The sequence below is a fragment of the Methylophaga sp. UBA3192 genome (assembly GCA_002363955.1).
In the GTDB taxonomy this organism is placed as follows: Bacteria; Pseudomonadota; Gammaproteobacteria; order Nitrosococcales; family Methylophagaceae; genus Methylophaga.
Genome location: DEXE01000006.1, coordinates 571,646 through 629,316, shown reverse-complemented (window position 1 = coordinate 629,316; position 57,671 = coordinate 571,646). Strand labels below are relative to the sequence as shown.

58 protein-coding genes and 1 riboswitch (2 of these 59 running past the window's edge) are annotated in these 57,671 nt (G+C 45.6%); of the genes, 34 read left to right on the top strand and 24 right to left on the bottom strand.

The window, feature by feature from the left end; all coding sequences use genetic code 11:
- The 3 genes in view from B2337_RS10035 to B2337_RS10025 are tightly spaced (at most 25 nt apart) and all read right to left on the bottom strand, a layout consistent with a single transcriptional unit that may run on beyond the window.
- On the bottom strand, window positions 1–1,293 hold the 5' portion of the coding sequence (locus B2337_RS10035; protein ID WP_292359200.1) for an ammonium transporter. Its footprint begins 75 nt before the window's first position; the window shows 1,293 of its 1,368 coding nt (coding positions 1–1,293); its start codon is at window positions 1,291–1,293; its stop codon lies beyond the left edge, outside the window.
- 25 nt (window positions 1,294–1,318) lie between these two features.
- Window positions 1,319–2,218, bottom strand: a complete 900-nt coding sequence (eutC, locus tag B2337_RS10030; RefSeq protein WP_292415182.1) for an ethanolamine ammonia-lyase subunit EutC — start codon at window positions 2,216–2,218, stop codon at window positions 1,319–1,321.
- Window positions 2,211–3,623, bottom strand: a complete 1,413-nt coding sequence (locus B2337_RS10025; RefSeq protein ID WP_292415180.1) for an ethanolamine ammonia-lyase subunit EutB — start codon at window positions 3,621–3,623, stop codon at window positions 2,211–2,213. The genes eutC and B2337_RS10025 overlap by 8 nt, the downstream gene beginning before the upstream one ends.
- 178 nt (window positions 3,624–3,801) lie before the next feature.
- Between B2337_RS10025 and B2337_RS10020 the strand changes: the two genes are divergently transcribed.
- Window positions 3,802–4,803, top strand: coding sequence for a helix-turn-helix domain-containing protein (locus B2337_RS10020; RefSeq protein ID WP_292415179.1), 1,002 nt, complete (start codon window positions 3,802–3,804; stop codon window positions 4,801–4,803).
- Here B2337_RS10020 and B2337_RS10015 read toward each other — a convergent pair.
- Window positions 4,790–5,155, bottom strand: coding sequence for a 5-carboxymethyl-2-hydroxymuconate Delta-isomerase (locus B2337_RS10015; RefSeq protein ID WP_292415178.1), 366 nt, complete (start codon window positions 5,153–5,155; stop codon window positions 4,790–4,792). The two genes, B2337_RS10020 and B2337_RS10015, sit on opposite strands and share 14 nt — an antisense overlap.
- 10 nt (window positions 5,156–5,165) lie before the next feature.
- Window positions 5,166–5,498, bottom strand: coding sequence for a hypothetical protein (locus B2337_RS10010; RefSeq protein ID WP_292359209.1), 333 nt, complete (start codon window positions 5,496–5,498; stop codon window positions 5,166–5,168).
- A gap of 115 nt (window positions 5,499–5,613) precedes the next feature.
- Between B2337_RS10010 and B2337_RS10005 the strand changes: the two genes are divergently transcribed.
- The 5 genes from B2337_RS10005 to B2337_RS09985 all read left to right on the top strand — a co-directional run bounded on the left by B2337_RS10005 (window position 5,614) and on the right by B2337_RS09985 (window position 12,473).
- Window positions 5,614–5,979 carry a FlxA-like family protein gene (locus tag B2337_RS10005; RefSeq protein WP_292415177.1) on the top strand — a complete coding sequence of 122 codons (366 nt, stop codon included), beginning with the start codon at window positions 5,614–5,616 and terminating at the stop codon, window positions 5,977–5,979.
- A gap of 241 nt (window positions 5,980–6,220) precedes the next feature.
- Window positions 6,221–6,787 carry a glycine cleavage system protein R gene (locus B2337_RS10000; RefSeq protein WP_292359212.1) on the top strand — a complete coding sequence of 189 codons (567 nt, stop codon included), beginning with the start codon at window positions 6,221–6,223 and terminating at the stop codon, window positions 6,785–6,787.
- A 10-nt stretch (window positions 6,788–6,797) separates the two neighbouring features.
- On the top strand, window positions 6,798–8,171 hold the full coding sequence (locus B2337_RS09995; protein WP_292359214.1) for a PFL family protein: 1,374 nt from the start codon (window positions 6,798–6,800) through the stop codon (window positions 8,169–8,171).
- 59 nt (window positions 8,172–8,230) lie between these two features.
- Window positions 8,231–8,713: a hypothetical protein gene (locus tag B2337_RS09990; RefSeq protein WP_292415176.1), complete on the top strand. Its 483-nt coding sequence runs from the start codon at window positions 8,231–8,233 to the stop codon at window positions 8,711–8,713.
- 436 nt (window positions 8,714–9,149) lie between these two features.
- Window positions 9,150–12,473 (top strand): EAL domain-containing protein, encoded by a 3,324-nt coding sequence (locus B2337_RS09985; protein ID WP_292415175.1) that lies wholly within the window; start codon window positions 9,150–9,152, stop codon window positions 12,471–12,473.
- A gap of 35 nt (window positions 12,474–12,508) precedes the next feature.
- On the opposite strand, the gene B2337_RS09980 is transcribed toward B2337_RS09985, so the two are convergent.
- Window positions 12,509–12,727: a YgdI/YgdR family lipoprotein gene (locus B2337_RS09980; protein WP_292415174.1), complete on the bottom strand. Its 219-nt coding sequence runs from the start codon at window positions 12,725–12,727 to the stop codon at window positions 12,509–12,511.
- Between the two features lie 212 nt (window positions 12,728–12,939).
- Between B2337_RS09980 and B2337_RS09975 the strand changes: the two genes are divergently transcribed.
- Both B2337_RS09975 and B2337_RS09970 read left to right on the top strand, forming a co-directional pair.
- Window positions 12,940–14,223 carry a GGDEF domain-containing protein gene (locus B2337_RS09975; RefSeq protein ID WP_292359223.1) on the top strand — a complete coding sequence of 428 codons (1,284 nt, stop codon included), beginning with the start codon at window positions 12,940–12,942 and terminating at the stop codon, window positions 14,221–14,223.
- Between the two features lie 207 nt (window positions 14,224–14,430).
- On the top strand, window positions 14,431–14,766 hold the full coding sequence (locus B2337_RS09970) for a YegP family protein (protein WP_292415172.1): 336 nt from the start codon (window positions 14,431–14,433) through the stop codon (window positions 14,764–14,766).
- A 278-nt stretch (window positions 14,767–15,044) separates the two neighbouring features.
- Here B2337_RS09970 and B2337_RS09965 read toward each other — a convergent pair whose 3' ends face one another.
- A complete protein-coding gene (locus tag B2337_RS09965) occupies window positions 15,045–16,649 on the bottom strand; it encodes a L,D-transpeptidase family protein (protein ID WP_292415170.1) in 1,605 nt (534 codons plus the stop codon).
- 289 nt (window positions 16,650–16,938) lie between these two features.
- Between B2337_RS09965 and B2337_RS09960 the strand changes: the two genes are divergently transcribed.
- Window positions 16,939–17,697, top strand: a complete 759-nt coding sequence (locus tag B2337_RS09960) for a murein L,D-transpeptidase catalytic domain family protein (protein ID WP_292415169.1) — start codon at window positions 16,939–16,941, stop codon at window positions 17,695–17,697.
- A 46-nt stretch (window positions 17,698–17,743) separates the two neighbouring features.
- Here the strand turns inward: B2337_RS09960 and B2337_RS09955 are convergent, their stop codons facing one another.
- The 6 genes from B2337_RS09955 to B2337_RS09930 all read right to left on the bottom strand — a co-directional run bounded on the left by B2337_RS09955 (window position 17,744) and on the right by B2337_RS09930 (window position 21,022).
- Entirely contained in the window at window positions 17,744–18,442 is a 699-nt protein-coding gene (locus B2337_RS09955) for a class I SAM-dependent methyltransferase (RefSeq protein ID WP_292415167.1), read from the bottom strand.
- 188 nt (window positions 18,443–18,630) lie between these two features.
- Window positions 18,631–18,963, bottom strand: a complete 333-nt coding sequence (locus B2337_RS09950) for a hypothetical protein (protein ID WP_292415166.1) — start codon at window positions 18,961–18,963, stop codon at window positions 18,631–18,633.
- 73 nt (window positions 18,964–19,036) lie between these two features.
- Window positions 19,037–19,357, bottom strand: a complete 321-nt coding sequence (locus B2337_RS09945; protein WP_292415165.1) for a hypothetical protein — start codon at window positions 19,355–19,357, stop codon at window positions 19,037–19,039.
- On the bottom strand, window positions 19,354–19,587 hold the full coding sequence (locus tag B2337_RS09940; RefSeq protein ID WP_292415164.1) for a hypothetical protein: 234 nt from the start codon (window positions 19,585–19,587) through the stop codon (window positions 19,354–19,356). Before B2337_RS09940 ends, B2337_RS09945 begins: the two co-directional genes overlap by 4 nt.
- A 98-nt stretch (window positions 19,588–19,685) precedes the next feature.
- The gene (locus tag B2337_RS09935) at window positions 19,686–20,261 is read right to left on the bottom strand and encodes a DUF4236 domain-containing protein (protein WP_292415163.1); all 576 of its coding nucleotides are present in this window, start codon (window positions 20,259–20,261) and stop codon (window positions 19,686–19,688) included.
- Between the two features lie 2 nt (window positions 20,262–20,263).
- Window positions 20,264–21,022: an ion transporter gene (locus B2337_RS09930; RefSeq protein ID WP_292415161.1), complete on the bottom strand. Its 759-nt coding sequence runs from the start codon at window positions 21,020–21,022 to the stop codon at window positions 20,264–20,266.
- Window positions 21,023–21,421: 399 nt separating this feature from the next.
- On the opposite strand from B2337_RS09930, the gene B2337_RS09925 reads away from it, so the two are divergent.
- The gene (locus B2337_RS09925; protein WP_292415160.1) at window positions 21,422–21,652 is read left to right on the top strand and encodes a TA system antitoxin ParD family protein; all 231 of its coding nucleotides are present in this window, start codon (window positions 21,422–21,424) and stop codon (window positions 21,650–21,652) included.
- Window positions 21,627–21,953, top strand: a complete 327-nt coding sequence (locus tag B2337_RS09920) for a type II toxin-antitoxin system RelE/ParE family toxin (protein WP_292415158.1) — start codon at window positions 21,627–21,629, stop codon at window positions 21,951–21,953. Before B2337_RS09925 ends, B2337_RS09920 begins: the two co-directional genes overlap by 26 nt.
- A 152-nt stretch (window positions 21,954–22,105) precedes the next feature.
- Here B2337_RS09920 and hutG read toward each other — a convergent pair whose 3' ends face one another.
- The 3 genes from hutG to B2337_RS09905 all read right to left on the bottom strand — a co-directional run bounded on the left by hutG (window position 22,106) and on the right by B2337_RS09905 (window position 24,692).
- On the bottom strand, window positions 22,106–22,909 hold the full coding sequence (hutG, locus tag B2337_RS09915) for an N-formylglutamate deformylase (RefSeq protein ID WP_292415157.1): 804 nt from the start codon (window positions 22,907–22,909) through the stop codon (window positions 22,106–22,108).
- A 268-nt stretch (window positions 22,910–23,177) separates the two neighbouring features.
- A complete protein-coding gene (locus tag B2337_RS09910; RefSeq protein ID WP_292415156.1) occupies window positions 23,178–24,095 on the bottom strand; it encodes a restriction endonuclease in 918 nt (305 codons plus the stop codon).
- Window positions 24,096–24,143: 48 nt separating this feature from the next.
- Window positions 24,144–24,692, bottom strand: a complete 549-nt coding sequence (locus tag B2337_RS09905) for a Smr/MutS family protein (protein ID WP_292415155.1) — start codon at window positions 24,690–24,692, stop codon at window positions 24,144–24,146.
- An 89-nt stretch (window positions 24,693–24,781) separates the two neighbouring features.
- Window positions 24,782–24,886, top strand: a riboswitch (TPP riboswitch).
- A gap of 108 nt (window positions 24,887–24,994) precedes the next feature.
- Between B2337_RS09905 and thiC the strand changes: the two genes are divergently transcribed.
- Genes thiC through thiE form a run of 5 tightly spaced genes read left to right on the top strand, consistent with a single transcriptional unit; the run spans window position 24,995 to window position 30,355 of the window.
- Window positions 24,995–26,806 (top strand): phosphomethylpyrimidine synthase ThiC, encoded by a 1,812-nt coding sequence (gene thiC / locus B2337_RS09900; protein ID WP_292415153.1) that lies wholly within the window; start codon window positions 24,995–24,997, stop codon window positions 26,804–26,806.
- Between the two features lie 21 nt (window positions 26,807–26,827).
- Complete coding sequence (locus tag B2337_RS09895) at window positions 26,828–27,898, top strand: NAD(P)/FAD-dependent oxidoreductase (RefSeq protein WP_292415152.1); 1,071 nt, start codon at window positions 26,828–26,830, stop codon at window positions 27,896–27,898.
- Window positions 27,888–28,109 carry a sulfur carrier protein ThiS gene (thiS, locus tag B2337_RS09890; protein ID WP_292415150.1) on the top strand — a complete coding sequence of 74 codons (222 nt, stop codon included), beginning with the start codon at window positions 27,888–27,890 and terminating at the stop codon, window positions 28,107–28,109. Before B2337_RS09895 ends, thiS begins: the two co-directional genes overlap by 11 nt.
- Window position 28,110: 1 nt before the next feature.
- Entirely contained in the window at window positions 28,111–28,908 is a 798-nt protein-coding gene (locus B2337_RS09885; RefSeq protein ID WP_292415149.1) for a thiazole synthase, read from the top strand.
- Window positions 28,901–30,355 (top strand): thiamine phosphate synthase, encoded by a 1,455-nt coding sequence (gene thiE / locus B2337_RS09880; protein ID WP_292415148.1) that lies wholly within the window; start codon window positions 28,901–28,903, stop codon window positions 30,353–30,355. Before B2337_RS09885 ends, thiE begins: the two co-directional genes overlap by 8 nt.
- 4 nt (window positions 30,356–30,359) lie before the next feature.
- Here the strand turns inward: thiE and B2337_RS09875 are convergent, their stop codons facing one another.
- Complete coding sequence (locus tag B2337_RS09875) at window positions 30,360–31,202, bottom strand: OmpA family protein (RefSeq protein ID WP_292359252.1); 843 nt, start codon at window positions 31,200–31,202, stop codon at window positions 30,360–30,362.
- On the bottom strand, window positions 31,202–31,717 hold the full coding sequence (locus B2337_RS09870; RefSeq protein ID WP_292415146.1) for an adenine phosphoribosyltransferase: 516 nt from the start codon (window positions 31,715–31,717) through the stop codon (window positions 31,202–31,204). Before B2337_RS09870 ends, B2337_RS09875 begins: the two co-directional genes overlap by 1 nt.
- Before the next feature lie 111 nt (window positions 31,718–31,828).
- Between B2337_RS09870 and B2337_RS09865 the strand changes: the two genes are divergently transcribed.
- From B2337_RS09865 to B2337_RS09830, 8 genes are all read left to right on the top strand, one after another.
- Window positions 31,829–32,470: an ABC-type transport auxiliary lipoprotein family protein gene (locus B2337_RS09865; protein ID WP_292359254.1), complete on the top strand. Its 642-nt coding sequence runs from the start codon at window positions 31,829–31,831 to the stop codon at window positions 32,468–32,470.
- 150 nt (window positions 32,471–32,620) lie between these two features.
- Window positions 32,621–35,206 carry a DNA gyrase subunit A gene (gene gyrA / locus B2337_RS09860; protein ID WP_292359256.1) on the top strand — a complete coding sequence of 862 codons (2,586 nt, stop codon included), beginning with the start codon at window positions 32,621–32,623 and terminating at the stop codon, window positions 35,204–35,206.
- Between the two features lie 5 nt (window positions 35,207–35,211).
- A complete protein-coding gene (gene serC / locus B2337_RS09855; RefSeq protein ID WP_292415145.1) occupies window positions 35,212–36,291 on the top strand; it encodes a 3-phosphoserine/phosphohydroxythreonine transaminase in 1,080 nt (359 codons plus the stop codon).
- Between the two features lie 2 nt (window positions 36,292–36,293).
- Window positions 36,294–37,382, top strand: coding sequence for a prephenate dehydratase (gene pheA / locus B2337_RS09850; RefSeq protein ID WP_292415144.1), 1,089 nt, complete (start codon window positions 36,294–36,296; stop codon window positions 37,380–37,382).
- Window positions 37,383–38,345, top strand: a complete 963-nt coding sequence (gene ispH, locus B2337_RS09845) for a 4-hydroxy-3-methylbut-2-enyl diphosphate reductase (RefSeq protein WP_292415142.1) — start codon at window positions 37,383–37,385, stop codon at window positions 38,343–38,345.
- 8 nt (window positions 38,346–38,353) lie between these two features.
- Window positions 38,354–39,763, top strand: coding sequence for an ABC transporter permease (locus B2337_RS09840; protein WP_292415141.1), 1,410 nt, complete (start codon window positions 38,354–38,356; stop codon window positions 39,761–39,763).
- Complete coding sequence (locus tag B2337_RS09835) at window positions 39,760–41,793, top strand: ABC transporter ATP-binding protein (protein ID WP_292359261.1); 2,034 nt, start codon at window positions 39,760–39,762, stop codon at window positions 41,791–41,793. Before B2337_RS09840 ends, B2337_RS09835 begins: the two co-directional genes overlap by 4 nt.
- Complete coding sequence (locus B2337_RS09830) at window positions 41,771–42,016, top strand: DUF1244 domain-containing protein (protein WP_292359263.1); 246 nt, start codon at window positions 41,771–41,773, stop codon at window positions 42,014–42,016. Before B2337_RS09835 ends, B2337_RS09830 begins: the two co-directional genes overlap by 23 nt.
- Before the next feature lie 24 nt (window positions 42,017–42,040).
- Here B2337_RS09830 and B2337_RS09825 read toward each other — a convergent pair whose 3' ends face one another.
- On the bottom strand, window positions 42,041–42,283 hold the full coding sequence (locus B2337_RS09825) for an anti-sigma factor family protein (RefSeq protein WP_292415140.1): 243 nt from the start codon (window positions 42,281–42,283) through the stop codon (window positions 42,041–42,043).
- Between the two features lies 1 nt (window position 42,284).
- Window positions 42,285–42,905 carry an RNA polymerase sigma factor gene (locus B2337_RS09820; RefSeq protein ID WP_292359266.1) on the bottom strand — a complete coding sequence of 207 codons (621 nt, stop codon included), beginning with the start codon at window positions 42,903–42,905 and terminating at the stop codon, window positions 42,285–42,287.
- Window positions 42,906–43,121: 216 nt separating this feature from the next.
- On the opposite strand from B2337_RS09820, the gene B2337_RS09815 reads away from it, so the two are divergent.
- From B2337_RS09815 to B2337_RS09770, 10 genes are all read left to right on the top strand, one after another.
- Complete coding sequence (locus tag B2337_RS09815; RefSeq protein WP_292359267.1) at window positions 43,122–43,415, top strand: low-complexity protein; 294 nt, start codon at window positions 43,122–43,124, stop codon at window positions 43,413–43,415.
- Window positions 43,416–43,485: 70 nt separating this feature from the next.
- Window positions 43,486–44,121, top strand: coding sequence for a DoxX family protein (locus tag B2337_RS09810; RefSeq protein WP_292359268.1), 636 nt, complete (start codon window positions 43,486–43,488; stop codon window positions 44,119–44,121).
- Window positions 44,108–45,064: a protein-methionine-sulfoxide reductase catalytic subunit MsrP gene (gene msrP / locus B2337_RS09805; RefSeq protein WP_292415139.1), complete on the top strand. Its 957-nt coding sequence runs from the start codon at window positions 44,108–44,110 to the stop codon at window positions 45,062–45,064. Before B2337_RS09810 ends, msrP begins: the two co-directional genes overlap by 14 nt.
- On the top strand, window positions 45,064–45,666 hold the full coding sequence (locus tag B2337_RS09800) for a sulfite oxidase heme-binding subunit YedZ (RefSeq protein WP_292415138.1): 603 nt from the start codon (window positions 45,064–45,066) through the stop codon (window positions 45,664–45,666). Before msrP ends, B2337_RS09800 begins: the two co-directional genes overlap by 1 nt.
- A 179-nt stretch (window positions 45,667–45,845) precedes the next feature.
- On the top strand, window positions 45,846–48,500 hold the full coding sequence (aceE, locus tag B2337_RS09795) for a pyruvate dehydrogenase (acetyl-transferring), homodimeric type (RefSeq protein WP_292415137.1): 2,655 nt from the start codon (window positions 45,846–45,848) through the stop codon (window positions 48,498–48,500).
- Window positions 48,501–48,503: 3 nt separating this feature from the next.
- Window positions 48,504–49,823, top strand: coding sequence for a dihydrolipoyllysine-residue acetyltransferase (gene aceF, locus B2337_RS09790; protein WP_292359273.1), 1,320 nt, complete (start codon window positions 48,504–48,506; stop codon window positions 49,821–49,823).
- The gene (lpdA, locus tag B2337_RS09785) at window positions 49,820–51,613 is read left to right on the top strand and encodes a dihydrolipoyl dehydrogenase (protein ID WP_292415136.1); all 1,794 of its coding nucleotides are present in this window, start codon (window positions 49,820–49,822) and stop codon (window positions 51,611–51,613) included. Before aceF ends, lpdA begins: the two co-directional genes overlap by 4 nt.
- A 115-nt stretch (window positions 51,614–51,728) precedes the next feature.
- A complete protein-coding gene (locus B2337_RS09780; RefSeq protein ID WP_292359275.1) occupies window positions 51,729–52,514 on the top strand; it encodes a DNA adenine methylase in 786 nt (261 codons plus the stop codon).
- A 50-nt stretch (window positions 52,515–52,564) separates the two neighbouring features.
- Window positions 52,565–53,776 carry an argininosuccinate synthase gene (locus B2337_RS09775; RefSeq protein WP_292415135.1) on the top strand — a complete coding sequence of 404 codons (1,212 nt, stop codon included), beginning with the start codon at window positions 52,565–52,567 and terminating at the stop codon, window positions 53,774–53,776.
- Window positions 53,777–53,801: 25 nt separating this feature from the next.
- Entirely contained in the window at window positions 53,802–54,839 is a 1,038-nt protein-coding gene (locus B2337_RS09770) for a GGDEF domain-containing protein (RefSeq protein WP_292359277.1), read from the top strand.
- A 5-nt stretch (window positions 54,840–54,844) separates the two neighbouring features.
- On the opposite strand, the gene B2337_RS09765 is transcribed toward B2337_RS09770, so the two are convergent.
- The 4 genes in view from B2337_RS09765 to purB are tightly spaced (at most 16 nt apart) and all read right to left on the bottom strand, a layout consistent with a single transcriptional unit that may run on beyond the window.
- Window positions 54,845–55,447, bottom strand: a complete 603-nt coding sequence (locus tag B2337_RS09765; RefSeq protein WP_292359279.1) for a nitroreductase family protein — start codon at window positions 55,445–55,447, stop codon at window positions 54,845–54,847.
- A gap of 16 nt (window positions 55,448–55,463) precedes the next feature.
- Entirely contained in the window at window positions 55,464–56,246 is a 783-nt protein-coding gene (locus B2337_RS09760; protein WP_292415133.1) for a secretin N-terminal domain-containing protein, read from the bottom strand.
- Window positions 56,243–56,749: a hypothetical protein gene (locus B2337_RS09755; protein WP_292359282.1), complete on the bottom strand. Its 507-nt coding sequence runs from the start codon at window positions 56,747–56,749 to the stop codon at window positions 56,243–56,245. Before B2337_RS09755 ends, B2337_RS09760 begins: the two co-directional genes overlap by 4 nt.
- Window positions 56,750–57,671 carry the 3' portion of an adenylosuccinate lyase gene (gene purB / locus B2337_RS09750; RefSeq protein WP_292359283.1) on the bottom strand. 446 nt of this gene lie beyond the right edge of the window, so only the last 922 of its 1,368 coding nucleotides appear in the window; its start codon lies beyond the right edge, outside the window; it ends in the stop codon at window positions 56,750–56,752.

Here is a 57,671-nt window from a genome sequence, read left to right as displayed (position 1 = left end):
AGGGTATGGCTTGGCGAGAATTTCCACTTCATCAATACCAATATCTTCACAGGCTTCAGGCACCCGCAGGATATTGGCTTTTTTCAGTAACAGCGATAAACCATACCCTGGAACAAAACCCATCAGCCCCATTACCGCCGCACCGATTAACTGACCGGTAAAGCTGATTGCAGGCAACCCTTCAATGTTGGGTGTTCCACCAGCAAACACGCCAACCATGACTAATGCGGCCAAACCTGTAAATCCATGGACAGTTACGGCGCCGACGGCATCATCAATACCGCGTTTTTCAAGGAATTTAGCAAATTGGATAGCGACAATGCCGGTGCAAACGGCAATGATGAAAGCCAGTGAAGGAGAATAGAGATCCAGACCGGCAGCCACTGAAATAATACCGACCAGACCACCTGACATGGTCCAGAAAGGATCACGTGTTGCGATGTAGCAACCAATGATGCCACCGGCAAATCCCATCAGCGTATTGAAGGCGAATGCTGACAGGTTCGTTGGTGTACCATAAATCGTACTCCAGCCTGTCTCGCCACCATTGAAGATGATGCAGCCACCAAGGAAACCAAAGAAGCCAAAGATAATCATCATCAGACCAATCAATGTCATTGGCAGACTGTGTGGTGAAATGATTTGTGGTACGCCGTTGATAAATTTGCCTTTACGAGCGCCCAGATTCATTAATACACCTAATGTAAAGAAACCGGCTACAGCATGCACAACGCCCGATGCACCGAGATCGTGGTAACCAAATTTGGTTAATAACCAGCCATCTGGATGCCAGCCCCATGCACCTGCCATAATCCAGACCACACCTCCGAGGAAGATAGTCAGAATCAAAAAGGAACTGACGCGTATCCGTTCAATGACGGCCCCGGAGAGTATTGAGCCCGTGGTCGCACCAAATAAAGCAAACGCAGCCCAGAATATGCCGGTTCCCATATCCTGAACATCCGGTCCCATACTGGCGGACCAGGGCAGTGCTGCTGCAGCTTCAATCGGCACAAAGCCATTTGGAAAAGCGTTATAAATCCACCAGCCGAACAGGTAAAAAGCCGGAATAATCACTGCAATAGCAAGAATATTCTTGATACCGGCGGCTAACGCATTTTTACTTCGTGAAGCACCCATTTCATAAGCCAGAAAGCCAGCATGAATCATTAACATGATGGCAGTACACCACCAGTAAAAAACTTCTATATTCATGGCCTGATGCATTTCAAACACAGCTTGCTGGGCATCCAAAGCTGCCTGCAAGGATTCTAGTGTTGGCGAGTTTTCCATCTTACTATCCTCTTTTTAGTTAAAGTCATTTCCCATTCACCCCTTTTCGGTCAACGTTGTTGTCCAGCAAAAAGCTGGTTTGAACGGCGCTGCTATCAATGATCTTCTCAGTTGAACGATCCTTGATAGCAACCCCAGAACACTGGAGTCTGCGAGCTTCGCTTAGCAGATAGAGACATTTATGTGCAGCCGCAGCATAAGAAAGGCCTGCCAGCCGTACATTGGAAATGCAGTTACGCTTGTCATCGGTCAGGCCTCTTTTGGGCGACCAGGTCAGATATAAGCCAAGGCTGTCAGGTGAACTGAGACCGGGACGTTCACCAATCAGCATCAACACCGCCCGGGTGTTTAACGCTTCACCGATATCATCGCCAATGGCCACTCGGCCTTGATTGACCAGACTGATTGGCGCCAGGGAAAAGTCTGGAATTTCTTTCAGCAGTAACGGCAATAAACTGGCAATAAACTTCACAGCATTTTGGTGAATGGCCTTTGCAGATAATCCATCGGCAATCACTAAAGCCAGGTCGTAAGGAGTGTTGGTGTAATGCGGTTTCAAACTGGCAAAACCCGCTTCATCTAGCTGACGGCCATAGTCCGGACGTTGCAAATAAGTCACGCGATCAATGGCTTTGCTGTGTAATACCAGTGATTGTTGTGAATTGATTTGTGGAAATTCTTGCTGCAGTTGGTTTAGCTGTTGTTGTAGGGTTTCGATATCCAGTTCGGTATGCACGGCATCACGCGCCTGAGCATGAGCTAATTGAAATTCGAGGGTTTCACGAGTCGGTGTGCTGACACCGGCACGGCCAATACCAATACGTGCAGCCGTAAATTGTCTGAGTTGACGCCATGGGTTATGAGTGATCAGGCTATCGGCTGCCTGTTCGTCATCAACAATCAACATGTTGGTAACTTCAACCATGATAATGTTTCACGGCGGAATGACTCAGTGTGCCAGCAAAGGCGGGGGGGAAATGATTGCTCAAGCAGGCCATCCCGGCATTGCTCATGATTTGCATCTTTTCCAGCCACGCTTCGAATTCCGGTGCAGCACCCAAACCCAAAACACGGCGGGCATATAAAGCATCATGAAAAGATGTTGTCTGATAATTGAGCATGATGTCGTCTGAGCCGGGAATGCCCATCACAAATGAACAACCAGCCGTACCGAGTAAGGTCAGCAGATTATCCATATCATTCTGATCGGCTTCGGCATGATTGGTGTAGCAGACATCGCAGCCCATTGGCAGCCCCAGTAACTTGCCACAGAAATGATCTTCCAGACCCGCGCGAATAATCTCCTTTCCATCAAACAAATATTCAGGACCAATAAAGCCGACGACAGTATTGACCAGTAATGGCTTGAATTTACGAGCCACGGCGTAGGCGCGAGCTTCGCAGGTTTGTTGATCCAGACCATGATGGGCATTGGCTGACAGCGAACTGCCTTGTCCGGTTTCGAAATACATGACGTTCTGTCCGACCGTGCCACGATTAAGTGACAAAGCGGCTTGTTGAGCTTCAGCTAATATCGCCAGATTAAAGCCAAAGCTGCTATTGGTTTTTTCGGTACCGCCGATCGATTGAAATACCAGATCCACCGGCGCACCGTTTTCGATGCATTCCAGGGTGTTAGTGACGTGGGTCAAAACGCAGGATTGAGTCGGGATCTCATATAAGGAAATCACTTCATCCATCAAACACATCAAACGAGTGGCCTGAGTCACATTATCGGTTGCCGGATTAATGCCAATAACCGCATCACCAGAACCGTAAAGCAGACCATCCAGCATGCTGGCGGCGATGCCATTGACATCATCCGTCGGATGATTGGGTTGCAGACGGGTAGATAAACGTTTTGGCAGACCAATGGTGTTGCGAAAAGAAGTAACTACCCGACATTTCTGAGCCACCAGAATCAGATCCTGATTACGCATGATTTTGCTGACTGCCGCCGCCATTTCCGGTGTCACACCGGGACTGACCTGATTTAGTTTTTCGGTATCAGTTGCATCGGTCAGTAGCCAGTTACGAAAATCGCCGACAGTCAGATGTGAAATAGTCGAAAACGCCTGGACATCATGTTCATCGATAATTAATCGGGTGATTTCATCCTCTTCATAAGGCACTAAAGTCTCATTCAGAAAGGTTTTCAATGGCACTTCAGCCAACAGTAACTGGGCAACTGCACGTTGCTCTGCTGTTTCAGCAATAACACCCGCCAACCGGTCTCCAGATCGAGCAGGGGATGCCTTAGCCATCAGGTCTGCCAGGTTGGCAAATTGATAGGTTTTGCTGCCCAATTGGTAACGATAGCTCTGACCCATAAATTTCTTTAAATCCAAGTGGATGGAATAAAAATTGCCTGTGAATAAACAAAGTTTACAAATGATTAATGCGATATCTGTACCCAGCGAATATCGAAAATCGGCAAAAAAATATTAGGTTTATATTCAGTTACTTACTTAGTTGCGGGCGGCTTTATTACTAAAACAGGTAAAGCAAATGACAAACGAACTGGAAAAATTTGCACCTAAACAAAGCGAGGTTGTATCGAAATGGTGCGTTCTGGAGGCAACGGATGCGGATGAGCAGGCGCATAATCTGAAAGACTGGCAACAGCAATATGACCAGATGAGTCATGGACGTTTTTACGGCAGAATTGAAGAAGTACGCTTTGAATCAATACATGCATTTCGTGAGCACACCAGTCAAACGGTGAGGCAACAATGCAATGTCTGGCCAAACGCAATCTGGTTAGGACTGTCAGCAGATGAAAAGTCTTGTCGCATTAACGGTCATCATATTAGTCGGGATCATGTGATGATTCGGCCAGGCAATACGCAGTTTGAACTGGTCACCCCAGAGCAATTTAATATTTTTGGCATTGTAGTCAATCAGGACAACTTGAACGAAGTCGCCTGTCAGAACGGAATAAAACTGGATGACAGCCTGTTTCATTCACCATTAAGGGTATGGCACTCAGCCAAACTTAATTCTCTGCGATATTTGCTTAATAAGGTATTGAAACCTCAGCAGGACAGGCTGAGCAGACATCATCAGGAAGAGATATTAATGATGGCTGTGCTGGAAATTTTGCAACAAAACGAACAGAAGATTCCCCAAAAGCCAAGCTTTGCCAAACGTCGTGCAGTTGTGCAAAAAGTGACGACTTATCTGGAAGAACATCATGACAAACCCATAACGATTACGGATATGTGTCACCTGGCACATGTCAGTCGACGTACTTTGCAATACTGTTTTGAAGATGTACTGGGAATCAGTCCGTTGAAATGTGTACGAATTTCGCGGCTTAATGCGGTAAGACGAGTTTTGCTGCAGGGGTTACAGAAAGACGAAACCATTTCGATGATCGCGCAGCAACACGGTTTTTTTCATGCTGGTCAGTTTACGCAAGACTACACCAATCTGTTTGGAGAGAATCCATCCGTCACGGCAATGCGTCATCAGCAATTACCGCACATGAAGCTGGTTATTCACGACTAACAAAACCCCGGATTACAGAGTGTTTGGCATAGCTTTCGCTATGCATATCAACCGCCTCAACCGTTAATGTTATTGCCGACAATTTGATATTTTCCAGAGCTTGCAGGATCCCCGCTGTTAGCCGTTGCTTCTGTAGCACTGTACGGCCACTATGCAGCCTGATGGTTACATGAATAAAGTCATGATACTCACCAGCCAGTTGAAAATAATCGTATGCCAGGGCACGCGTTTTGATGTGTGATGTATCAAATAATCCCGAATCCAGCGTAGCCTGATGCACAACATCAACCAGAAGGGACGGCGACAGGGCCGATTCCAAACTGCTGGAATATTCGATGATGCAATGTGGCAACGCTAATTCCTTACCTGAGCAGTAGATAGAGACAAATCAAAATAGCTACTGTCGATAGCCCAAACGATATAAACAGCAGAGTACGATAAGTTGCAACCTGCTTTTTGGCCTGTTCAGCAGCGGTTTCAAATCCGCTAATCGCTTGCTGCATGTTCTCGGCAAGGACATGAATGGATTGGGCATTCTGCGTCGCCGCCTCCTGTAATTCTTCGATCTGCTTTACCAGAACCGGATCAGCCTTAACGGTTTCAGGTTTAGCGGTAAAGGCAGGAATGGCATAGGCCGCAACCTGGGCGACATACGGTGCGACTGCTTTGATAATGGGTAAAAATTGAATGGCCATAAAGCAACCCGTGATTAAGTAAGCGAAACGTGGTTTTTTAATAAGCCGGCAGAAAAATTAACGTTATTCTGATAAATGCCGACATTGTGATTGATCTGTTTATGGAAACTCTATCATGAGTATAGGGATTACTGTCGACATGCGTTCTCTCTCTGCTTCCGGTCAATCGGTTGTGAGTGATAATAAATCAGCTGGCCGTTCGCTAGAGTCCAGAATAGCGGCATTAAAACAAAAACTCGTCGATCTGTTTGAAGAGCTGAAACAGGCGAGTCAGGAAAGAACGCCCAAGACAGTCGATAAGATCAAAATGATTCAAATGCAAATCCAGGTCACCCAGGCCCAGATAATGCAGCTAGAAGCGATGCAGCAGCAAAAATTGCAAAATGAGCAGTGTGCCAAACGTGAAGATAATGCAATCAATCATAAAGTTGCGATTGATACAGAGCCGACATTCAGTAGAAAATTAGATACCTATATCTAATCACAGCTCATTAAGTGAAAACCGTCATTGAATTACGCTGTTTTGCCCTCATTTGTTAAGCTATCCGACTTAATAATTATCTGCATACCGTATTCCCCTAATGAAAAACGGCATTATAAATTCGATGCACATTGCGATATTGTCGCAAAGCCGTTGTCTATTGAGCTTCCGGTAGCCATCATTAATAACTGGCATTGCCCATTTTAGATTTTAATCCATCGATCTCAGACAAGGAGACATCGTGAATAAGGCACTTATTTCGGTTCTTGGCACTGACCAACCCGGCATTATGGCGGCGGTCGCCACTGTCATCACTGAACATGGCGGTAATATAGAAAACCTCAGTCAAACGTTGCTTCAATCAGTATTCGGCGCGTTATTAATGGTGTCGATGCCCGAAGAAAAACAGTGCGAAGAGCTTCATCAGGCGCTTCAGCAAGTTGGTCAGAAGATGCGACTGTCGATCCATGTCGATCCCTGGGATGAGCAATTAACCCCCTGGCAGGAAAATACACCTGAAGTTCAGCCCTACATCCTGACCGTCATCGGGCCTGATCGTCGTGGACTGGTGGCAGAAGTGTCTACCCATCTGGCGCAACATGGCGTTAATATCACGAATATTCAGGCAATATTTAAGGGCGGCAAAAACCCGATGGATAATCTGATGGTGTTTGAAGTTGATGTACCGCGTTCAACCGTTATGCAGGATCTGCGTGACGCGTTAGAGGAAGTCGGTCAAAGACTGGATATCGAAATCGATACACAGCATCGCAAGATTTTCGAATCCGTGAGCAACATCAGCAATTAAGGAAACCCTCATGCTCAACGAAAAAGATATTATTTCAACCCTGATGATGGTGCGGGAACAAAACCTGGATCTTCGCACCGTGACTGTTGGCATCAACCTGACGGATTGTGTCAGTCATGATCTGGAAACGTTCAAACGTAAAATTTACGACAAAATCACTCGTTACGCTGGCCAATTGGTCGCTTCCTGTAACCGTATCGAAAGACGCTATGGCATTGAAGTTGCCAACAAACGTATTTCCATTAGTCCAATCGGTGTGGTGGGTGCGCCTTTCAGTTCAAAGCAATTAGTGGAGGTGGCCGTTACGCTTGATAAGGCAGCACATGAACTGGGTGTGGATTTTATCGGTGGATTTACTGCGCTGGTAGAGAAGGGCATGAGTAAAGGTGATCAGGCTTTGATCGAAGCGATTCCCCAGGCGCTGACTGAAACGCAACGCATCTGCTCATCGGTAAATGTTGCCAGCACCCGTGCCGGTATCAATATGGATGCCATCCTCAAAATGGGCCAAATCATTAAACAGGCTGCAGAACTCACCGCTGATGATGATGGCCTGGCCGCTGCTAAATTAGTGGTGTTTGCCAATATTCCGCAGGATGTACCGTTTATGGCGGGTGCTTATCTAGGTATCGGTGAGGCAGATGCCGTTGTCAGTGTAGGGGTGAGTGGACCGGGCGTAGTGAAAGCCGCTTTGGAAAAAGCCCTGGCGGAAGATGACAATATGGATCTGAGCCGTGCGGCGGACGTGATTAAACAAACGGCTGCCAGATTAACTCGTGCCGGTGAGCTGGTTGGCCGCGAAGTGGCACAATTACTTAATCTGCCATTTGGTATTGTCGACTTGTCTCTGGCACCTACACCGAATCGTAATGACAGTGTTGGCGAAATCTTTGAAGCGATTGGCATACCGGCATTTGGTGCGCCAGGCAGTACCGCGTTTTTATCCATGCTCAATGATGCCGTGAAGAAAGGTGGCGCCTTTGCCAGTTCACATGTGGGCGGATTGAGTGGGGCGTTTATTCCGGTTTGTGAAGATTTGACCATTGCTGAGTCAGCAGCCAATGGCACCTTGAGTCTGGAAAAACTTGAAGCCATGACCGCTGTCTGTTCTGTCGGTCTGGATATGGTAGCGATCCCGGGTGATACCTCAGCTGAAATGATTTCAGCAATCATTGCGGATGAAATGGCCATCGGTGTTATCAATAAGAAAACGACAGCCGCAAGGTTGATTCCTGCGCCTGGCAAAAAAGCTGGTGATATTGTGCGTTTCGGTGGTTTATTGGGTGAAGGCCCGGTGATGGCCGTCAATATGGGCAGTCATGAAAATCGCTTTGTACGATTGGGTGGACGAATTCCGGCGCCGATTCAAAGTCTGGTCAACTAGCGAATGACCCCATACCAGTCAGTCAGCTGGTGTGGGGGATCAACACCCGAATATTCATCATGAAAAAACTGGTTCTGCAAATCATCATTCGGCAATGGGATAAATCTCAGCTTTCAAAACAACATATTGAAGAACGGCAAGCCTTACCCGGGCGATATCCCATTAGTTCTTCGGCACAAATGCTCTTTGATGGGCGGGTGTTGCTGGATCAGCAGGGTGACGATGTGATGGGCAATCGTATTCGTTTTCAGTTGGTAGAAAATGCTGTGTTGATTGACCGTTTCAGGTTTGATCTGGATGTCCAGACAGTCGAGTTTAAAGCCCGACTGCAGGTCGATGAACAGCCCAAATTACTCGCCACACTAAATAACGGATGGATGCAGTTTCAGTACCAATGGCGCTACCGGGTTGAGCAAGGCGGTTTTATTTACTGGCTTTATGAAAACCTGATCATCAATGCCTGTTTTGTTGAAAAAAACGAGGTAACTATTTTTATGAACTCGACACCGAATCAACGGTTTTTTCATCTCTTACCAAACTAGCCTTTAACCTATACTCCCTGAGCAAGGCATAAATATATCGTTGCTAACATGAACATGTTCAGTTGAATACGCTATGCTTAATTTTGCGATGGAGTGCATAGGTTTTTTTGATTAACAGGCTTACAATGCCATTCCATATCTACAGCCCGAAATATTTTTATTTCTTAAGGGGCAGTCTCTATAGTCAGAGAAAACATCCTTTTTTGGGGCAGGAATACCCCTTGTAATAATAGGGAAATATGCCTAATATTTCTTTAAATTTAGGTGTGTGCAGGATGCCTCAACTATATTCATTCGATTGCTTTTAAACGGTCTGACCGGACCCAAAAATCTGTATATAAAACCCTTAAATCAATAGTTAAGTTTTAATCAAAGACAAGGTGTTAACCGTATTTTTAATGAATTCCACAGCCAAAATATTTCCAGAAAGATATCTGTGAATAATCGTTTAGCAGATACGTTGCCGGTTGCCATTGTGAAGTTTTGCCTGCAGGCCAGAAATCGGATAGCCATACTCGACAGTACAGCCGGCCTAATTGATATTTTCGGTATTACCCATACCGAGATCATCAAAGATTCCTCTCTGGCCTGGGAGTACGTTCATCCTGATGATCAGGCCAATATACTGCAGGAATTGCATGCCTCGGCGCTAACGATGCAACCCGTTAACATACGGTGGCGGGTATTTAATCCTGTAAAAGGCGAGATTCTGGTGGACTGCAAGGCCTTGCCTGAAGCAGATGAAGATACCGAAACGGGTATTGTCTGGCATGGGTATTTTCAGGACATCACCGAGGCTGGACGCAATGAACAGGAACATCAGGCGCATCTGCATTTTCTGGAATCTCTGGATCAAGTCAATCGAGCCATTCAGGGCACCAATAATCTTGAAAAGATGATGAGTGATGTTCTTGAAGCGATTCTCAACTGTTTTGGTTGTGATCGGGCATGGCTCATTTATCCCTGTGATCCGGAGAGTGCTTCGTGGAGTGTGCCCATGGAACAGACTCATCCTGATTACCCTGGCGGTTTTGCGGCAGGGATTGACTACCCCATGACAACGGAATCTGCCGCGGCAATAAATGCGTATCTGAGCTCAAGTGAGCCAGTTACGTTGATTACGGATATCGAAAGTCCTGACTCGCCCGACTTTCTGAGGGATTATCAGGTGCGGTCATTAATTGGCACGGCAATCTATCCCAAAATAGGTAAACCATGGGTGTTTGGCTTACACCAATGTTCGTATCAACGTGTCTGGACCAGTGAAGAAAAACGTTTATTCAGTGAAATCGGTCATCGTTTATCGGATGGGTTGACCAGTTTGCTGATATATCGTGAGCAACGTGAAAGTGATGAGCGTTTTCGCCAGGCGTTTGAATTTGCAGCCATCGGCATGGGAATATTATCGTTAAACGGACAATGGTTGCGTGCCAACCAATCCATCTATGAAATGTTTGGTTATTCTGAAGAAGAATTGCGACAGATGACCTATCAGGAAATGACGCATCCTGACGATTTGCTAAGAGGGAAAGAGGATGTCACCAGACTGATAGCTGGCGAACTTTCCTTTATTCAGCTTGAAAAACGCTATCGACATCAGAACGGTCAGTATTTTTGGGCGAGGCTGACGACCAGTATTGTTCGGGACAGGAATAACCAGCCACTCTATTTTGTATCGCAGATAGAAAATATTGATCAGCATAAAAAGGCCGATCAAAGTATTGCCTTGCTGAACTTTGCCATTAACCAGGTAAAGGAATGTATTTATCTGTTAGACAAGAACGCACGCATTCGTTATGTAAATGATGAGACTTGTCATGCGATGGGTTACAGCCGTGAAGAACTCTTGCAAATGACGGTGCACGATGTTGATCCAGAAACGCCTGAAGATCGCTGGGGCGAGCATTGGGAAGAGCTCAAACAGGAACATTCAATCCGTTTAGAAACAAAACACCGGACAAAGTCAGGCAAAATTATTCCAATCGAAGTAAATGCTAATTATTTTGAATATAACGGCATCGGCTACAATCTTGCGCTGACACATGACATCACGGAAAGAAAGGCCGTTGAAAACGCATTACAGGAACAGGAGGAACGTTTTCGTCAGCTTGCCGAGAATATTGAAGAGGTCGTGTGGCTGTCCGATCTGGCGATGGGTCAAATTCTTTACATTAGCCCGGCTTATGAAGCAATCTGGGGCAGAAGTTGCGAAAGCCTCTACGAAAACCCCTCATCCTGGCTGGAAACCATCCATCCTGAAGATATCGATTATGTCAGACAAGCACTGACTGAAGGCAGAGTCAGTGGGGAATACGATATAGAATTTCGGATTATTCGTCCGGATCATGCCATCAAACATATTCACCAACGGGCCTTTGCGATTGAAAATGAAGCGGGTGAAATTTACCGGGTTGCGGGTACTGCTCAGGACATTACTGAACGTAAGGAACAGGAAGCCCATATAGAATATCTTGCCTATCATGACTCATTGACGGCTTTGCCCAACCGGTTACTGACCATGAATCGTCTTGAGCATGCGATTACCCACACCATCCGTCATTCAAAAACATTAGCCGTTCTGTTTCTGGATTTGGATCGTTTCAAAAACATTAATGACTCTCTGGGTCATCAAACCGGTGATTTATTATTGCAACAGGTCGGTGCCCGTCTGTCTCAGATATTAAGGGAAGAAGATACCATCGGCCGTGTCGGTGGTGATGAGTTCCTGATTCTGCTGCCCAGCCTTGTCGGCCCGGATGATGCGGCACATGTTGCCAGCAAACTGATAAATATACTGTCGCTACCGTTCAGTGTGTTGGGCCGTCAGCTGCATATTAATGCCAGTATTGGTATCAGTCTGTGTCCACGGGATGCCAATAATGCTGACTTATTAGTCAAATATGCAGATACCTCCCTGTATCTGGCCAAAGAGCATGGAAGAGGGATTTTCCGTTTCTTCAGTCCGGAATTGGATCAAAAGGTTCATGCGCGACTGCAACTGGAAAACGATCTTCGTTTTGCATTAGAGCGAAACCAGCTTTATCTGCATTATCAACCGTTGATGGATCTGGACACGGGGGAATGTATTGGTACAGAAGCGTTATTGAGATGGTCACATCCTGAAATCGGCATCATTTCACCCGCAGACTTTATTCCCGTTGCAGAAGAAACCGGGCTGATCTTACCCATCGGAGATTGGGTTTTACGCACAGCCTGCGCTCAGGCAAAAGCGTGGTTTGATGCCGGAAAAACAAATTTCAGAATGGCGGTCAACCTGTCACGCCGACAACTTGATTCAGTTGGTTTAGCGATTGATGTCAGACAAATCCTCAACGAAACCGGATGCCCGGCCCATTTGCTGGAACTGGAAGTCACTGAATCAAGTGCCATGCAAAACCCGGAACAGGCAATTGTCATATTAAACTCATTACATGAAATGGGAATTTGTCTGGCATTGGATGATTATGGCACCGGTTATTCAAGTCTCGCTTACTTAAAACGCTTTCCGTTTGACCGGCTTAAAATTGATCGCTCATTTATTGATGGTATTCCTGATGATGCGGATGATATGAGTATCGTGCAGACAACAATTGTTCTGGCTCGGCAGTTACGCCTTCATGTCATCGCTGAAGGGGTGGAAACGCAGGCTCAATGTGACTTTCTTAAGCAAAATGGATGTGATGAAATTCAGGGATACCTGTATGCCAGACCCATGTCGAGTGAAGATGTGGAAAAGCGTTTTGGGCTGTATAAAACATAGAAAAGAACCGGCGGGCCGAAGCCCGCCCTACACAATTAACGTTCTTTAATTTCACTCACATCCCCAACAGGAATCTGGTTCTCGCGACCTTCTTCGTCTTCATATTCAATCATGCCGGTTTCATCATTGACTTCTGGTTTGGTTGCACTATCAATCATGCGGCCATCATTGGTCGCAATAATGTGATCTTTGGCGCAACCTGCCAGGCCGATAAATAAAGTGGCAAATATTACAGTTAAAAAAGACTGCTTCATGGGTACCTCCCGAGTTAGAAAAACAGAAACTGCTTTTGTATGACGACCTCATGGATTTATGGTTGCGAGAGGTTTTTCCTGACTTTCAGGTGAATATTGGACCCTGGATATGGATTTATTCCCAGACTGCGAAATAGAACAATAAGAGAGCTTAACCATGAATATAAGGCGGTTTCGCTTGTCAGATGCCTGTCAACACGTAAGAATATGTCATGGATAAACCTTTTCTTGACTCATTTAGCGAATACGTAGATTTACTGCTCGACGCAATTTGTGCGGTGGATGAAGAAAGTCGCATCATCTATATCAGTAACGGAGCACAGCGTGTCTTTGGTTATCCTCCGGAAGATATGATTGGCAAGCGAATGCTGGATCTGTTGCATCCCGAAGATCACGACAAAACTCAGCAAAGCATCACGACGGTTATGCAGGATAAGCAAGTGCTTGATTTTGAAAACCGTTACATTCGTAATGATGGTCAAGTCGTGCATCTGCTCTGGTCAACCAGCTGGTCAGAAAAACATAAAATGCGTCTGGGTGTGGCCCGTGACATTACCCGCATTAAAGCGGCTGAAGCGATGCAACAATCGCTGATTTCTATCTCGGATACTGCTCACAGAACCAATAACATCAAGCCACTTTGTCAGCAGGTTTTATATCACCTTAATACGCATTTACCGGTGGCGACTTTTGGTATTGCGTTAAAAATGCCGGGGAATGAAACCTGGAAGATGCTGTTTGAAAGCGTAAGGGACTGTTTAAGCCCGCTTAAAGATGAGGTGATGTTCAGAATCGCCAGTCACAGTGATATGGCGCTTGAAACAATTGATGGCAAATTAATGCTGCTGGTCCCATTGCAATTAAATGAGGCAGGTTTTGGCCTCATGGCATTGGCATTAACCGAGCCGGATTTTTCACTGAACGAAAATGACCAGGCTTTGCTGACCTTTACCGCTTCTCAAATTGGTACAGCTGTAGAGCGTCACCAAATGCTTGACCGACTGCAATATCTCGCTTTGTACGATGCTTTGACTGGCTTGCCAAATCGCGAATTGTTTCAGGATCGTATACAACGATCCTTGTTGCGGGCCAAACGCGAACAAACGCATTTTGCCCTGATGTATATGGATCTGGATAAATTCAAAGAGGCCAACGATACCTTTGGCCATGCAGCAGGAGATTGTCTATTAAAGGAAGCCGCGCTCCGCATCACGCAATGTGTTCGTGAAACGGATACAGTAGTGAGGTTTGGCGGCGATGAATTCGTTGTTTTGCTTGATGCCGTTGAAAATCGAAATGGCGCTTTTGGCGTCGCCGAAAAAATTCGGGTGGAACTCGCAAAACCTTATGAATGGCAAGGAAACGAAATAGAACTATCAGTCAGTATCGGCATTTCTGTTTTCCCTCAACAGGGTGAACAAATCACTCAGCTCATTGCAGCTGCTGACGAAGCTATGTACAAAGCCAAAAAGCGCGGTAAAAACTGTATTTGTTGAGTTGAATTAGCCTCGTTATATGGAGTCTGAATGCAGTGATCTGGTTCGAAAATTCCAGCCTGGTATCAAAGTTGTTGAGCTTCATATATCAGCGTCAACCTACTATTGTGACAACATTATTTTGTTGCAAGCCATTGAGAAAAAGATTATTTTCATCTCAACGACTTGGAAGCAATGTGTTTTTTTACCAGAGGTAGGGAGAATGTCATGGCAGCAAAGTTCGAAATCTATGAAGACAAAGCAGGGGAGCATCGTTTCCGGCTCAAAGCCGGTAATGGTGAAATTATTTTGGGCAGTGAAGGTTACTCTTCAAAATCAGCCTGTAATAACGGCATCGAATCAGTCAGAAAAAATGCACCGGATGACAGCCGTTATGAAAAGAAAGAATCAGCAGGCGGCAAGTTTTCCTTCACTTTGAAAGCTGCCAATCATCAGGTTATCGGCACCAGTCAAAGTTATAAAACTGCCTCTGGTCGTGATAATGGTATTGAGTCAGTCAAAAAAAATGCGCCTGATGCCAAAATAGATGACCAAACTCAGTAAGCAATATATGGGCCTTCGGGCCCATTTTTTTATATTCCACTCGTTCAAATAAAAGCGAAGTGCTCCTTTCGCTCCAGACTCAGTTCAGAGTGACAAATCATGCTGTAATTTCTATTTGATTGAATACTGTAAATTTCAGCTGACTCGGGTGTTGTTGTTGTTTACAAAAGAAAGGTGTTCAAAGCGCAACCCTTTTGCCGATATTACCGGGAAAGAGCAGTGCACAGCCGCTTTTGATTTAGTCGATTCGACAGACCTGATAACTGATTACAGAGCGATCAAGGCGGTAATTCAGTTAAAAAGGTGTTTATTCTTCTCTGCTGCGCTTTAAGGGCCGTCGCCAATTCAACATCGCGCTGATACACATCCGGCCTGAATTCCACCCGGCCATCTTCATCTGCTGCTGCAGTCCAGTAGTCCATTAATATTGGTACTCTGGCAGGCAAGGGAATATTGCGAGTCTGTCTCCGTTCAATAGCGTCGATTATCGCGTTATGGGTTTGCTGACTTGCGCCAGCGAACAGCTCGTCAGCCAGGTTTCTGGCCCCTTCTACACGTACACAGCCGGAGCTGTAAGTACGTCTGTGACTGGCAAACAGACTCTGACTGGGAGTGTCGTGCAGGTATACAAAAAAGGGATTGGGAAAACGGATCACCACCAAGCCCAGGGCGTTGTTCGGTCCCGGATCCTGGCGTAGCTTAATTGACCCCGGATTTTGCCAGTCAATCGTGGCAGGGTTCAGCTCGCGTCCATCCTGATCCAGCACTCTGAGCCGGTTGGCAGCAAGATACGCTATATTCTTACGGATTTCCGGTAGCTTGTCCTGGCGATAAATGGTGGGTGGCACGGTCCAGTTAGGACTAAAAGTGAGATAGCTTACTGAGGATCTGAGGGCAGGGGTCTGGCGGCGGGCAGTTCCCACCTGCACTTTTCCTTGCCAGATGATCTGACCATCACGAGTATAGGTAACCTGGGCACCGGCGATATCAACCAGCAACAGTGTGGGCGATATTTCCCGCTCCAGCCAGCGCATACGTTCCAGGTTGATCTTAAACTGCTCCTCGCGAAAATGGCGTGACAGATTGAGCGCATCCAATGTTTCAGGACCCACAATACCATCTACCTTCAGGCGATGCTGGGCCTGAAAATTCTTTACTTTTTCCACTAACGCTGCATCGTAGTGATCACCAGGGTGAGAAGGGCGATTGTCTGGCGCAATGTCGGTGTTGGGGATTTGTATCAATCGTTGGTGCAGAACCGATACCCTGTCATCATTCATGCCGGGCCTCAACAGCGGGCCATGGGGCACATAAGGCCAGTTTACGTCACGATGTTGTTGATGCCAGATCTTATATGCTGAGCGTAATTGCCGGTAAGCAGAAGATTCTGGCCGGGCATGATCAATCGCGGTAGCGATATTCTGCAGACCTTGGCGAGCCACGACACCAAGGTTTTCAAGCGACACTGCATCGATCCCGTTGTCTTCCTCCTCAACGAGGCGCCAGATGGGAGCGATAACAGAACGATCGAGAAAACCATACTGCAAGTGGTAGAGCGCTGCCAGGTAGGCCGTGGAAGCCAATAAGTCACGACAGGCTAGCGTTTTACCATCAGTGTTCCCAATTATGCGCCATCGTTCCAACTGCAGGATGGCGTACATTTCAGGATCCAGGCCATCCCATTTCAGATCCGTCAGGGCAGCCAGCAGGGCATCATAACGTTTTTGATCGGTCCATAATGGAGCGGGGAAATGGTTACCGTAAAGGCTCTGTAGCCAGTCCGTCTGCGACTTTGATCTGCTGGTATCCGGAACGCGACAACGTTTATCGTCTGACAGAATCGGAGCAACATCGCTGGCGAACTCTGTTTGTAAATTGCTCACGGCCAGCACGTGACTGGGTAATACCGAGATGACCAAAAAGCATGCTGTCAAAGCGCACCACTTTTGTAACAAAATGTACAACCTTCTTGCTCCTTTCTTCAAGCCTGCTAGAATCCACCATTGGACTTGCTTAGCTTTCATCTCCGCCGCTGTTGTGAGCTAAACAAGCCCTAACCATAACATTGTTGATTGGCATGCGGATGAATTGTGCAGTCGCACCATTATTCCGGTTCTGGCATATTGACTCGTCCCTGAAAAGGGCACCAGAGCATTACGAGGGGAAAAAACGATGCACCAGTTCACATTCCGGCGCCTGACGGCAGCCTTTGTCTTAAGTTTTCTGCTTGTTCTTTCCATTCCCTCCCATTCCAACGATAACGCCATTAATGCAATAGGTTTCAAGTCAGTACAGCCCTCCCTCAATGAAGACCTGGTCAGGCAGGCCCCAAACCTGAATCGGGCCGTGCTGGACAAGGCCATCGCCGCCATGACGTGTGCCGTCAATCACGGTATTGATCAGGCTTCAAGACTGGCGATTATCGACTTTTCTCTACCATCCTCTGAACCACGCCTGTGGATCTTTGATCTGGATAGCCGGTCACTGATACTTGAAGAGCTGGTAGCCCATGGCCGCAATTCAGGTGACAACGTGGCCAGCAAATTTTCCAATGTAGAGGGTAGTCACAAGTCAAGCATCGGTCTTTTCCGGGCTTCTGAAAGTTATATTGGCCGGCACGGTTATTCCTTGCGGATGGATGGTCTGGAACCCGGCATCAATGATCGCGCCCGGGAACGTGCAATCGTTATCCATGGCGCCGACTATGTGAACAACCAATGGATTAAACAACATGGCCGCATTGGCCGCAGCCATGGATGTCCGGCGGTGAGCCGGGATGTTGCCGATCAGGTGGTAGATATCCTCAAGGATGGTCAATTTGTCTTTTCTTATTATCCAGATGATAAGTGGCTCGCTTCATCCCCCTATCTCAACTGCCAGCCTGAGCGGGTGGCAGCTATTGTTGCGCCACTGAAAAATTCGGGTAGTTGATGCACAAGCGTTGCCTTCCCAAAGCAGCCTGTTTGAGCTGTTGATATCAAACAGTCTTGATACCGTACCAACCGCTAATCATAAACGCCTGAAAAAACCGTATCGGCACGTCAATCCCGGCTTGTTTTAGCAGGTGTGCAGTTTCTGCTGGTGAGATGACGGAAAGCATTTCGCGTAGTTGCATTGGCAGATTCGCCAGTGATTCCGGAGTGGCTCCCATCATCGATTGCACGGCTTCCCAGTTTTTTAACATGAATGGAAATTCGGCTGAGTCCAAATCAAAGCTGATTTCAGTACTAATCAACATGCCATTAGTGCGTAAGCGGCTATACATTGCCTGATAAAAATTCAATCGGTCTTCATGCTTCACGAAGTGAGCAACCAGAATACTTAACACCGCATCAAAGCTGTCACCTTCAGGCACATCGTCAACATATCCATGAATCAGCTCACAACGATCCCGCACGCCAGCTTCGATAAGCCTTTCACGGCAGACATCCAGCATCCCAATAGATGGATCGACGCCAACAAAGGTCCAGTGAGGAAATGATTTGGAAAGGGAAATTATCTCGGCACCAGTACCAACACCCACACACAGAATACGCGCCTGCTCTGGAGCATTTTTTAAAATAAGCCGAATCAGAAAATGCATATTATCGGCAATAGGAGCCAACTGCCGGTTTCGTTCATCATAAACCATTGCACCATTTGTAAAATGGTCGATCACAGTGGAGTCGGTATTCATTCTGAAAGGCTCCTGCTAAGTTTTGCCGAGAGATTTGTTTTCCACATGTTTAAATTTGCGCTTAGTAAATAGGGTAGAAGTTAACTGAATTTTCAAGCTAGCTGAGCCCTTGAACCGCTTTTTTCGGAAGCGTTTTCTTTAATTAATTCCTAAAGGGAGGCGTACCCTTTAATTATTCGATGCAATTCTTAGAGGTTTTTTTTCAAACTTTTACGCCACTCAATGCCATGGAATATGGCAAGAACAATTAACGCAAAACTAAAAGCTAATATCCCAAGCCATCCTACCCATGGGTAAGGACTCAAGTTTGCAATAAGGCATAGATTATGAGCAGTTATAAGAAAACCAGAAATTACCAATGGAACATCTGCCCACATCAGACACGCAGCGTATTTAAAGAGTTTGTCTCTATCTGCTTCCTGCTCTTTAGTTTTGTCGAGTATTCGCCTTCTAACTGTAGCTATATAAGCGGTCAGAGCGATCACTATGCCCAGAAGGCTCCATAATTGTTCGATAATCATATCTTTTCTCCTTAACTACTCAATCAAAGGGGCAGTGGCTTCTCGCATGATGACCATTGATACAATATTTACCTTAAATATTTTTTGGTTCAATTGCTTTGAATATCCCCGTTTTAGTCATATTTCTGACTAACTCAAATTGTTCTAATGCGGCAAGAGGATCAATAACTTCAGGTGCTTCAAAATTAATATTTTTCCATTGCTCTCGGTCGACTTTAACGCTTAAAAGATATTGATCTTCATGATGACCGGTAGCAATATCCTGTCCCTCAATATAACCGGATAGCATGATACTGTTGAGCGAAGGAAGACGATGGAAGATTTCAGCGATAATGCGTAATGCTATTGCATGAACATGATCTCGATAGAGCGCTCTCTTTATAGTGGCATTCATCGGTTTGATGGAAACTTTGTGGCATTCATCGGTTTGATGGAAACTTTTGAAAGGGACTTCAATGCTTGGTAACGACTAGTAGGCAATTTATCTTCAGTAGGCAAACAAACATCGACCGCTAACGTTGTGTAATCATCACCAAAATCAAAATCTATTTCGGTTTCATAAGGCCAATCAATAGTTGAAAGGTAGTGTTCAAGTACATCACTCATTGCTTCAATATCATCCAAAACGTCGATGGTTTCTCTTTGCTTACGAAGCGTTTCGCTATTTTCAAATGCCTTTTTATCTTCGTGATAATGCTGCAGCGTAATTTCATACGAAGATTTCAGGCTGGCATTTTGTGACAGAATTTTTTCTTTAATGGTGGCCAGATTAAAGCTAATAAACCAACTTTTGTATATTTGGGTTCTTCAGGAGTTGTTTCAGGAAATTCACATTCAATGAACACAGGCTGATCTTGGGGCGGTGGAAGAGTGTGATGAACGGTTGTGATTTTACTAAGGTGTTTATTTTTATCATCGCATAACACTTGAACCATCTCAGCAAGGCTTTCTGAATAATGTCGCTTCAAATACTGCATTTCAGAACCGGTCAAATCTTCAAGCGTATCTGCATTATATAATTTCAGTTGACCATCATCTTCAATCAGACCTTTTACTGAAAGATTCCTTTGGTCGGTTCCATTCGAAAGTGATGATTTTTGTTTAACCTGTTTATTTGAGTTCAGCTTACTTCGGTATGACAGTCCAGTTCCGGGGATGCCAGTATTTCCATAAACACCTTTTGGTCCGGCACTCACACTGGCTCCACGCACCCCAGCAGAAATACCAAGGCCACTTTTACTGAGATTCAGGTGAAGTCCTTTCGCAATTTTAATTCTTCTTTGAAATCTAAAAGCCATGTTTAATCTCGCTTTTGTTTGCGTTTTTGAAGAACATCACTAAAAGCGGAAGCCAGGATGCCGGTTGGCAAAGCAATCATGCCCACACCGGTAATCGCTGTAATTGCGGCAAAGACTTTTCCTAACGCGGTAATTGGCGTGACATCCCCATAACCTACTGTGGTCAAAGTTGCGATGCTCCACCAGAGTGCTCTTGGAATACTACCGAAAGCTTCTTCCTGAATATCACCTTCTAAAACATAAAGACAGGCGCTGGAAAATACCAGTAGCACCATGGCTACGGCCATACTTAAAATCAGTTCATAACGCCTGATTGAGATGGCTTTAATAATGGCCGTCATGGCCTGTGAGTAACGGCCAAGTCTGGCGATCCTCAACAACCTTAGTAACCGAATAAGCCTCAACATAAACGCATTTGAGGAAGTAAATGTCAGCAGAAAGGGAAGTATGGCAAGCAGATCGATGATTGACCAAAAGCTGAAAACGTATCGGATTCGGCCCCGAAACCCCTGATATTTCTGTATTTCACCAACTGCATAAAGTCTTGCCAGATATTCAACAGTGAAAACTGACACGATTAAAAGTTCTACGAGATTAAACAGCGAAGGTGAGAGCTCGTAGACGGATTGTTCCGTCTCAATGATGGCAAATAACGCTGAAAAGACAATTAAGGTATAGATGAATTTATTAACAGGAGAGAGGCCTTTACCGGGCCAGGCAGCAGGAGATAAATGTGTAAACAGGCGTTTTCTTAAATCCATTTTTGTCAGCCTGCAATTAACGAAGCCAAAGCCTATAGTATGACCAAAACTCTTGATTGCCAACTGTGAGTGAAAAGGGCTATTAACTTCTTGTTCCCATGCTCCTGCGCGGGAATGTACTTGTTCATAACAACATCAAGTTTGCTGACCCCATTATCCTTCTAAATACTCCATCTTGTGCGAGCGATAATGGAGCATCAAAATGTTGCGTAAGGCGACATTTTGTCGCATAATCGATTTCAACGAGTTATCATCCTATTAATGAAATTAAAAACACTTAAAAATCAAACGAAACCAATGACATTCAATAAGACCAGCTAAATAAACATCAGTAGGTTCTCTAGAATTTAAACGACATTGATTGCACTAAACGCAACTAAGAAACTAAAGGTAATAAATATGGCTACTAGCGTAAGACTGGATGATGAGTTTGTCACGATTGCCAGAGTTCATGCAGAAGCAGAAAGCCGCTCCCTACCTAAGCAAATAGAGTATTGGGCAAAAATTGGTCAAATCATGATCGATAACCCGGACTTGTCGTATGAATTTGTGCGTGAATCTTTACTGGCGACCGAAGAAGTCAAACAAGGATTAGTTAAACCTTATGTCAGAAGAACAAAACGAAATTGATGTTTATGAATCGCGACGATTTGAGAAAGCCATTAAAAAGCTGACAAAAGCGCAACTCAAAGTGGTTGAAGATGAGATAGAAAAAATCATTGAAGACCCTGAGATAGGGGAGCAGAAGAAAGGCGATTTAGCTTTTTTGAGAGTGCACAAATTTCAACTTGATAAACAACTGGCACTTTTAGGATACTCTTGGTTGGAAGACAGGCTTGAGATATATCTGCTGCAACTGGGTTCTCACGAAAACTTTTATAAAAAGATGAAAGGGCAACGCAAAGTTGATCAGAAACTGATTAAATCTTAGTAAGTTAATGCTGGTGAAGAAGTCTGTTTGAGTCGGACTAATTGATTAGATATATCCTTTCAAGTTGGCTGACCCCTTGATTTGCTCCCCTTGATTTGCTTTGGCCTATCAATGTCACCCTATACGAGGAATGAGCTGACGTTTAACTGGGCTCAGGCATGAGCCCAGTTCACCAGCTTAACAAACAGACCTTTCAGTTCTGACTGCAATGCAGCAGCCCGGTCAGCAGAATACGGAGCAGGAGCGTCACCTTGAACTTCGTGCATGTAGCTTTGCTGAGCTATTTCTAACTGCAACCCGTGAACCTGACTGGAAGGCTTGCCAAAATGACGGGTTATCCAGCCACCTTTAAACCGACCATTATGCACGAAAGAAAAATTACCACCGGATAAATGCTTTTCGACCAGAAGGGCAAGGTCTGGAGCGCAGCTTCGACCACTATTCGTACCTAGGTTCAAGTCGGGCAAAGTACCGTCGAACAGTCGTGGACATTGTGAACGAATCGAGTGGGCGTCAAACAGAATGACAATGTCGTGATCCAGCAACAACCGGTCCAACTGGCCCCGAATAGCGGCATGGTAGGGTTCAAAATACTGCTTTTTACGACGTTCAATCTCTGCGTCGTCAAGAGGCGCTGAATACAGCGGCTGACCATCAAAACGGGTTGTTGGACAAAGCTCTGTGGTGGCCTGGCCAGGGTACAATGACTGACCGGAAGGGTCCCGGTTTACATCGACCACGCAGCGGGAAATAGCAGTACGAACGGTGGATATTCCCATTGAGCTGACAAAATCATACAACTGGTGCACATACCAGTCGGTATCTGTCAGGGCTTGTTCGGTCGAACAGGCAAGCTGAGATTGGATAGCATCGGGTATTTGCGTTCCGGTATGCGGTAAGCTCATCAGTACGGGGGCGCTGCCCTGATTGATTTCCAGCCATTCGGTTGTCATCATTGAAACTCCAAAATAAAACTTTGTGTTTTGGCCTTTCTCAGACCGTTAGCCAAAGGAGGGAGAAAACCGTGCAACCAAATCGTGCATCAATGGGGTCAGACACCATTGATTGTGAAACCGTTGATTGTTGCTTGGAGCGACTAGAAGTGAAGTCAATTTCAATTGTCTCTAATTTCAATCTACTCTGACCCTATTGATTCAAGTTTGCTGACCCCTTGATTTTGCAAGCTCCTGCGAGGGAATGGACTTGTTCCAATAATGATCAGGTTTACTGACCTCTTGATATTGTGTTCTCAAGTTCTTTAATTAAATGTTTTGTAATGGGTTCAAACCATTTTTGGTTGAATTGGGCGCATCTTTGGTAATGTGTTGCTTTGGGATAATGTCCACTGTCGTAGTCAATATTTTTCCAATTAGAAAGTACATCATTTTCAATTATTGAAAATGGGCCTATGTTAGATTTTTTTATACTATTATTCAACACGTCAATGATTGCTTTCGCTGGTAGAAAAATTCCTTCATTAATATAAGTTTTACTTTGCACTAAAAAACCAACTTTCATAACTAAATTAAAATTTTCTTTTTCAAATATAGTAAATTCATAAAAATGTTCACCACTACCTAACTTAGATATATTAGAGTTGAATTTCGCAATAAATTCCAAAAATATTTTGGTATCAAGTTCTTTTAAAACACCATGAATAAATTGCAACTCTTCAACTCTACTAAGTGAGTGCTGTCCTTTTGTGGTAAAAGATATGTTAAGTTTATTATCAACATTTGAATAAGTTACTTTAATCGGAACGTGTAACTTATTTCTTATAATCTTGTTTTCTGAGTTGATAAGTGAATAAAGCTCAATGTGCCCAAGTCTTTTTGCTCTTGATATTGCATTTTTTGAAAATCCAGAGTTTGATACTATAACTCCAATATTTGCGCCAACATCATCAACTTTTCCAACCATTTCATCGACTATTTTTACTCCTATTTTTGTTTTGTGATCTTTACATTCGATTATCATATTTACTGGTGCTCCGAGTAAATATGATTTCACCTCAACATCTATTTGCCGTTTTGTCCCTGAAGCTCCAGTAATAAATGTATTTTTAAATACTTCTGCATCACCGGAAAATAGTTTTACTATTTCATAAACTGCTTCCTCAAAAGATTTTCCAGTGTTTTTCATGATATTCATGCTTCCTTGTATTATTAGATAAGATAGGTGATATCTATATTAATACTGCCTCTTCAACAGAACATACAAAGCCCCAGTCCCGCCATCTTCTATCGTTGCACTGCAAAACGCCAGTACGGCATCACTTTGTCTGAGCCAGTGATTCAGTTTGCTTTTTAATACCGGTTTGTTATCGCGTGATCCCCAGCCTTTGCCGTGAATGATTCGTACGCATCTAATCTTTTCTTGCTGACATTGTTCGAGAAAATGGGAGAGGGTGGGTTCGGCTTTGGCTAGGGTGAGGCCGTGCAAGTCCAGTTCGGCTTCGAGATGTACTTTGCCGTTTTTAAGTTTGGCGAATTGGCGGTTTTGAATGCCGTCACCACGATATTCGAGATATTCTTCGTTACCCACGGTTTCCGGGGAGAATAGGCTGGAAAACTCGCTAGTGTCATGGGTGAGTTCGGCTGCGGAGGGTTTTCTGACCTTTGGTGGCGGTGGTGGTTTTCGATGCACTAAACGGTCGTGTTTGATCGGCTCGGCGTCGCTCATTTCATTGCGAAACAAGGAAAAATCGTCGTCATCATTTTTATTTTTGTTATCTGCCATGGCCGATGTTGCCTGATTTGATGCCGTTTGATGTGACCCATTGTGCCAGATGATGCTTGTGTAAAAAATCATTTTTAGTTTAGGATTATTTCCACTTGTCGGGGTGCCACTCTGAATTTTCAGAAATGGCTGAGATGAAACCCGTTGAACCTGAAGAGGCTAGAACCTCCGTAGGAAACAAGCCGGAATGCCGGTACGTCTGATTGTCTGACTGTAGCCGCCGTGTATCTCCATCACCTTGTTCGCGAAAGCGCAACGTCTTCATTTCCCCCGACCTTTTTATTCTAATCAGGGGAAAGCACATGTCATCAGCCAGTCCAAAAGTTATTGATATTACGGGCCGTAGCGGCATTACTACCAAGCCGTTACCGGGTTCTGAAAAAATCTATATTACCGGTAGCCGTGATGATCTGCGGGTGCCATTTCGTCAAATTGCTCTGACCGATACTCCGAACCGTGATCCGAATCTGCCGGGCGAGCCGAATGATCCGGTCATGGTGTATGACACGTCGGGTATTTACACCGATCCCACTGAAACCATCGATCTGGAAAAAGGCTTAACGCCGATTCGTCAGCAATGGATTGAAGAGCGTGACGATACCGAAGTGTTACCGGCGTTCAGTTCTAACTTTACCCGTGACCAGGATGATCAGGAATTTGATATTCCATTGTTCACCAATCGTCGTCTGCCACGCAAAGCCAAACCAGGTAAGAATGTCAGTCAGATGCACTATGCCCGTCAGGGCTTGATAACACCCGAAATGGAATATATCGCTATTCGTGAAAGCATGGGCCGTGCAGCCTTGCAAGCCAAAGGCGAGTTGCCTGTCGATAAACCCAACCACATCACCTCGGAATTTGTCCGTAAAGAAGTCGCTGAAGGTCGGGCGATTATTCCAGCCAATATCAATCACCCTGAAGCCGAGCCGATGATTATCGGTCGTAACTTTCTGGTGAAAATCAACGCTAATATCGGTAATTCTGCCACCACATCTTCTATTGAAGAAGAAGTTGAAAAAATGGTGTGGAGCACCCGTTGGGGTGGCGACACCGTAATGGATTTGTCGACTGGTAAACATATTCACCAGACCCGTGAATGGATCATCCGTAATTCACCAGTGCCAATCGGTACCGTGCCGTTGTATCAGGCATTGGAAAAAGTAAACGGCATTGCCGAAGATCTGACCTGGGAAGTATTTCGCGATACGTTGATTGAACAGGCCGAGCAGGGCGTCAGTTATTTTACGATTCATGCCGGTATCCGTCTGGCACATATTCCACTAACCGTAAATCGTACCACCGGCATTGTGTCGCGTGGCGGTTCGATTATGGCGGCCTGGTGTCTGGCACATCATGAAGAAAGTTTTTTGTACACGCACTTCGAAGATATCTGCGAAATCATGAAAGCCTACGACGTGTCGTTCTCGCTGGGTGATGGTTTACGTCCGGGTTCACAAGCGGATGCCAACGATGAAGCCCAGTTTGCTGAATTGCGTACTTTAGGTGAATTAACTCATATTGCCTGGAAACATGATGTGCAGGTAATGATTGAAGGACCGGGTCATGTGCCGATGCACAAGATCAAGGAAAACATGGATCTGCAACTGGAAGTCTGCCACGAAGCGCCTTTCTATACCTTAGGGCCATTGGTTACGGATATTGCTCCGGGTTATGACCATATTACCTCGGGCATTGGTGCGGCGATGATTGGCTGGTTTGGTACGGCAATGCTGTGTTACGTGACGCCTAAAGAACATCTGGGTTTACCGAATAAAGATGACGTTAAAGTCGGCATCATTACCTACAAAATTGCCGCCCATGCCGCTGATTTGGCCAAAGGCCATCCAGGTGCAAATGAACGTGATGATGCGATTTCCAAGGCACGTTTTGAATTCCGTTGGGAAGATCAATTCAATCTGGGCCTAGACCCGGATACTGCACGGGCTTTCCATGATGAAACCCTGCCAAAACCGAGTGCCAAAGTGGCACATTTCTGTTCTATGTGTGGGCCGAAATTCTGCTCAATGAAGATTTCACATGACGTGAAAGAAGCCTTTGCCGAGAAATCGGAAGAGTTTAAGGCGGCTGGCAGCAAAATCTATCATCAGGTTTGATTGGATCGGATCTCGATCGCTATGAAGCATTATCTGATTATCGGTAGCGGTCTGATTGGACGCCTGACAAGCTGGCGTCTGGTTCAGGCCGGTCATGCCGTGACGATTCTGTCATCAGACGATAAAGCCGGTACCGACAGTGCCGGTTTTATTGCGGCTTCGATGATTGCGCCATTTACTGAAGCGGTGACGGCAGATAGGTCGATTCGGGATCTGGGCATTCAAAGTCAGGCGCTGTGGGATAAATGGCTGGCTGAGTTTGATAAGCGAGTGTTTTACCCGAAAACCGGAACACTGGTGGTGGCACATGAAGGTGATAAGGCTGAACTTGCACGTTATCAGCGTCGTGCAGTGCATATTCTGGATACGACTGATTATCAACAGATTGATGCTCAGCAGTTGCAGAATCTGTCACCTGAACTGGCCGAAAATTTTCAGTCAGCATTGTATTTTCCGGAAGAGAGTTGTCTGGATAATCGCCAGTTTTACCAGCAGGTAGGTGAGTTTCTAACCAAACACGCTAACTGGAAAACCATTGAATCGATTGAAACCTTGACTAACGCCACATTGGAACAATTGTGTCAGCAAACGCTTGGGCATTCGCTCGATAAATTTACCTCGGTGATTGATTGCCGGGGTAATGGCAGCAAAGCGGATTTGAAAGACTTGCGTGGTGTTCGCGGTGAAGTTCTGCGTGTTTATGCACCGGAAGTTAATCTGCAACAGTGCGTAAGGTTAATGCATCCACGTTATCCCCTCTATCTGGCACCTCGACCGGATCAGCAATATGTGATTGGGGCAACGGTAATTGAATCCGAAGATCGCTCGCCGGTCAGTGTGCGCAGTGCCATGGAATTGCTATCAGCGCTTTACAGCATTCATAAAGGATTTGCCGAAGCCCGGGTATTGGAAATGCGGGCACATTGCCGTCCTGCATTACCTGATCATTTACCCACCATTCGCCAGCAGGATTGGGGTTATCAAATTAACGGACTGTATCGGCATGGTTATTTGCTGGGGCCGGTGATGGTCGAGCAATTACTGACAAAATTATCAGAACACACAGATTCGGGAGTGCGTTATGCAAACTGAGTCGATTCAACCTATTTCGCTTATTTTGAATGAACAGACCGTGGAAACCACAAGTACTAATTTGCAGGTTTTTCTGGCTGAACATGGCTGGACAGAAGGCCGATTTGTGGTGGTGATTAACGACAATGTTATCGCCAAATCGGCACATCCAACCTATCAATTATCAGAAGGTGATCGCATTGATGTGCTGTCGCCAATCAGTGGAGGCTGACATGCAGGCATCTGACTGGACCGTTTACGGGCAAACCCTCAGCAGTCGTTTATTTATCGGTACGGCGCTTTATCCTTCACCGCAGGTTATGTGTGATGCCATCAAAGCCTCAGGCGCTCAGGTGATTACCGTTTCACTGCGACGGCAAAGTGCTGGTCAGGCCAATAGCGGTCAACAATTCTGGAATATGATTGAAGCGATGGGCTGTCATTTATTACCCAATACCGCAGGTTGTTACAGTGCCGCCGAGGCAATTAAAACAGCCCATATGGCACGAGAGTTATTTGAAACTGACTGGATCAAACTGGAAGTATTAGGTGACAGTTTTAATCTGCAACCGGATCCGTTTGCCTTATTGGAAGCTACCAAAACACTGATTGCCGATGGTTTTAAGGTGTTTCCGTATTGCACCGATGATCTGGTGTTGTGTCAGAAACTGGCTGATGCCGGTTGTGAAGTGTTAATGCCGTGGGGTGCACCAATTGGTACTGGACAGGGATTACTCAACCCTTATGCATTGAGAACATTAAGAGAACGTCTGCCGGAAATTACCTTACTGGTCGATGCGGGCATCGGCAAACCTTCTGATGCAGTGCAGGCGATGGAACTCGGTTATGACGGCATTTTATTAAATACCGCCGTGGCCGAAGCGCTGGAACCGGCACTGATGGCCGAAGCGTTTAAACAATCCATTAATGCCGGACGTCTGGCGTTCGAAGCGGGCATTATGCCAAAACGTGATTCCGCCAAGCCCAGTACCCCAACTCTGGATCAACCAATTTGGCAGCACCATGGCTGAGCAAAATCAAACGGCAATCCTATTAATTGGTGGGCTGGATCCACAAGGCTGTGCCGGACTGACGGCGGATATTCAAACTGTCAGTCATCATGGTTTTCATCCTGTGCCACTGGTGACCTGTGTCACCGAACAAACCCATAATGGTATGCGTGCGCTGAATCCGTTATCTGCTGAGAAATTTCTCAAGCAATACGAAAGCAGCGTGGCTGATTTTGACATTGCAGCAATCAAAATTGGGTTGATTCCAAATCTTGAAATTGCCCAGGCCATTGAACGTATTCTGACAAACCATGATGTGCCGGTGGTGATGGATCCGGTGATGGCTGCAACAAGTGGTGGTCAACAAGCATCACCTGACGTACTGGAGTTTGTTCGCAAGTCAGTTTTACCAAAGATCACATTGCTCACCCCAAATCTGCCAGAGATGCAGTACATAACCGATAACCCTGATTGGTCAATTGAAAAACAGGTGCGTCATTTAATTGAAGATGGGTTATCCGCTTGTCTGGTCAAAGGTGGTCATGGCGATCAAAGTTTCGTTTCAGATTATTTTGCCAATGCATTTAGTCAATTTTATTGTTATCAGCCACGACTGAATAAAAATGTTCGCGGTACCGGCTGTGTGCTGGCATCCAGTCTGGCGTGTTATCTGGCGCAGGGCGAAGATATCCGTGATGCGGTGATTTTATCGCGTAGTTATATCAATCGCGGTATTCGGCAATCACAGTCACTGGGCCCTTATCAGCTGTTCTCTCACCAAAGACAACCCTTTGAACTTCGCGATATCCCCAGGCTGAGTTATACCCCGGATTTGATTGGCAAAAGTTTCAGTTTTCCTGAATGCCCGGAGCGACTGGGGATTTATCCTGTGGTCGATAGTGCGGATTGGGTTAATCGTTTGTTAACCATTGGTATCAAGACCCTCCAATTACGATTAAAACAATCAGATAGCGCTTTTCTTAATGCAGAGATTGCCAGTGCGGTGGATATCGCCGAGCAGCATGGTGAAATTCAGTTTTTTGTGAATGATCACTGGCGTATGGCGATCGATAATGGCGCTTACGGTGTGCATCTGGGGCAGGAAGATTTGCATGATGCTGATTTGCTGGAAATTGAACAGGCCGGATTGCGGCTGGGGATTTCAACCCATTCATATTGGGAACTGGCCAGAGCATTAGCAGTAAATCCCAGCTATATTGCTTTGGGCCCCATTTTTGAAACCGACAGCAAACAGATGCCGTGGCAACCGCAAGGGTTTGATCGTTTAGCAGAATGGATACGCTTATTAGATGGACATACGCCACTGGTTGCCATTGGTGGGATTGATCCGCCGCGTGCCAGTGAATTGCATAAAACTGGTGTGGGTTCAGTGGCGATGATTTCAGCGATTACCAAAGCATCTGATTATCAACAGGTGACCCGTGAATTGCTGGCTTTGTGGGAATAGGTATTTAACGAATCAGCCGTATTTCAGAACGACGATTCTGTGCGCGTCCTGCGGGTGTTTTGTTATTAGCGATGGGTTTGGTATCACGATAGGAGTGCGTTTCGATAATCCCTTCATCAACCTCAGCCTGTTCGATTAAAAAGCTTTTCACAATTTGAGCCCGTTGTTCGGATAACTCAGTATTGAGTTCACGTCGACCAAAGCTGTCGGTATGAGATTCGATAATGATACGTTTGATGCTGTCGTCAATTTTGAGATAGTCAGCCAGTCGTTGCATTTGTCCGGAAGCTTTATTATCAAGAATCGCTTTTTCGGATTCAAAATAAACATTGAAATATTGCAGATCAGTAAAGCTGTCGGGGTGCATCTGATCTGAACAGGTCTGAAATTCACGCATGGCCGGCACGAACTGAACATTGGACAGAATAATACTGACCGGTTGGGTGTTGCCTTGCGTGGCATACTGCAATTGCACAAACTGACCCAATTGTAATGCCGACAAGGCTTTTCTGGCCGCATTACCTTCAATAACAAACTCACGCTGTCCGTAAGTTACCGGCAAGGTCAGCAGTTTTTGACTAACGTCTTCGCTTTGCCACGGGGTATTGGTAATGACTAAATCGACAGTGTTATGTGCAGCCGGGTGGTCTTGTGTGGTAATGGTTAATTTGATGGCCTCGCCATTGTGTCGATGAAAACTGACATGCCCATAATCGGTCACGTCATGGTGTAAGGCACAGGCCAATGCTGATGCTTCAGTTTCCCATTTGGCTTGATGAACCGCCGATTGAAAAACAGTATTAGCGATAGCGGGTGAAGCGAACAGCAAAAAAAGTAAAAATTTCATCAGTATTGAATTACGCTATGAACATTAAAATCGGTTAACAGGGAACGACCATTCAGGGCAGTGATTTCCATCAGAAATGCACAGCCAACCACATTACCACCCAGTAGCTGGATTAATTCACAGCTTGCTTTGGCCGTGCCGCCGGTCGCCAGTACATCATCAACGATTAAAATATTGTCATTTTCAGCCACGGCATCAGCGTGAATTTCCAGGCTGTTTTCACCATATTCCAATTGGTATTCGACCTTGTGTGTAATGTGTGGAAGTTTGCCAGGTTTGCGCAGGGGAATAAAACCGACCTCCAACATGGAGGCGGCCAGTGATCCAAAAATAAAGCCCCGTGCTTCCATACCTGCGACGGCGGTAATACCGGAATTTCGATAGGGGGCAATCAGTAATTCGACGGCCTGTCGCAGTAAGACAGGGGATTGCATAAGTGGAGTGATGTCTTTAAATAAAACGCCGGGTTCGGGAAAATCTGCAATATCACGGATCTTGGTTTTTATCTCGTCCATCTGACGCCTAAATTATTTGAGAAGGGATAGTCACCACCAGTATTATAACGACACCAATTACAAGATCTGTAATGCAATTTCCCAGAAATTTTTTCAGGAGTACAACATTTCGTGAGTAACAGATGGCAGAGAGTGCTGGTTATTATTCTGTTCAGCTTTTTAACAGGTTGTTTCGGTTTCGGAGGTTCAGACAAGAAAGCGGAAAATATTGAGCCACGCTTTTATATAGTCGATGTCGATCGCGGCAATGTGGCCGCTCAGTTTGCCCAGGGTCGTGTTTTACGCATAAAGCCCATCCGCATTGCACCACATTACCGGACAGAAAATATTGTATTTCGTGTTGGCGAAAATGAATACCAACCGCAAGCAGGCCATTTATTACTCACCGATCCACAGGTGATGTTTACTTCTCAATTGCAGCGATGGTTATCCAAAAGTGGTTTATTCAGCGATGTGATTACCGATGATTCGCAACCAGCAGATTTGGTACTGGAAGCCGCCGTGACCAAGCTTTATGGTGATGATCGTGCCGAGTATCCGCCGCAAGCTGTTTTAGAAATGCAGTTTTTTATGAGTCCAGGCGATGCTGATCGCAGCAAAATGCTGTTTCAAACCGGTTTTCGTGTTGATGCATCCATTGATAAAACAAGCCCGCAAACCGTTGTAACTGGCTGGCAAAATGCGCTGGAAGAAATTCTCGCGACTTTGGAGCAGGATTTGAGCGATTATTTTGATAAAGCTGGTACACCCTAGCAGTAACTTATAATCGTGCAGGAAATCGCTCAGAGTGGTAGGATTACTGCTTTGATATGCTTGGCGCCTGTTTAGGTTTTCTCAGCAGAGTTTTTTGCCTGAAACTTCAACAAGCTAGGCTTGCTTTTGTTCATTTTGGAAGAATATTAAATGTCTGAGATTGCTCTGGAACTGGACTCGATCAGTATCGAAGATGAAATGAAACAGTCCTACCTCGATTACGCTATGAGCGTTATCGTAGGTCGCGCCTTACCGGATGTCCGGGACGGCCTGAAACCTGTTCACCGTCGCGTCTTGTACGCCATGCGTGAATTAGGAAACAGCTGGAACAGCCCATACAAAAAATCTGCTCGTATTGTCGGTGACGTTATCGGTAAATATCACCCACATGGTGATACAGCGGTATATGACACCATGGTGCGAATGGCTCAGCCATTTTCGATGCGCTACATGTTGGTTGATGGTCAGGGTAACTTCGGTTCGGTCGATGGTGATCCTCCTGCCGCAATGCGTTATACCGAAGTACGCATGGCGAAAATCGCCCACGAAATGCTGGCCGATCTGGACAAGGAAACGGTCGATTTCATTCCCAACTATGATGAATCCGAATCTGAACCTGCTGTCCTGCCAACCCGTTTTCCGGCGTTATTAGTTAACGGCTCATCCGGTATTGCCGTGGGTATGGCAACCAATATCCCGCCACATAATCTGACTGAAATTCTCAATGCCTGTATTGCGATTATTGATGAGCCGGGTGTCACTACCCGTGAGTTAATGCAGTATGTACCGGGCCCGGATTTTCCAACCGCCGGTATTATCAATGGTGCCAACGGCATTGCCGAAGCCTATGAAACCGGTCGAGGCCGTGTTTATATGCGTGCCCGCGCTGAGATCGAAACCAATGAAGCGACGGGCCAGCAAAGCATCATCGTTCACGAGCTGCCTTATCAGGTAAACAAAGCCCGCTTGCTGGAAAAAATCGCCGAACTGGTCAAAGAGAAAAAAATTGAAGGTATTTCCGCACTGCGTGATGAGTCTGATAAAGATGGCATGCGGATGGTGGTCGTCATTAAACGCGGTGATGTTCCTGAAGTTATTCTGAACAATCTTTACCAGCAAACTCAGTTACAAACGGTGTTTGGTATCAATATGGTGGCGATCGTTGATGGTCAGCCACGCACACTGGGCCTGAAACCGATTCTTGAAGCCTTTATCCGTCATCGCCGTGAAGTCGTCACGCGTCGTTCGATTTATGAACTGCGTAAAGCCCGTGACCGTGCCCATATTTTGGAAGGTCTGGCCACCGCACTTGCCAATATCGATGAAGTTATTGAGCTGATTAAAGCGTCACCAAGCCCGTCTGAAGCCAGAGAAGCCCTGTTATCCCAGGGTTGGCGAAGTGAAATGATTCTGGAAATGCTGGGTGCCGCTGGTGCACAGGCTTCACGTCCTGAAGATTTGGCCGCTGAGTTCGGTCTGGTTGATGGCCAATATTATTTATCACCGGTTCAGGCGCAAGCCATTCTGGATATGCGTTTGCACAGATTGACGGGGCTGGAACAGGACAAAATCCTGCAGGAATACCGTGAGGTTCTGGATCAAATCCGTGACCTGCTGGCGATCCTGAGTGACCCGGATAATCTGATGGCTGTTATTCGTCAGGAATTAGTGGCCATTAACGAAGAATATGGTGATAACCGTCGTACCGAAATTCTGGATACCCATCTGGATTTGACGCTGGAAGATCTGATCACCGAAGAAGAAATGGTGGTGACCTTATCGCATGCCGGTTATGCCAAAACGCAGCAGCTGGATACCTATCAGGCACAACGTCGAGGCGGAAAAGGCAAAGCAGCGACCTCAATGAAAGATGAAGATTTCATTGAACATCTGTTTATTGCCAATACCCATGACACCTTATTGTGCTTCTCCAGTGCCGGTAAGGTTTACTGGAAGAAAGTCTACGAATTGCCGCAAGGCGGTCGTACAGCCCGTGGTAAGCCGATTGTGAACCTGTTACCACTGGATGAAGGCGAACGTATTAATGCGGTATTGCCAATCCGTGAGTTTGAAGCAGATAAGTTTATCTTTATGGCAACGGCGAGCGGTACCGTCAAGAAAACCCCATTAGTCGATTATTCACGCCCAAGAGCTAACGGTATTATCGCCGTGGATCTGAAAGATGATGACCGGCTGGTTGGAGTGGCATTAACCGGTGGTGAATCTGACGTCATGCTGTTCAGCAGCAACGGTAAGGTTATTCGTTTCCCTGAAACCGATGTGCGTTCCATGGGCCGTGTTTCTCGCGGTGTTCGTGGCATGCGTCTGGCCGATGGGGAACAGATTATTTCACTGATTATTGCCCAGCAGGAAGGTGCCATTCTGACCGCAACCGAATTCGGTTACGGTAAACGTACTAACCTGGAAGAATACCGTGTCCAGGGTCGTGGTGGTCAGGGCATTATCTCGATTCAGACCTCTGCCCGTAACGGTCAGGTGGTGGGTGCAGTGCAAGTCTGTGAAGAAGACCAGATCATGTTGATTACCAATGGCGGTACGCTGGTTCGTACCCCGGTTAAACATGTTTCTCTGGTGGGTCGTAACACGCAGGGTGTTCGCCTGATTAATCTCAGTAATGATGAAAAACTGGTGGGTCTGGAACGTGTTATCGAAGACGAAGATGAAGATCTTGATCTGGATGACCTGCCACATACTGATGACTTAACGGAAGAATAAGCACTTTGAGAGCCTATAATTTTAGTGCCGGCCCAGCGATGTTGCCGGACGAAGTGATGCTGATTGCCCAGCAGGAAATGCTGGACTGGCATGGCACAGGCATGTCGGTGATGGAAATGAGTCACCGGGGGCCGGAATATACTTCTATCGCAGAACAAGCCGAAGCTGATTTACGTGATTTGATGGGAATTTCAGACGAGTATGCGGTGCTGTTTTTGCAAGGCGGAGCATCAAGCCAGTTTTCGATGATTCCGATGAATCTGCTTAATGGTAAAAGCCATGCAGATTATTTTAATACCGGGGCATGGTCAGAAAAAGCCATTGCTGAAGCAGGCCGCTATACTAAAGTGAATGTGGTCGCTGATGCCAAGCCATCGCATTATCGAACCATTCCCGATGAAACAGAGTGGCAGTTGTCTGATAATGCGGCTTACGTGCATTACACGCCCAATGAAACTATTCATGGGCTGGAATTTGCTGACATTCCGGAAGTAGGGGATACCCCTTTAATTGCTGATATGTCATCAACCATTCTGTCACGTCCGGTTGATGTCAATCGTTTTGGGCTGATTTACGCTGGTGCACAGAAAAATATCGGTCCTGCCGGTTTGTGTATTGTCATTGTGCGTAAGGATTTGATTGGTAAAACCTTGCCGGGAACACCTGTGATGTTTGACTACAAAATTCATGCGGACAATGGCTCAATGTATAACACCCCGGCTACTTACAGCTGGTATCTTGCTGGTTTGGTGTTTCAGTGGCTGAAACAGCAGGGTGGTTTACAGGGCATGGCTGAAATCAATCAGCGTAAAGCGGCCAAATTGTATGCGGCTATTGATGGCAGTGATTTTTATGCCAATCCAGTGGATATACGCTATCGCTCATGGATGAATATTCCGTTTACGCTGGCCAACAGTGATCTGGATAAACAATTTCTGGCAGATGCAGCCAAAGAAGGCTTATTAACGCTTAAGGGACATCGGGATTTGGGTGGAATGCGAGCCAGCATATACAATGCTATGCCTGAAGCCGGTGTTGATAAACTCATCTGGTTTATGTCTGAATTTGAGCGCAGGTTTGGTTAACCATGTCCGAAAAAAAAGCCCTTCAAGCCGTTCGTGAACAGATTGATAAAGTCGACAGGCAGTTACAGGATTTATTAAACGAACGTACGGCTTTAGCGCATCAGGTTGCCGAAATAAAACAGCAGTCCGGCGAACAAACCGATTTTTATCGGCCTGAGCGCGAAGCGATGATTTTGCGACAGGTAATGGAACGCAATACCGGCCCGTTATCAGATAAAGAAATGGCCAGATTGTTTCGTGAAATTATGTCCGCCTGTCTGGCGGCAGAAAAAACCTTAAAAGTGGCTTACCTAGGCCCTGAAGGTTCGTTTACCCAGGCCGCAGCGTTAAAACATTTTGGTGGTTCCGCTGAGTTACATCCGGTCAGCACCATTGCCAATGTATTTCGGGCCGTTGAAACAGAATACGCTTGTTATGGGGTCGTACCGGTTGAAAACTCCACAGAAGGCATGGTCAACCATACGCTTGACAGATTCGCCAGTTCGCCACTGAAAATCAACGGTGAAGTGACCTTGCGTATTCATCATTACTTATTGAGCAATGCATCGCAATTATTTGATATAAAAAAGGTTTATGCTCATCCTCAGGCCTTGGCACAATGCCGCCAATGGTTGGGTGATCAACTTCCCCAAGTGGAACTGATTCCACTGGACAGCAACTCCGAGGCGGCGAAACGTGTTGCTGAAATGGGTGAGGATTGCGCTGCAATTGCTGCAAGTACGGCCGCTGAAATTTATGGCTTGCAAGTGCTGGCCAGTAACATTGAAGATGAAGCAGGGAATACCACCCGCTTTCTGGTGATCGGTAATCAGGATGTTGGCCCATCAGGCGTGGATAAAACAGCGTTACTGGTTTCGACAAAAAATAAACCGGGTGCGTTACAAAACTTACTCAAACCTTTGGCTGACAAAGGTATTAGTATGAGTCGTATTGAGTCCAGACCTTCACGGAAAGGTATCTGGGAATATGTGTTTTTTATCGACATTGACGGCCATTGTCAGGATCCCGTAGTTGCCAGTGCGTTACAGGAACTGGAATCGGAATCCTCAGTTTTTCGTGTATTAGGTTCTTATCCAAAGGCAGTGTTGTAAATGGCAAAACTGGTTTTAGCCAATCCTCGGGGGTTTTGTGCTGGAGTGGATCGCGCTATTGAGATTGTAGAGCGTGCCCTGGAGCTATTTGGTGCGCCGATCTATGTACGTCATGAAGTGGTGCATAACCGAACAGTCGTTGAAGACTTGCGTAATAAAGGCGCGATTTTCATTGAAGAATTGTCTGATGTACCCGATAACAGCACATTAATCTTCAGTGCGCATGGTGTTTCCAAAGCGGTGCAGGAAGAGGGTAAACAGCGTGGTCTGAAAGTATTTGATGCGACCTGTCCTTTGGTGACTAAAGTACACCTTGAGGTCGCCAAACATGAAAAAGTGGCTCGTGAATGCATTCTGATTGGGCATGCCGGGCATCCCGAAGTGGAAGGCACGATGGGACAATATACGGCTGATCCCACAGCAATGTATCTGGTCGAGTCACCGGAAGATGTGGCGAAATTAAAAGTCAATGATCCCAATAATCTGTCATTTGTAACCCAAACCACCTTGTCTGTGGATGATACCAAGCTGGTCATCGATGCGTTGCGAGAGCGTTTTCCAAACATCATTGGCCCAGGTAAAGATGATATTTGTTATGCCACACAGAATCGTCAGGATGCCGTAAAACGTTTGGCTGAAAATTGTGATCTGGTACTGGTGGTTGGCTCAATCAATAGCTCAAACTCCAATAGACTCAAAGAGTTAGCTACCAAACTTGGTACAGAATCTTATCTTATCGATAATGCTGATGAAATACGTCTGGATTGGTTGAAAGACAAACAGAATATTGGTTTGACTGCCGGTGCATCTGCGCCTGAATCATTGGTCCAGGCTGTGGTTGATAAACTCAAAATGCTGGGCGTTGAGGCGGTTACTGAAGATACCGGCCAGATTGAAAATATTGCTTTCTCGTTACCGAAAGCACTTAAAGTGGATATTTCCAGCCTCAGAAAATCAACCTAAGGACAGCCATGCCCTTTCTGCCGGTATTTTTGTGGACCGACATTCTGATTTTCATTCTGCTGGCTGTTATAACGGCTGGGATATTCTACCTGCGTAGTAAACCGCATTTACGTGCTCCCTGGATTATGGTGATGCAGCGTAAACGCGGTGTCATTTCCATCATTATCCTATTGAGTTATGTCAGTATCGGTTTTCTGGATTCATTGCATTTTCGAACGGCATTAGCGTCTGAGAGCAATACACAGCAACATTATTCAACTGAAGTGCTTAGTGTACTGGACTGGCTGATAACGCCCATCCGTACTCAGGTTGAAAAAACTTATTCTGCGCCGTTTGCAACCCATTTATTTGTCAAGGAAATGCAAGTCGTGCAGGGCGGGCAGTTGGAATACAACTATCCACGGTTACAGCATTCCGCCCAACACCTGGCAACTGAAACAGAAAAATGGGCTGATGTCAGCAGGATTGTGGCGAAAAGCACGTATACAGCTGTCATCTTCACAGCGCTGCTGATCGTTTTTTATATTCTGTATTGGAAGATACGTTACCGGCATCCCGCTTTTGCTAAGCTCAAACGGCTGCTGCGCGGAGAGTCCGATTATCCGATCCGCACCTTTTATCTGATGATTTTTCTGCTGAGCTGGTTAAGCATTACATTGATAATGCTGAGCCAGTATTACCATGTGTTTGGCACGGATAAAGTCGGGCAAAGTGTCCTGTATCAGGCGCTGAAAAGCATCAGAACAGGGCTGGCGATTGGCACGTTGACTACACTGATAATGTTACCGCTGGCTATTTTCCTGGGTATCAGCGCGGGTTATTTCAAAGGCTGGGTTGACGACGTTATTCAGTATATTTACACCACCTTAAACTCTATTCCCGGCGTGTTATTAATCGCAGCTGCAGTATTAATGTTGCAGGTGTATATGAATACGCATCCAGAAAACTTTGCCACCATTGCCGAAAGGGCAGATATCCGTTTGCTGTTTTTGTGTTTGATACTTGGTGTCACAAGTTGGACAGGCCTGTGCCGTATCCTGCGGGGTGAAACACTCAAATTACGCGAAGCCGAATATGTATTGGCTGCCCGATCATTAGGGGTAAGTAATCTGAATATCCTGCATCGCCATATCCTGCCAAACCTGATGCATATCGTTTTGATTACTGTGGTGCTGGACTTCAGTGGACTGGTGCTGGCTGAAGCTGTGTTGTCGTATGTCGGGGTCGGCGTTGACCCATCAATGATCAGTTGGGGCAATATGATTAACAGTGCACGACTTGAAATGGGCCGTGAACCGGTGGTCTGGTGGTCTTTAACTGCAGCATTTATCTCGATGTTCATGTTGGTACTGGCCGCTAACTTATTTGCCGATGTGGTACGCGATGCCTTTGATCCAAGAATGCAGAGGGCACGATGAGTTCGACGGCATTATTGGAGGTTAAAGGTCTCAAAACCTGGTTTGCCAGTAAAGATCAGCCTTTTAAAGCGGTTGATGGTATCGATTTTACCCTCCAGCAAGGCGAGACCTTTGCCTTACTCGGCGAATCAGGCTGTGGTAAATCCATCAGTGCATTGTCCCTGTTGAGGTTGAATCCTTACCCAGCCAGTCAGATTGTGGCAGGTGAAATCAATTTAAATGGTCAGGATCTGCTCAAACTTTCCGAAGCAGAAATGGAGTCGGTTCGGGGCAGACGGGTCGCTATGATCTTTCAGGAACCACAAAGTTCTCTGAATCCAGTATTGACCATTGGGCAGCAGATCGGTGAAACATTGCGCTGGCATTTCAAATTATCGCCACAGGATATACAGCAGCGCAGTGTGAACTTACTGGATTCTGTTGGTATACCTGATCCTCTGCGACGCCTTAAAGAATACCCACATCAAATGTCTGGTGGCATGAAACAGCGTGTGATGATCGCCATGGCATTAGCCGGTGAGCCGGAGTTATTGATTGCGGATGAGCCCACCACAGCATTGGACGTCACCATTCAGGCACAGATACTGGATTTACTTAAACAGATTCAGCGTGATACCGGGATGGCGATTTTACTTATAACGCATGATCTTGGTGTGGCAGCCCAGATGGCGGATCACATTGCTGTGATGTATGCCGGACAAATTGTAGAACAGACAGACAGACAGACATTTTTTGAACATCCCCAACACCCGTATTCACAAAAACTCTTTGAAGCTTTGCCCGGTGAACAAAAACGTGAACAACGTTTAACAGTGATTAAAGGCAATGTCCCGCCGTTAAATCAGAATTTTGTTGGCTGCCGGTTTGCTGAGCGTTGTGATCATGCCTGGGAGCATTGTCATCAGCATGAGCCACGATGGATTGAAACGGAACAAACAGGTGTCCGTTGTCATTTATATGACTCTGCGATAGTTTCTTCACGAGCTGAAGCAATCAAACCATTACATGCTTCACACCTATCAGATGTGGTTCCCTCACAGGTGCATGCGCTTGATGTCAGGGGATTAAAAATTCATTTCCCCATTCGCAAAGGTATTTTGCAGCGCACGGTGGGTCACGTTAAAGCGGTGGATGGTGTCAACCTGACATTACATAATGCTGAAACGCTGGCACTGGTGGGCGAATCCGGCTGCGGCAAGACCACGGTGGGTAAAGGCATTTTACAGCTGGTTAAGGTGACTGCTGGTGAAGTGAGTTTTCAGGGGAAAGTGCTAAACCGGCTATCTCAACGTGAATTAAAACCTTACCGGGGTCAGTTGCAGATCATTTTTCAGGATCCATTTTCATCAATGAATCCAAGGATGACCGTTGAGCAGATTATTGAAGAAGCGATAGACAGGTCGAGGTTTCGAAAAGATCCTGATGCCAGATCTGAATATGTTGATTCATTACTTGAACGTGTCGGCCTGCGTGCGGATATCCGACATCGTTACCCCCATGAATTTTCCGGGGGACAACGTCAACGGATTTGTATTGCTCGTGCGCTGGCGACTGAACCTGAAGTCATTATCTGTGATGAGCCTACCAGTGCGCTGGATGTCTCAGTGCAGGCGCAAATTCTGAATTTACTGCGTGATATTCAACATGAGTTTGGGCTGTCGTTTTTATTTATTACGCATAATATCGGTGTAGTGGATTATCTGGCGCATCGGGTGGCTGTAATGTATCTGGGCAGAATTGTCGAACAGGGTACTCGCAAGCAAGTGCTGGATTCGCCTAAACATCCCTATACACAGGCTTTATTAGCCGCTGTACCGGATTTGAATAAGCAACATCTGCAGGTTGCGGTCAGGGGCGAATTACCTTCGCCCGCCAATCCACCTGCAGGGTGTCATTTCCATCAACGCTGTCAGCAGGTGATGCCAATTTGCCATGATCAGTATCCATCCACTACGGTGCTGGAAAATGGCCATCAGGTTAATTGTTTTTTATATGAAGAGGATGAAGATGGACAAACAAACACAAACTGAACTGGAAGCTGCGGCATTTCGCAGATTGGTTGCACATTTACAGGAACGTACTGACGTACAGAATATTGATTTAATGAATCTGGCAGGTTTTTGCCGTAATTGCCTGTCTAAATGGTATCTGGCCGCGGCAGAAGAAAAGGGCGTGGAAATGGATTATGATGCTGCCCGTGAACATGTCTATGGCATGTCTTATGACGAGTGGAAACAAAAGTATCAGAAATAGAGATTATTCAGTGCCAGCAGACATTTATTGTTTGCTGGCGTTTTCCTGAAGATGTTTGGCCAGAGCTTTCATTTTGTCGTCAACAATCACCGCATGGGTTGCTGGCAATTGTCGGATACTGAGTATGGTGGTTTTTAACTGACGTACATGGTTTCGGCAGTTATGGCAAAGAAACAAATGTAACTTGAATGCCATGCGTTGCTGAAATGACAAATCTTTATCCAGATAATCACTGGCCATTGCTTCGATGTCACGGCATTTAAGCATATTAACTATTTTCCTGATATTGATGGATTTTTTGCTGTATCGCAGAGCGTGCACGATGCAATAACACTCTTGCATTGGACGCAGAGATATTCAGAATGTTACAGATTTCCTGCATTGACTCACCTTCCAGATCATACATAGTTAATACCGCTTGTTGCTGTGGCGGCAGTTGGGCAAAGGTTTGCTGAATGATTTCCTTGAGCTGATGATTGGCAATGATTGCTTCAGGGGTATCAATATCCCATTGTGAAACTTGCTCTCGCCAGTGATCTTTATGATTAAAACGGTCATCTGTATCAAGCTGTTGCCAGTTTTCATCTAATGACACCTGGCGTTTTTCCCGGCGTAACCTGGTTTTGGCAGCATTTGCTGTAATTTGCACCAGCCAGGTATACAAACTGCTTCGCCCCCCAAAATCTGCCAGTGAGCCGATAGCCGAAATCCACGCATCCTGAGCGATTTCTTCAGCAAAGGCTTCACCAATGATAGCTTTGGCGATCATCACCATTTTGGGATGGTACAACGCTACCGCTATTTCAAATGCCGTTGAGTCACCGGCCAGCATGCCTTTAATTAACGCTGCATCATCGCCAAAGTCTTTCTGGTCAAACTTCTCCGTCATGTTGTTAGATACATAAATAAAAACATGCTTAGCTGCTCGTATAGGATATTTATCTGAGTTTAGACATGTTTACTGGATTTATCTTTACAAAATTCATCGATTGAGAAAAATTTTACTTTAGTTTGTAACAAACGTTTTACTCGTCAGTCTATGCTAACAAGCCCGGGCTATAGAGACGGGCTGATGATGTGATTTAAAACATAAGGAATTTAAGACATGGCTATGAACAAAAAAACCTCTATTGCATTGGCTGCCAGTGCAGCAATGACTGCGGGGCTGGCTTTATCACCAATGGCTGCGGCTGATAGCAACCCATTCCAATCTTCTGAATTAACCAATGGTTACATGCAGTTAGCAAAACATCACGAAGAAGGTAAATGTGGTGAAGCAAAATGCGGTGAAGACAGCAAAAAAGATAAAGAAGGAAAATGCGGCGAAGCCAAATGTGGTGAAGACAGCAAAAAGGATAAAGAAGGTAAATGCGGTGAAGGTAAATGTGGTGGTAACTGATTCAATTTATCGTGATTAACCAAAATAGCAGGGGCGTTAAGCCCCTGTTTTCCTCTGAGAGGTTATAAAAATGGTTAAATTCATCGCTAGTCTGCAGCATTTATTGAATACCACTCGAAACGTAGATTTTCTGGCACCCTTGTTATTGAGAGCTTACTTGATACCGGTATTCTGGGTAGCTGCCAATAACAAATGGAACCCCTTTAATCCTGACAGTTCTTTACAGAATACCATTGACTGGTTTGCCAATCCGGATTGGGGCCTGGGTTTACCGTTTCCTGAACTGATGGCCTATCTGGCCTGGGGGGCTGAATATTTTGGTGCCATTCTGTTATTACTGGGTCTGGCAGTGCGCTGGGTCAGTATTCCGTTAATGATAACGATGCTGGTTGCGGCTTTCAGTGTGCATTGGAAGAACGGCTGGCAGGCGATTCACGATCCGATGAGTGCCTTTGCTGCGGAAAATGCTCCGGCGGCAATCGAACGGTTAGATCGTGCGAAATCTATCCTGCAGGAACATGGAAATTATAGCTGGCTGACGGAACATGGCAGTCTGGTTGTACTCAATAATGGTATCGAGTTTGCTGCAACGTACTTTGTTATGTTGCTGACATTATTTTTTATCGGGGCTGGTCGATATATCAGTGTGGATTACTGGTTGGCCAAACGCTTTAAACCCAATGAGGTGAATCATGTGGATTCGTAAAAAACATTCCTGGGATATTCCTGAATCTGAAGTCACTGACTATAAGGTCTATCTGAATCGCCGACAATTTATCAATGGTGCAGCCGGATTGGCGGCAGCAAGTGCCATGCCGCTAAGTTTTGCAGCAAAAGCGCCGACAGGTGAATCTTTTGACAATCTCGGAAAAAGTAGTTTTTCTACTGATGAAAAGCTCACCACCTATGAATCCATTACGACATACAATAATTTCTATGAATTTGGCACCGATAAAGAATCACCATCGGCGTTAGCCGCTGATTTTCCGGATCGCAGTGAGCCCTGGATAGTGACGATTGATGGTGAATGCGACAAGCCGGGAAAATATGACTATAACGAACTGATTCAAGCGCAAAGCCTGGAAGAACGGATTTATCGTCTACGTTGTGTGGAAGGCTGGTCGATGGTCATTCCCTGGGTGGGATTTCCATTAGCGGAGCTTTTAAAACAGGCACAACCCAACTCCAAAGCCAAATTTGTTGAATTTACGACATTGTATGATCCCGAGCAAATGCCGGGTCAGCGTCGCCGGGTTTTAAACTGGCCCTACCTTGAAGGCTTGCGAATTGATGAGGCAATACATCCGTTGACATTACTTGCCGTGGGGTTATATGGCCGGGAAATGCCTGGTCAGAATGGTGCACCGATTCGTCTGGTCGTGCCCTGGAAATATGGTTTTAAAAGTATCAAATCGATTGTACGAATTCGCTTTGTAGAAGAAATGCCGTTAACGGCCTGGGTGCAGGCTAATGCAGGTGAATACGGTTTTTATTCCAATGTGAACCCGGATGTAAACCATCCACGCTGGAGTCAACGTCGCGAAAGACGTATTGGCGAATTCCTCAAACGTGAAACGCTTATGTTTAACGGTTATGGTGAAGAAGTCGCAGCGTTGTACAACGGCATGGATCTGAAACGCTATTTCTAATGAGAAAGCATGTTGCCGGGCTGAAAATACTGGTTTTCAGTATCTCATTACTACCTTTATTCTGGCTGAGCTATGCACTGATATCGGATCAATTGGGAGCTAACCCCATTGAAGCCATTACCCGTGATACAGGCGTATGGGCATTACGGTTTATTATGGTGACATTATTCATATCACCTTTACGCAAGCTCACAGGAATCAATGAATTTATCCGATTTCGCCGCATGTTGGGTTTGTTTGCGTTCTTTTATGCCAGCCTGCATATGCTGTTGTATCTTGGACTGGATCAGTTTTTTGATCTGCATGAAATATGGCTGGATATTGTCAAGCGTCCCTTCATTACCATCGGGTTTATCAGCTTTATCCTGCTCATTCCATTAACGATAACGTCTACTGATAAGATGATAAAGAGGTTAGGGGGGCGTCGCTGGAAAAAACTGCATTACTTAATTTATCTGATTGTCGTGCTTTCTTGTGTGCATTTTTATATGCTGGTCAAGCAAGATAAAACCGAGCCGTTAATTTATTTATTGATTGCTATCCTGTTGTTGGGATTCAGAGTGTTTAGCCAGCGTCGGCGTCATCAGGTAGCAGGTTCCTGAAGCCAATTTCATTGGCTTTTACGGCTTTTTTTCAGTATTTAATTTTTCCACAAGGTTTTGATTTTCTTGCCAGAATGGCGCTGTAGCAGGCTTTTGTCCTCGCATCTGAGTGTGAATTAAACAAAAACTGTTACAATGTGCGGCTGTAATTTATCGCGTTGAGATTTAAGAAGGTATATATGACTGATTTTGTCGATCACGATCCACAAGAAACGCAAGAATGGTTGGACGCTCTGGAGTCTGTGCTTGAAGCGGCCGGTGACGAAAAAGCCCATTACATTATTGAAAAACTCATTGATAAGGCCCGCCGTAGTGGTGTCAATCTGCCTTATAGTGCTAATACCGCATACGTAAATACCATTCCGGTGGATCAACAGGAACGCATTCCTGGTGATCAGGCAATGGAGCATAAGCTCAGATCGTATATCCGTTGGAACGCAATGGCGATGGTGGTTAAGGCCAATATGAAACCCGGTGCTGTCGGCGGACATATTGCGAGCTTCTCATCTGCGGCAACACTTTATGATGTAGGGTTTAATCATTTCTACAGAGGTGATAACCATGAAGAAGGCGCCGATATGGTGTTTGTTCAGGGTCACTCTGCACCGGGCATCTATGCTCGATCTTTCCTGGAAGGCCGTCTGACGGAAGACCAATTGGATAATTTCCGCTTTGAAGTCGATGGTAAGGGGTTGTCTTCCTATCCGCATCCATGGTTAATGCCAGATTACTGGCAGTTCCCCACCGTTTCAATGGGCCTTGGTCCAATTCTTTCCATCTATCAAGCGCGATTCATGAAATACATGCATCATCGCGAAATCGCCAAAACATCAGGTCGCCATGTATGGGCGTATCTGGGCGATGGTGAGATGGATGAGCCGGAATCTTTAGGCGCTATTACACTGGCTGGTCGTGAAAAACTCGATAATCTGATCTTTGTTGTCAACTGCAACCTGCAACGTCTTGACGGTCCGGTTCGTGGTAATGGCAAAATAATCCAGGAACTTGAAGCTTTATTCCGTGGTGCTGGCTGGAATGTATTAAAAGTTATCTGGGGCAGTGGTTGGGATCAATTACTGGCAAGGGATACCAAAGGCTTGTTGCTGAAACGCATGGAAGAAGTCGTCGACGGCGAATACCAGAATTACAAAGCAAAAGATGGTGCTTATGTACGTAAGCATTTCTTTGGTAAATACCCTGAGCTGCTGGATATGGTTTCAGATATGACCGATGAGGATATCTGGCACTTGAGTCGTGGCGGCCACGATCCGCGTAAGATTTATGCCGCTTATAAACGTGCAGTGGACCATCAGGGGCAACCCACTGTTATCCTGGCGAAAACCGTTAAAGGGTATGGACTGGGTCAGGCGGGTGAAGGTCAGAACACGACTCACCAGCAGAAGAAAATGGAACTGGAGCACATGAAACGCTTCCGTGACCGTTTCAATATCCCCATTCCAGACGATGAAATCGAAGAAATTCCGTATATCAAACTGGATGATGACAGTGAAGAGAAAAAATATCTGCTGGAACGTCGAAAAGAGCTGGGTGGGTTTATTCCTAAACGCAGCCATAGTGCTCCGGCACTGGAACTTCCGCCATTAAGCATTTTTGATGCAGTACTAAAAGACAGTGGGGATCGTGAGTTATCTACTACGATGGCCTTTGTACGAATAATTACCGCATTAATTCGTGATAAGAAAATCGGTAAAAACATCGTACCAATCGTGCCGGATGAAGCGCGTACCTTTGGTATGGAAGGTCTGTTCCGTTCTATCGGTATTTATTCATCTTCCGGCCAGATGTACGAACCCGAAGATTCCGGAAAAGTCATGTGGTATCGCGAAGATACCAAAGGCCAGATCCTGGAGGAAGGTATTAACGAAGCCGGTTCAATGTCCGAGTGGGTTTCTGCGGCCACGGCGTATTCAAACTACAACGTTAATATGGTGCCGTTCTATATCTATTACTCGATGTTTGGTTTCCAGCGTGTAGGTGATTTGTGCTGGTTGGCCGGTGATATCCAGGCCAAAGGTTTCCTGATCGGTGGTACTGCAGGCCGTACAACACTGAACGGTGAAGGTTTGCAGCATCAGGATGGACACAGTCTGATTCTGGCAAACACCATTCCTAACTGCATCAGCTATGATCCGACCTATGCTTATGAAATGGCTATCATCGTACATGAAGGCATGCGCCGAATGTATGAACAACAGGAAGGCGTGTTTTATTACATCACCGCGATGAATGAAAACTATACCCATCCTGCTATGCCAAAAGGTGTGGAAGAGGGCATTATCAAAGGTCTCTATAAGCTTAAATCAGGTGGCAAACACAAGATTAAAGCGCAGCTTCTCGGTAGCGGCACTATTCTCCGTGAAGTGGAAGCAGCTGCTGAAATGCTGGAAAAAGACTGGAATGTTTCTGCCAATGTGTGGAGTGCGACCAGTGTGAATGAACTGGTTCGGGATGGTATGGATGTGGATCGTTATAACCGTCTGCATCCAACTGCTGAGAAAAAAACCAGCTATATTTCACAATGCCTGGATGACCAGGAGGGCGTTGTAGTGGCTTCCACAGATTACATGCGTCTGTATGCGGAGCAATTACGTCCCTGGATCAAACAGCGTTATGTTGTACTGGGTACCGATGGCTTTGGTCGCAGTGATACCCGTGAAAGATTGCGCAGCTTCTTCGAAGTGGATCGATATCACGTGGTTGTCGCCACCCTCAGTGCATTGGCTGATGAAGGTGCTGTTAAATACGATGTGGTTGCAAAAGCTATTAAGCAATACAAAATTGATGCTGACGCAACGAATCCAGTTAAGGTTTAAAACATGGCAGATTTAATCGAATTAAAAGTCCCGGACATTGGTGATTTTGATAGCGTTGAAATCATTGAAGTATTAGTTGCTGAAGGTGATTCAATCAATGCTGATCAGGAAGTGATCACCATTGAATCCGATAAAGCGATGATGGAAATTCCATCATCGCTAAGCGGTACAATCAAGGAAATGAAAGTCAAAGTCGGTGATAAGGTCAGTGAAGGTTCAGTTATTGCCTTGATTGAATCTTCTGATGCCGGCGCTGAAGAAAACGAAAAGCCGGCTGAAAAAGCAGCAGAAAGTAAACCAGCAGAGAAAGAAAAACCTGCTGCGGCTGAGAGTAAACCGGCACCGACACCTACAGTAGCGAATCCTGAGCCAGAAAGAACTGAAACATTGCCTTATGCACCGGATACCGGTTCAGCTAAAAAACCTTCACATGCCTCACCATCTGTAAGACAGTTTGCTCGTGAATTAGGTGTGCCTTTGGCTGCGGTTGTCGGTAGTGGACAAAAAGGCCGTATTACCAAAGAAGATGTCCAAAACTTTGTTAAACAGGTCATGAATGCACCAGCACCAAAAGCAGCCGACGGTGCCGGAATCCCATCTGTTCCTGTAGTCAACTTTGAACAGTTCGGTGAAATTGAAAGCAAAGAACTGTCACGCATCAAGAAAATTTCCGGCAAACATCTGCATGCTTGCTGGTTGAATATTCCACATGTAACGCAATTTGATGAAGCCGATATCACTGAGCTGGAAGAATTCCGTCAGGAAAATAAAGAAATGGCTGCCAAGAAGGGTGTCAGTCTGACGCCGTTGGTGTTCATTATGAAAGCAGTTGTCGCCTGCCTGCGACAGTATCCGGAATTTAACGCCTCGTTAAGCGAAGATAAACAAAGCCTGATTTACAAAAAGTATTACAACATCGGTGTAGCAGTAGATACACCCAATGGTTTGATGGTTCCGGTTATTCGGGATGTCGATAAAAAAGGCTTCCTGGAACTGGCCGGTGAACTGGGTGAAATCAGTGTCCGTGCGCGTGAAGGAACCTTAACAGCGAAAGATTTACAGGGTGGGACCTTTTCTATTTCCAGTCTAGGAGGTATTGGCGGTCAATTCTTTACCCCGATTGTCAATGCACCTGAAGTCGCTATTCTGGGGGTGAGTCGCCACCAGATGAAACCGGTGTGGAATGGCAAGGAATTTGAACCTCGTTTGATGTTGCCACTGTCTATTTCATACGACCATCGGGTGATTGATGGTGCAGCAGGTGCTCGATTCACTGTGATGTTGAATCAGATGTTATCGGATATCAGAAAGGTCTTGTTATGAGTTTGATTGAAGTCAAAGTTCCGGATATCGGCGATTTTGATGCGGTTGAAATTATTGAAATCCTGGTTTCAGAAGGAGAGTCAGTCACCGCGAATCAAGACATTATCACGCTGGAATCTGATAAAGCCGCAATGGAAATCCCTAGCTCTGATGCTGGTGTCATCAAGTCATTGAAAGTCAAAGTGGGTGATAAAGTTGCTCAGGGTGATGTGATTCTGACGCTGGAAACCGAAGCAGATTCCGCCGCAGAAGATAAAGCGGCAGAAACGAAAACTGAAGCTGCTAAACCTGCTGACACGGAAACAGAAAAACCTGCTGAAAAATCCAATGCAGCACCGGTTGCTAAAAAGGACATCCCAACCGATGCCGATATGCATGCCGAAGTCGTTGTACTGGGCTCTGGTCCTGGCGGTTATACCGCGGCATTCCGTGCAGCAGACTTAGGCAAGCAGGTGATATTGATTGAACGTCATCAACGTATTGGCGGTGTGTGTCTGAATGTTGGTTGTATTCCTTCAAAAGCTCTATTGCATACCGCTCACGTTATTAATGAAGCGAGACATATCGCTGATAATGGTGTGACCTTTGGTGCGCCGAAAATTGATATTCGCAAAGTCGCAGATTGGAAAGACGGAATTGTTTCCAAGCTGACTGGTGGATTATCAGCGTTGGCCAAGCAACGTAAAGTGGCTGTGGTACATGGTGAAGCACAGTTCTCCAGTACCAATTTAATGCAGGTCAAGACAGAAGATGGCGATAAAACCATCAGTTTTGAAAATTGTATTATTGCTGCGGGTTCACGTGTAACGAAAATTCCTGTCTTCCCCAATGATGATCCACGGATGATGGATTCCACCGATGCATTGGAATTGGAAGATATTCCCAAAAAACTGCTGGTGATTGGTGGCGGTATTATCGGTCTGGAAATGGCAACGGTATACAACGCTCTGGGTTCTGAAATCAGTGTTGTCGAATTACAGGACAGTCTGATTCCCGGCGCGGATAAGGATCTGGTCAAACCGTTGCATAACCATATTCAGAAACAGTACAAAGCGATTTATCTGAAAACCAAAATCAGCAAAATTGATGCGCTTAAATCCGGCTTGAAAGTCACGTTTGAAGGTGACAAAGCACCGGAACCGCAAACGTATGACAAAATTCTGGTGGCAGTAGGCCGTTCACCCAACGGTAAATTGATTAATGCAGAAGCTGCTGGTGTGAACGTCGATGATTATGGCTTTATTGAAGTCAATCAGCAGATGCAGACCAACGTGCCTCATATTTATGCGATTGGTGACATTGTCGGCCAACCTATGCTGGCGCATAAAGCGACGCATGAAGGCAAAGTGGCAGCAGAGCATATCGCCGGTAAAAAAGTGGCTTTTGATCCCATGACGATTCCTTCTGTGGCTTATACCGATCCGGAAGTTGCCTGGATGGGATTGAGTGAAGATGACGCTAAAAAGCAGGGCATCGAGTATGTTAAAGGTGCGTTTCCTTGGGCAGCCAGTGGCCGTAGCTTGAGTGTGGATCGTGATGAAGGACTCACCAAAGCCTTGTTTGACAAAGAAACTGGTCGTTTACTTGGTGCCGGTATTGTTGGACCAAATGCCGGTGAGTTAATCGCCGAGGCGGTATTGGCGCTTGAAATGGGCGCTGATGCAGAAGATATTGGTTTAACCATTCATCCGCATCCTACTTTGTCAGAGACTTTTGCGTTTGCAGCGGAAATGGCAGAGGGCAATATTACCGATCTGATGCCGCCACGCAAAACATTGCATTCCAAGTAATATCAGACTATCCGTTCGGGGCCGATTCAGCTTCCGAACGGATAGATAATCTCAACTCAGCAATCAGTAATGAACTGCTTTTCATGCAGCGGAATCGATCGGTGACAATTCAGCTATGACCAGAGAAGCTTCTTTGCTTAAACCGCCATTGAAATGGGCTGGTGGTAAACGCTGGTTAATTCCCAGATTACGCGATTTGTGGAAACAGTTTCCTGATTATCGTCTGGTAGAACCGTTTTGTGGTGGCTTGTCTGTGGCGTTAGGGCTAAATCCTGATAAGGCATTACTGAATGATTTAAATCCGGCGCTGATCAATTTTTATCAACAATTGCAGCAAGGTTTGACAATCGATTTACCACTGGCAAATGATGAGCAGCTTTATTACCAGTACCGTAAACAGTTCAATGATATTGCAGCACATACCGATGCCGAACGTGCTCAGTTGTTTTATTATCTGAATCGCACTGGTTATAACGGTTTATGCCGTTTTAATAAAAGCGGCGGTTATAACGTACCTTTTGGACGTTATAAAACGATTAATTATGTCAGCGACTTTGCGTCTTACCAATCGGTGCTGAATAAATGGGAGTTCAGCAATACGGATTTTGCTCAGATCGACATCAAGCCAAATGATTTCATTTATGCTGATCCACCTTACGATGTACCTTTTCGACAATATTCCCAGCAGGGTTTTGACTGGGATGATCAAGTTCGGTTAGCCGAATGGCTGGCCAATCACAATGGGCCTGTAGTGCTGTCCAATCAGGCTACAGATAACATTAAAAAACTCTACCGTGAACTTGGCTTTACATTGAAATTTCTTGATGCTCCGCGGACTATCAGCTGCAAAGGAGATAAACGTCAGGCGGCAAGAGAAGTGCTTGCTTTACGTGGATTTTGATACAATAACGCATTCTTTTTTACATTCTTCGATACAGGATTTCCCCACTTATGTCTGACATCAAAAAAGTCGTTCTAGCCTATTCAGGTGGTCTGGATACTTCCGTTATTCTTAAATGGCTGCAGGATAAATATCAATGTGAAGTGGTGACCTTTACAGCCGATCTTGGTCAAGGTGAAGAAGTCGAGCCGGCGCGCGCCAAGGCGCAATCTCTGGGCATCAAAGAAATTTATATTGAAGATTTGCGTGAAGAATTTGCCCGTGATTATGTGTTCCCGATGTTCCGTGCCAATGCCATATATGAGGGTGAATACCTGTTAGGTACTTCGATTGCCCGGCCGTTAATTGCTAAACGGCTGGTTGAAATTGCGGCACAAACGGGTGCCGAAGCGGTCTCGCACGGCGCCACAGGTAAAGGCAATGATCAGGTACGTTTTGAATTGGGTGCCTATGGCCTGAATCCAAACATTAAAGTCATCGCCCCTTGGCGTGAATGGGATTTGTTATCGCGTCAAAAACTGCTGGATTATGCCGAAAAGCATGGTATTCCAGTGGAAATGAAACAAGGTAAAAAATCACCTTACTCAATGGATGCCAACTTGCTGCATATCTCCTATGAAGGCGGCATTCTTGAGGATCCATGGGCTGAAGCGGAAGAAAGCATGTGGCGCTGGTCTATTTCGCCTGAAAATGCACCGGATAAACCGACTTATCTGGAACTCAGCTATGAAAAAGGCGACATCGTTGCCATTAATGGTGAGCGTATGACGCCTGCACAAGTGATGACGTATCTGAATAAGGTTGCTGGTGAAAACGGTGTTGGACGATTAGATATTGTTGAAAATCGTTATGTCGGTATGAAATCCCGCGGTTGCTATGAAACCCCTGCCGGCACAGTCATGTTAAAAGCGCATCGTGCCATCGAATCACTGACGTTGGATCGTGAAGTTGCTCACTTGAAGGATGAATTGATGCCTCGTTATGCCAGTATGATTTATAACGGTTACTGGTGGGCTCCGGAACGTCTGATGATGCAGACAATGATAGATGCATCACAGACTAACGTGAACGGTGATGTCAGAATCAAATTGTATAAAGGGAATGTAATAGTAGTGGGTAGACAATCTGCTACAGACAGTCTGTTTGATGAATCAATTGCTACATTTGAAGATGATGCAGGTGCCTATGATCAGAAAGATGCAGAAGGGTTTATTAAACTGAATGCGCTACGATTGAAAATAGCAGGGAAGAAGAAAAAATAGGCATGCGGACTTTGCCGGAGTAATTATGAAATACAGCGAGCATGATGAGCGAACAGCAGAATGGATGCGATTAGCGCTCTCTAAAATGAAACAATTTGACATTGCTCCGACGCCGGCAAATTATGCGCTATGGTTTGAGTATGTTTCCGGTACCAATCTCGCTTTGACCGAAGCTGTAGATAACGAAATCGGCATGACAGGAAAACTGACTGCTCAACAAAGCCATTTGTTATACGAGCAGTTTTTTGATGACGATAAGGATCGTGCTGCGATGTTTGAAATGCGCCAGGAGCTGGCGCGTTTACTTAAACAGGTGTTGAATTACGTCTACACAGGTGTGACCACTACAGATCGTAGCAACAGTCATTTACAAAGCATGCTGAGTCGCCTGCAACCGGATTTAAACCGGCAGCAACTACATACACTTATCGAAGAAGTACTGATTGAAACCCGGTTGGCTGTTTCTTCAGGTGAATTACTCAATGAGCAGTTAAACGGTGCAATGACCGAAGTTGCTGCATTGAAGAAAGAATTAAGTGATTCCCGACGAGAAGCGATAACCGACAGTTTGACTGGTTTAGCCAATCGTAAGCACTTCGACGAGCTCATCAATAAAATGACTCTGGATGCGGATCAGAATGGCATGGATGTTTCTGTCATTTTTACTGACGTGGACATGTTCAGCGTTATTAACGAAAAACATGGTCAGTTGGTGGGTGATCAAGTGTTAAGAGTAATTGCTGAATTAATGAAGAAATCTTTGAAAGGGCGTGATTTGGTTGCGCGATATGGCGGTGAGGAATTTGCTGTTATTTTGCCAAATACCAGTATGCAAAATGCCCGTAACCTTGCTGAAACGATACGTCAGGATCTTGCCAGTAAACGTATTCAGCGAAAAGATACCCATGAACCACTGGGGATGATAACCATGTCATTCGGGGTGGCTCGTTATGTACGCGGCGAGGGCGTCGACAGCTTTCTGCAACGGGTCGATCGTGCGGTGTATCTGGCTAAACGAAGCGGGCGCAATAATGTGTGTGATGCGCCCCCGCCGGTTATCTGATCTGATTAAAAACTATCGGTAAAAAACACTTCCTCGAGCGGTAATTGTCCTGCTCGGGGGCGTGCATCTTCCAGTTTCTTGCCCACCGTAATCATCATCACAATAATGTGGTCGTGAGGCAGATTGATGATGCGGGCTACTTTATCAAAATCAAAACCATCCATCGGGCAAGTGTCATAACCCATACCCTTTGCCATTAACATGATATTCATTGCCGCGATGCTGGCTGAACGCACGCATTCATCACGTTGGCCCTGATGATGATTGGTGTAGTAATTCTCAATGGCAGGCAAAATGGCTTTCTGTGCGGCTTCAGGCGCATGCTGCCAATAGCGTTCAGGTTGTTTTTCCCATGCATTCAAATCGGCACATAGCACCAGTAACATAGAGGCGTCTACAACCTGCGCCTGTCCCCAGGCGGCTTCCAGAATCTGTTGGCGTTTTTCAGCGTCCTGTACATGGACAAACCGCCAGTGCTGAATATTAAACGCAGTGGGTGACAGGATGGCATGTTCCATCAATTCGTTTATTTCTGCTTCGGTCATTTGATGTGCCGGGTCATAATGTTTGACCGAGCGACGAGTTTGAATCGCTTCTTTTATATCCATTTTTTCGGAAAAGTACTCAGTTAAGTTCGATTTTAAGATACAGCCATTGTTGTTCATCTTGATGACTGCGATAGGTTTTTGCATTTTGTTGCTGACGTTGCTGTTCACCAATCTGGCCGATCAATATCCATTGATTGACCGGACCATTTACTGTGGTTAACAGACTGGTTGAGGTGATATCACCATTACGATGCATTTCAGAGAACAACGGGAAAATATCGACCCGGGCTTGTTGATTGCCGAGAATATTGACTCTTGCCTGAAAGCCGTTATCCAGCTGAATATACTGAGTCGACTCCTGCACAGCGATTCCACCATGCGGATAAAAAATAAGTTGTTGCTGATTATCGGCAACAGCACGACCCATTTGAATATCGATAGGCTGTCCGGCAATACCACGCGCCTGATATTGCTGATCCCGTTCACGACTGTTTTTGGTTGACCAGCGATTTATCTCTAGCGATGAATTCTTAGGATTTTCTAAATCAATATTTAACTGATCATTGGAAAAACGTTCATCGTTAATTTGTTGCTGGGTTCGCAACACCGTGACAGTCAGACTTTGCACTCTGCTATCCAGCTGCTTGACCAGTTGTTCAATCTCATTAAAACTCTGTGACGAACTTTTTATAATCAACAGATTATCGTGCCCATTAATAGTGGTGTAATTATCTATCATGGGTTCAATCATCGGTAATATTTCTGCTGCAAGACGATGCTGCAGCTGAATCGTTCTGATCTGATCGGCAAAAGCCGGCAATGCCAGACAGATAAAACATATCGACCAGAACATTTTCATAAGTGTAATCGCCTTGTGGTCACATCGGCAGTGCTGTGATCCCAGTATTCCTCAAACTGTTGTTTGAGTTCACGTACCGTCAGGGGATCGTGCAAATTTGCCTGTCCCAGATAACGTTGATTATTAAGACAACGTAAATAGCTGGAATCATCCACCAGTATGACGATATTTTTGGGACGCTGGTGCTTCTCTGACAGGATATTCAGACTGATCGAACTGGTCAGCCTGGAAATAAGTGGCAACAGTCGATGAGAATTCGTCATACTGCTCTGCGTTTCATCCACTAAAAAGCGGATTCGGGTGCGTGCACTTTTAATACAAAGTTTTTTGATGACTTCGATTACAGCTGGCTGATCAAGTAATACTGCTTCCAGATTACTACCCAAAAAACAGATTTCCCGTTGAGCCGATTCCACCAATGTGAGGGCAGCAGCAGCTGCCTCATGTTTACCATCAAACACGATGATTTGATTGGAATGGTCATTAGTGGAATGCTCAGTCATTTAGCAGTTTTTCGCCTGTTCAATGGCATTACCGATGTAGCTCGCTGGTGACATGTCTTTCAATGCAAACTTCACAGCATCTGGTAACTCAAGTGTATCGATAAAATCATGCATTATTTGTTTATTAACTCGCTGTCCACGGGTTAATTCCTTGAGTTTTTCATAAGGATTCTCAATGCCATATCGACGCATAACGGTTTGAATTGGTTCCGCCAGCAATTCCCAGTTAGCATCCAAATCCGCTGCCATTACTTCCGGGGCGGCTTCCAGTTTGCTGATACCTTTAAGTGCCGAGCTGTAAGCCAGCAAGGAGTGGGCAAAACCCACACCGATATTCCGTAAAACGGTTGAATCCGTCAGATCACGCTGCCAGCGTGAAACAGGCAGTTTCATGGCCATATGATCAAAGGTTGCATTGGCTATACCCAGGTTGCCTTCAGCATTCTCAAAATCAATCGGATTAACCTTATGCGGCATGGTCGAAGAACCGATTTCACCTTTTACGGTTCGTTGTTTGAAATAGCCGATTGATATATAGCTCCATACGTCGCGGCAAAAATCAATTAAAACGGTATTAAAACGAATCATCGCCTGGAAAAGTTCGGCGACATAATCATGCGGTTCAATCTGAGTAGTGTATTTGTTCCAGCGCAGTCCCAGTCCAGTGACAAATGCATTCGCCATCATGGGCCAGTCAACATTTGGATAAGCCGCATAGTGGGCATTGTAGTTACCAACCGCACCGTTCATTTTTCCGTATAACAATACGGCAGCGACATGGGTACGCTGCAGCTCCAGGCGTTTTACTACATTCGCTAATTCTTTACCCAGAGTTGTCGGAGAGGCCGGTTGACCATGAGTACGTGACATCATCGGTGTTTCAGCCTGCTCCAGAGCCAGTTTCTTCAGTGCGCCAATCAAC

Coding starts and splice junctions, on each gene's coding strand:
- eutC (WP_292415182.1), bottom strand. CDS start 2,218: ATGGTTGAAGTTACCAACATGTTGATTGTTGATGACGAACAGGCAGCC.
- B2337_RS10025 (WP_292415180.1), bottom strand. CDS start 3,623: ATGGGTCAGAGCTATCGTTACCAATTGGGCAGCAAAACCTATCAATTT.
- B2337_RS10020 (WP_292415179.1), top strand. CDS start 3,802: ATGACAAACGAACTGGAAAAATTTGCACCTAAACAAAGCGAGGTTGTA.
- B2337_RS10010 (WP_292359209.1), bottom strand. CDS start 5,498: ATGGCCATTCAATTTTTACCCATTATCAAAGCAGTCGCACCGTATGTC.
- B2337_RS10005 (WP_292415177.1), top strand. CDS start 5,614: ATGAGTATAGGGATTACTGTCGACATGCGTTCTCTCTCTGCTTCCGGT.
- B2337_RS09995 (WP_292359214.1), top strand. CDS start 6,798: ATGCTCAACGAAAAAGATATTATTTCAACCCTGATGATGGTGCGGGAA.
- B2337_RS09990 (WP_292415176.1), top strand. CDS start 8,231: ATGAAAAAACTGGTTCTGCAAATCATCATTCGGCAATGGGATAAATCT.
- B2337_RS09980 (WP_292415174.1), bottom strand. CDS start 12,727: ATGAAGCAGTCTTTTTTAACTGTAATATTTGCCACTTTATTTATCGGC.
- B2337_RS09975 (WP_292359223.1), top strand. CDS start 12,940: ATGGATAAACCTTTTCTTGACTCATTTAGCGAATACGTAGATTTACTG.
- B2337_RS09970 (WP_292415172.1), top strand. CDS start 14,431: ATGGCAGCAAAGTTCGAAATCTATGAAGACAAAGCAGGGGAGCATCGT.
- B2337_RS09960 (WP_292415169.1), top strand. CDS start 16,939: ATGCACCAGTTCACATTCCGGCGCCTGACGGCAGCCTTTGTCTTAAGT.
- B2337_RS09955 (WP_292415167.1), bottom strand. CDS start 18,442: ATGAATACCGACTCCACTGTGATCGACCATTTTACAAATGGTGCAATG.
- B2337_RS09950 (WP_292415166.1), bottom strand. CDS start 18,963: ATGATTATCGAACAATTATGGAGCCTTCTGGGCATAGTGATCGCTCTG.
- B2337_RS09945 (WP_292415165.1), bottom strand. CDS start 19,357: ATGAATGCCACTATAAAGAGAGCGCTCTATCGAGATCATGTTCATGCA.
- B2337_RS09935 (WP_292415163.1), bottom strand. CDS start 20,261: ATGGCTTTTAGATTTCAAAGAAGAATTAAAATTGCGAAAGGACTTCAC.
- B2337_RS09930 (WP_292415161.1), bottom strand. CDS start 21,022: ATGGATTTAAGAAAACGCCTGTTTACACATTTATCTCCTGCTGCCTGG.
- B2337_RS09925 (WP_292415160.1), top strand. CDS start 21,422: ATGGCTACTAGCGTAAGACTGGATGATGAGTTTGTCACGATTGCCAGA.
- B2337_RS09920 (WP_292415158.1), top strand. CDS start 21,627: ATGTCAGAAGAACAAAACGAAATTGATGTTTATGAATCGCGACGATTT.
- hutG (WP_292415157.1), bottom strand. CDS start 22,909: ATGATGACAACCGAATGGCTGGAAATCAATCAGGGCAGCGCCCCCGTA.
- B2337_RS09910 (WP_292415156.1), bottom strand. CDS start 24,095: ATGAAAAACACTGGAAAATCTTTTGAGGAAGCAGTTTATGAAATAGTA.
- B2337_RS09905 (WP_292415155.1), bottom strand. CDS start 24,692: ATGGCAGATAACAAAAATAAAAATGATGACGACGATTTTTCCTTGTTT.
- thiC (WP_292415153.1), top strand. CDS start 24,995: ATGTCATCAGCCAGTCCAAAAGTTATTGATATTACGGGCCGTAGCGGC.
- B2337_RS09895 (WP_292415152.1), top strand. CDS start 26,828: ATGAAGCATTATCTGATTATCGGTAGCGGTCTGATTGGACGCCTGACA.
- thiS (WP_292415150.1), top strand. CDS start 27,888: ATGCAAACTGAGTCGATTCAACCTATTTCGCTTATTTTGAATGAACAG.
- B2337_RS09885 (WP_292415149.1), top strand. CDS start 28,111: ATGCAGGCATCTGACTGGACCGTTTACGGGCAAACCCTCAGCAGTCGT.
- thiE (WP_292415148.1), top strand. CDS start 28,901: ATGGCTGAGCAAAATCAAACGGCAATCCTATTAATTGGTGGGCTGGAT.
- B2337_RS09875 (WP_292359252.1), bottom strand. CDS start 31,202: ATGAAATTTTTACTTTTTTTGCTGTTCGCTTCACCCGCTATCGCTAAT.
- B2337_RS09870 (WP_292415146.1), bottom strand. CDS start 31,717: ATGGACGAGATAAAAACCAAGATCCGTGATATTGCAGATTTTCCCGAA.
- gyrA (WP_292359256.1), top strand. CDS start 32,621: ATGTCTGAGATTGCTCTGGAACTGGACTCGATCAGTATCGAAGATGAA.
- pheA (WP_292415144.1), top strand. CDS start 36,294: ATGTCCGAAAAAAAAGCCCTTCAAGCCGTTCGTGAACAGATTGATAAA.
- ispH (WP_292415142.1), top strand. CDS start 37,383: ATGGCAAAACTGGTTTTAGCCAATCCTCGGGGGTTTTGTGCTGGAGTG.
- B2337_RS09840 (WP_292415141.1), top strand. CDS start 38,354: ATGCCCTTTCTGCCGGTATTTTTGTGGACCGACATTCTGATTTTCATT.
- B2337_RS09835 (WP_292359261.1), top strand. CDS start 39,760: ATGAGTTCGACGGCATTATTGGAGGTTAAAGGTCTCAAAACCTGGTTT.
- B2337_RS09830 (WP_292359263.1), top strand. CDS start 41,771: ATGGACAAACAAACACAAACTGAACTGGAAGCTGCGGCATTTCGCAGA.
- B2337_RS09825 (WP_292415140.1), bottom strand. CDS start 42,283: ATGCTTAAATGCCGTGACATCGAAGCAATGGCCAGTGATTATCTGGAT.
- B2337_RS09820 (WP_292359266.1), bottom strand. CDS start 42,905: ATGACGGAGAAGTTTGACCAGAAAGACTTTGGCGATGATGCAGCGTTA.
- B2337_RS09815 (WP_292359267.1), top strand. CDS start 43,122: ATGGCTATGAACAAAAAAACCTCTATTGCATTGGCTGCCAGTGCAGCA.
- B2337_RS09810 (WP_292359268.1), top strand. CDS start 43,486: ATGGTTAAATTCATCGCTAGTCTGCAGCATTTATTGAATACCACTCGA.
- msrP (WP_292415139.1), top strand. CDS start 44,108: ATGTGGATTCGTAAAAAACATTCCTGGGATATTCCTGAATCTGAAGTC.
- B2337_RS09800 (WP_292415138.1), top strand. CDS start 45,064: ATGAGAAAGCATGTTGCCGGGCTGAAAATACTGGTTTTCAGTATCTCA.
- aceE (WP_292415137.1), top strand. CDS start 45,846: ATGACTGATTTTGTCGATCACGATCCACAAGAAACGCAAGAATGGTTG.
- aceF (WP_292359273.1), top strand. CDS start 48,504: ATGGCAGATTTAATCGAATTAAAAGTCCCGGACATTGGTGATTTTGAT.
- lpdA (WP_292415136.1), top strand. CDS start 49,820: ATGAGTTTGATTGAAGTCAAAGTTCCGGATATCGGCGATTTTGATGCG.
- B2337_RS09780 (WP_292359275.1), top strand. CDS start 51,729: ATGACCAGAGAAGCTTCTTTGCTTAAACCGCCATTGAAATGGGCTGGT.
- B2337_RS09775 (WP_292415135.1), top strand. CDS start 52,565: ATGTCTGACATCAAAAAAGTCGTTCTAGCCTATTCAGGTGGTCTGGAT.
- B2337_RS09770 (WP_292359277.1), top strand. CDS start 53,802: ATGAAATACAGCGAGCATGATGAGCGAACAGCAGAATGGATGCGATTA.
- B2337_RS09765 (WP_292359279.1), bottom strand. CDS start 55,447: ATGGATATAAAAGAAGCGATTCAAACTCGTCGCTCGGTCAAACATTAT.
- B2337_RS09760 (WP_292415133.1), bottom strand. CDS start 56,246: ATGAAAATGTTCTGGTCGATATGTTTTATCTGTCTGGCATTGCCGGCT.
- B2337_RS09755 (WP_292359282.1), bottom strand. CDS start 56,749: ATGACTGAGCATTCCACTAATGACCATTCCAATCAAATCATCGTGTTT.